This is a genomic window from Rhizobium sp. P1_E6 (assembly GCF_056405875.1).
In genome coordinates this window covers 1-54,503 of record NZ_JBFUBG010000003.1, presented here as the reverse complement: position 1 = coordinate 54,503, position 54,503 = coordinate 1, and the positions used below count along the sequence as shown (strand labels likewise).

54 protein-coding genes, 1 tRNA gene and 1 pseudogene (1 of these 56 running past the window's edge) are annotated in these 54,503 nt (G+C 59.5%); 21 read left to right on the top strand and 35 right to left on the bottom strand.

Annotated features, from left to right (window positions below; all coding sequences use genetic code 11):
- Both AC1D35_RS02905 and AC1D35_RS02900 read right to left on the bottom strand, forming a co-directional pair.
- Nucleotides 1–811: the 5' portion of a 2-dehydropantoate 2-reductase gene (locus AC1D35_RS02905; protein WP_113309259.1), read on the bottom strand. 194 nt of this gene lie to the left of the window's left edge; only the first 811 of its 1,005 coding nucleotides appear in the window; it begins with the start codon at nt 809–811; its stop codon lies beyond the left edge, outside the window.
- 153 nt (nt 812–964) lie between these two features.
- Nucleotides 965–1,804 (bottom strand): oxidoreductase, encoded by an 840-nt coding sequence (locus tag AC1D35_RS02900; protein ID WP_113309258.1) that lies wholly within the window; start codon nt 1,802–1,804, stop codon nt 965–967.
- A gap of 124 nt (nt 1,805–1,928) precedes the next feature.
- On the opposite strand from AC1D35_RS02900, the gene AC1D35_RS02895 reads away from it, so the two are divergent.
- Nucleotides 1,929–2,816 carry a LysR family transcriptional regulator gene (locus AC1D35_RS02895; RefSeq protein ID WP_477837160.1) on the top strand — a complete coding sequence of 296 codons (888 nt, stop codon included), beginning with the start codon at nt 1,929–1,931 and terminating at the stop codon, nt 2,814–2,816.
- Between the two features lie 4 nt (nt 2,817–2,820).
- Here AC1D35_RS02895 and AC1D35_RS02890 read toward each other — a convergent pair whose 3' ends face one another.
- Nucleotides 2,821–3,243, bottom strand: a complete 423-nt coding sequence (locus AC1D35_RS02890; protein ID WP_477837158.1) for a lipocalin-like domain-containing protein — start codon at nt 3,241–3,243, stop codon at nt 2,821–2,823.
- Between the two features lie 305 nt (nt 3,244–3,548).
- Between AC1D35_RS02890 and AC1D35_RS02885 the strand changes: the two genes are divergently transcribed.
- Nucleotides 3,549–4,478, top strand: a complete 930-nt coding sequence (locus AC1D35_RS02885; protein WP_113309277.1) for an alpha/beta hydrolase — start codon at nt 3,549–3,551, stop codon at nt 4,476–4,478.
- 31 nt (nt 4,479–4,509) lie between these two features.
- Here the strand turns inward: AC1D35_RS02885 and AC1D35_RS02880 are convergent, their stop codons facing one another.
- Nucleotides 4,510–5,115: a carboxymuconolactone decarboxylase family protein gene (locus AC1D35_RS02880; protein ID WP_113309256.1), complete on the bottom strand. Its 606-nt coding sequence runs from the start codon at nt 5,113–5,115 to the stop codon at nt 4,510–4,512.
- Between the two features lie 524 nt (nt 5,116–5,639).
- Between AC1D35_RS02880 and AC1D35_RS02875 the strand changes: the two genes are divergently transcribed.
- From AC1D35_RS02875 to AC1D35_RS02860, 4 genes are all read left to right on the top strand, one after another.
- Nucleotides 5,640–6,128: a GAF domain-containing protein gene (locus AC1D35_RS02875; protein ID WP_113309255.1), complete on the top strand. Its 489-nt coding sequence runs from the start codon at nt 5,640–5,642 to the stop codon at nt 6,126–6,128.
- Nucleotides 6,129–6,264: 136 nt separating this feature from the next.
- Nucleotides 6,265–7,959: a dihydroxyacetone kinase family protein gene (locus AC1D35_RS02870; RefSeq protein WP_113309254.1), complete on the top strand. Its 1,695-nt coding sequence runs from the start codon at nt 6,265–6,267 to the stop codon at nt 7,957–7,959.
- Between the two features lie 181 nt (nt 7,960–8,140).
- Complete coding sequence (locus tag AC1D35_RS02865) at nt 8,141–8,329, top strand: hypothetical protein (RefSeq protein ID WP_113309276.1); 189 nt, start codon at nt 8,141–8,143, stop codon at nt 8,327–8,329.
- Between the two features lie 283 nt (nt 8,330–8,612).
- On the top strand, nt 8,613–9,602 hold the full coding sequence (locus AC1D35_RS02860) for a potassium channel beta subunit family protein (RefSeq protein WP_113309253.1): 990 nt from the start codon (nt 8,613–8,615) through the stop codon (nt 9,600–9,602).
- A 290-nt stretch (nt 9,603–9,892) separates the two neighbouring features.
- On the opposite strand, the gene AC1D35_RS02855 is transcribed toward AC1D35_RS02860, so the two are convergent.
- From AC1D35_RS02855 to AC1D35_RS02825, 7 genes are all read right to left on the bottom strand, one after another.
- Nucleotides 9,893–11,224, bottom strand: coding sequence for a sensor histidine kinase (locus AC1D35_RS02855; RefSeq protein ID WP_113309252.1), 1,332 nt, complete (start codon nt 11,222–11,224; stop codon nt 9,893–9,895).
- Entirely contained in the window at nt 11,224–11,895 is a 672-nt protein-coding gene (locus AC1D35_RS02850; protein WP_113309251.1) for a response regulator transcription factor, read from the bottom strand. The genes AC1D35_RS02855 and AC1D35_RS02850 overlap by 1 nt, the downstream gene beginning before the upstream one ends.
- Nucleotides 11,896–12,183: 288 nt before the next feature.
- The gene (locus tag AC1D35_RS02845) at nt 12,184–15,996 is read right to left on the bottom strand and encodes a vitamin B12-dependent ribonucleotide reductase (RefSeq protein WP_113309169.1); all 3,813 of its coding nucleotides are present in this window, start codon (nt 15,994–15,996) and stop codon (nt 12,184–12,186) included.
- Nucleotides 15,997–16,578: 582 nt separating this feature from the next.
- Entirely contained in the window at nt 16,579–17,169 is a 591-nt protein-coding gene (locus AC1D35_RS02840) for a hypothetical protein (protein ID WP_113297852.1), read from the bottom strand.
- Between the two features lie 182 nt (nt 17,170–17,351).
- Nucleotides 17,352–17,849: a xanthine phosphoribosyltransferase gene (gene gpt, locus AC1D35_RS02835; protein ID WP_113297851.1), complete on the bottom strand. Its 498-nt coding sequence runs from the start codon at nt 17,847–17,849 to the stop codon at nt 17,352–17,354.
- 168 nt (nt 17,850–18,017) lie between these two features.
- Nucleotides 18,018–18,860, bottom strand: a complete 843-nt coding sequence (locus tag AC1D35_RS02830; protein WP_113297850.1) for a universal stress protein — start codon at nt 18,858–18,860, stop codon at nt 18,018–18,020.
- Between the two features lie 99 nt (nt 18,861–18,959).
- The gene (locus AC1D35_RS02825; RefSeq protein WP_113309168.1) at nt 18,960–19,736 is read right to left on the bottom strand and encodes a competence/damage-inducible protein A; all 777 of its coding nucleotides are present in this window, start codon (nt 19,734–19,736) and stop codon (nt 18,960–18,962) included.
- Between the two features lie 230 nt (nt 19,737–19,966).
- On the opposite strand from AC1D35_RS02825, the gene wrbA reads away from it, so the two are divergent.
- Nucleotides 19,967–20,563 carry an NAD(P)H:quinone oxidoreductase type IV gene (gene wrbA, locus AC1D35_RS02820; protein WP_113297848.1) on the top strand — a complete coding sequence of 199 codons (597 nt, stop codon included), beginning with the start codon at nt 19,967–19,969 and terminating at the stop codon, nt 20,561–20,563.
- 149 nt (nt 20,564–20,712) lie between these two features.
- Nucleotides 20,713–20,798: transfer RNA gene (locus tag AC1D35_RS02815), tRNA-Leu, on the top strand.
- A gap of 295 nt (nt 20,799–21,093) precedes the next feature.
- Here AC1D35_RS02815 and AC1D35_RS02810 read toward each other — a convergent pair.
- Nucleotides 21,094–21,456, bottom strand: a complete 363-nt coding sequence (locus AC1D35_RS02810; RefSeq protein WP_477854127.1) for a VanZ family protein — start codon at nt 21,454–21,456, stop codon at nt 21,094–21,096.
- 195 nt (nt 21,457–21,651) lie between these two features.
- On the opposite strand from AC1D35_RS02810, the gene ilvA reads away from it, so the two are divergent.
- From ilvA to AC1D35_RS02795, 3 genes are all read left to right on the top strand, one after another.
- A complete protein-coding gene (ilvA, locus tag AC1D35_RS02805) occupies nt 21,652–22,902 on the top strand; it encodes a threonine ammonia-lyase (RefSeq protein WP_113309166.1) in 1,251 nt (416 codons plus the stop codon).
- Between the two features lie 36 nt (nt 22,903–22,938).
- On the top strand, nt 22,939–23,268 hold the full coding sequence (locus tag AC1D35_RS02800; RefSeq protein WP_113297845.1) for an HlyU family transcriptional regulator: 330 nt from the start codon (nt 22,939–22,941) through the stop codon (nt 23,266–23,268).
- A gap of 240 nt (nt 23,269–23,508) precedes the next feature.
- Nucleotides 23,509–24,777, top strand: a complete 1,269-nt coding sequence (locus AC1D35_RS02795; protein WP_113309165.1) for a GGDEF domain-containing protein — start codon at nt 23,509–23,511, stop codon at nt 24,775–24,777.
- 11 nt (nt 24,778–24,788) lie between these two features.
- Here AC1D35_RS02795 and AC1D35_RS02790 read toward each other — a convergent pair whose 3' ends face one another.
- Nucleotides 24,789–25,565, bottom strand: a complete 777-nt coding sequence (locus AC1D35_RS02790) for an SDR family oxidoreductase (RefSeq protein WP_113297843.1) — start codon at nt 25,563–25,565, stop codon at nt 24,789–24,791.
- Nucleotides 25,566–25,671: 106 nt separating this feature from the next.
- Here AC1D35_RS02790 and AC1D35_RS02785 point away from each other — a divergent pair, with 106 nt between their 5' ends.
- Nucleotides 25,672–26,250 carry a TetR/AcrR family transcriptional regulator gene (locus AC1D35_RS02785; RefSeq protein WP_113309164.1) on the top strand — a complete coding sequence of 193 codons (579 nt, stop codon included), beginning with the start codon at nt 25,672–25,674 and terminating at the stop codon, nt 26,248–26,250.
- A gap of 152 nt (nt 26,251–26,402) precedes the next feature.
- Here AC1D35_RS02785 and AC1D35_RS02780 read toward each other — a convergent pair whose 3' ends face one another.
- A complete protein-coding gene (locus tag AC1D35_RS02780; protein ID WP_113309163.1) occupies nt 26,403–27,017 on the bottom strand; it encodes an FMN-dependent NADH-azoreductase in 615 nt (204 codons plus the stop codon).
- 140 nt (nt 27,018–27,157) lie between these two features.
- Between AC1D35_RS02780 and AC1D35_RS02775 the strand changes: the two genes are divergently transcribed.
- On the top strand, nt 27,158–28,126 hold the full coding sequence (locus AC1D35_RS02775) for a LysR family transcriptional regulator (protein WP_113309162.1): 969 nt from the start codon (nt 27,158–27,160) through the stop codon (nt 28,124–28,126).
- Between the two features lie 39 nt (nt 28,127–28,165).
- Here the strand turns inward: AC1D35_RS02775 and AC1D35_RS02770 are convergent, their stop codons facing one another.
- The 4 genes and pseudogenes from AC1D35_RS02770 to AC1D35_RS02755 form a co-directional block, all read right to left on the bottom strand.
- Entirely contained in the window at nt 28,166–30,154 is a 1,989-nt protein-coding gene (locus AC1D35_RS02770; protein WP_113309161.1) for a bifunctional 2',3'-cyclic-nucleotide 2'-phosphodiesterase/3'-nucleotidase, read from the bottom strand.
- A gap of 144 nt (nt 30,155–30,298) precedes the next feature.
- A pseudogene (locus tag AC1D35_RS02765) lies at nt 30,299–30,613 on the bottom strand (PilZ domain-containing protein); the annotation flags it as partial.
- Between the two features lie 87 nt (nt 30,614–30,700).
- A complete protein-coding gene (locus AC1D35_RS02760) occupies nt 30,701–31,582 on the bottom strand; it encodes a DMT family transporter (RefSeq protein ID WP_113309160.1) in 882 nt (293 codons plus the stop codon).
- A gap of 69 nt (nt 31,583–31,651) precedes the next feature.
- A complete protein-coding gene (locus AC1D35_RS02755; RefSeq protein ID WP_113297897.1) occupies nt 31,652–32,113 on the bottom strand; it encodes an Lrp/AsnC family transcriptional regulator in 462 nt (153 codons plus the stop codon).
- A gap of 158 nt (nt 32,114–32,271) precedes the next feature.
- Between AC1D35_RS02755 and ald the strand changes: the two genes are divergently transcribed.
- A complete protein-coding gene (ald, locus tag AC1D35_RS02750; protein WP_113309159.1) occupies nt 32,272–33,390 on the top strand; it encodes an alanine dehydrogenase in 1,119 nt (372 codons plus the stop codon).
- Between the two features lie 16 nt (nt 33,391–33,406).
- Here the strand turns inward: ald and AC1D35_RS02745 are convergent, their stop codons facing one another.
- The 5 genes from AC1D35_RS02745 to AC1D35_RS02725 all read right to left on the bottom strand — a co-directional run bounded on the left by AC1D35_RS02745 (nt 33,407) and on the right by AC1D35_RS02725 (nt 37,288).
- Complete coding sequence (locus AC1D35_RS02745; protein ID WP_113309158.1) at nt 33,407–33,916, bottom strand: DUF1203 domain-containing protein; 510 nt, start codon at nt 33,914–33,916, stop codon at nt 33,407–33,409.
- A gap of 107 nt (nt 33,917–34,023) precedes the next feature.
- The gene (locus AC1D35_RS02740; RefSeq protein WP_113297835.1) at nt 34,024–34,584 is read right to left on the bottom strand and encodes a GNAT family N-acetyltransferase; all 561 of its coding nucleotides are present in this window, start codon (nt 34,582–34,584) and stop codon (nt 34,024–34,026) included.
- Nucleotides 34,585–34,589: 5 nt separating this feature from the next.
- Nucleotides 34,590–35,459, bottom strand: coding sequence for a 3-mercaptopyruvate sulfurtransferase (gene sseA / locus AC1D35_RS02735; RefSeq protein ID WP_113309157.1), 870 nt, complete (start codon nt 35,457–35,459; stop codon nt 34,590–34,592).
- A 44-nt stretch (nt 35,460–35,503) separates the two neighbouring features.
- Nucleotides 35,504–36,241, bottom strand: coding sequence for an alanyl-tRNA editing protein (locus tag AC1D35_RS02730; RefSeq protein WP_113309156.1), 738 nt, complete (start codon nt 36,239–36,241; stop codon nt 35,504–35,506).
- Between the two features lie 6 nt (nt 36,242–36,247).
- Nucleotides 36,248–37,288 carry a cysteine synthase A gene (locus AC1D35_RS02725; protein WP_113297832.1) on the bottom strand — a complete coding sequence of 347 codons (1,041 nt, stop codon included), beginning with the start codon at nt 37,286–37,288 and terminating at the stop codon, nt 36,248–36,250.
- Between the two features lie 211 nt (nt 37,289–37,499).
- Between AC1D35_RS02725 and AC1D35_RS02720 the strand changes: the two genes are divergently transcribed.
- Entirely contained in the window at nt 37,500–38,159 is a 660-nt protein-coding gene (locus AC1D35_RS02720) for a ChrR family anti-sigma-E factor (protein WP_477835519.1), read from the top strand.
- A gap of 99 nt (nt 38,160–38,258) precedes the next feature.
- Entirely contained in the window at nt 38,259–39,092 is an 834-nt protein-coding gene (locus AC1D35_RS02715; protein ID WP_113297831.1) for an SDR family NAD(P)-dependent oxidoreductase, read from the top strand.
- Here AC1D35_RS02715 and AC1D35_RS02710 read toward each other — a convergent pair whose 3' ends face one another.
- From AC1D35_RS02710 to AC1D35_RS02690, 5 genes are all read right to left on the bottom strand, one after another.
- Nucleotides 39,093–40,352: an SAM-dependent methyltransferase gene (locus tag AC1D35_RS02710; protein ID WP_113309155.1), complete on the bottom strand. Its 1,260-nt coding sequence runs from the start codon at nt 40,350–40,352 to the stop codon at nt 39,093–39,095.
- A 79-nt stretch (nt 40,353–40,431) separates the two neighbouring features.
- Nucleotides 40,432–41,292 (bottom strand): DUF1365 domain-containing protein, encoded by an 861-nt coding sequence (locus tag AC1D35_RS02705; RefSeq protein ID WP_113309154.1) that lies wholly within the window; start codon nt 41,290–41,292, stop codon nt 40,432–40,434.
- A complete protein-coding gene (locus AC1D35_RS02700) occupies nt 41,289–42,626 on the bottom strand; it encodes an NAD(P)/FAD-dependent oxidoreductase (RefSeq protein ID WP_477854124.1) in 1,338 nt (445 codons plus the stop codon). The genes AC1D35_RS02705 and AC1D35_RS02700 overlap by 4 nt, the downstream gene beginning before the upstream one ends.
- On the bottom strand, nt 42,623–44,074 hold the full coding sequence (locus tag AC1D35_RS02695) for a cryptochrome/photolyase family protein (RefSeq protein ID WP_477854123.1): 1,452 nt from the start codon (nt 44,072–44,074) through the stop codon (nt 42,623–42,625). The genes AC1D35_RS02700 and AC1D35_RS02695 overlap by 4 nt, the downstream gene beginning before the upstream one ends.
- A 127-nt stretch (nt 44,075–44,201) precedes the next feature.
- Nucleotides 44,202–44,525, bottom strand: a complete 324-nt coding sequence (locus AC1D35_RS02690; protein WP_113311576.1) for a hypothetical protein — start codon at nt 44,523–44,525, stop codon at nt 44,202–44,204.
- Between the two features lie 202 nt (nt 44,526–44,727).
- Here AC1D35_RS02690 and AC1D35_RS02685 point away from each other — a divergent pair, with 202 nt between their 5' ends.
- The 4 genes from AC1D35_RS02685 to AC1D35_RS02670 all read left to right on the top strand — a co-directional run bounded on the left by AC1D35_RS02685 (nt 44,728) and on the right by AC1D35_RS02670 (nt 46,864).
- Nucleotides 44,728–45,033, top strand: coding sequence for a hypothetical protein (locus AC1D35_RS02685; RefSeq protein ID WP_113311577.1), 306 nt, complete (start codon nt 44,728–44,730; stop codon nt 45,031–45,033).
- 127 nt (nt 45,034–45,160) lie between these two features.
- Nucleotides 45,161–45,748, top strand: a complete 588-nt coding sequence (locus AC1D35_RS02680) for an RBBP9/YdeN family alpha/beta hydrolase (RefSeq protein WP_113311578.1) — start codon at nt 45,161–45,163, stop codon at nt 45,746–45,748.
- A gap of 87 nt (nt 45,749–45,835) precedes the next feature.
- Nucleotides 45,836–46,399, top strand: a complete 564-nt coding sequence (locus AC1D35_RS02675; protein ID WP_477854122.1) for a methylated-DNA--[protein]-cysteine S-methyltransferase — start codon at nt 45,836–45,838, stop codon at nt 46,397–46,399.
- A gap of 75 nt (nt 46,400–46,474) precedes the next feature.
- Nucleotides 46,475–46,864: a RidA family protein gene (locus AC1D35_RS02670; protein WP_113311580.1), complete on the top strand. Its 390-nt coding sequence runs from the start codon at nt 46,475–46,477 to the stop codon at nt 46,862–46,864.
- Between the two features lie 79 nt (nt 46,865–46,943).
- On the opposite strand, the gene AC1D35_RS02665 is transcribed toward AC1D35_RS02670, so the two are convergent.
- From AC1D35_RS02665 to AC1D35_RS02640, 6 genes are all read right to left on the bottom strand, one after another.
- Nucleotides 46,944–47,525 (bottom strand): NAD(P)H-dependent oxidoreductase, encoded by a 582-nt coding sequence (locus tag AC1D35_RS02665; protein ID WP_113297823.1) that lies wholly within the window; start codon nt 47,523–47,525, stop codon nt 46,944–46,946.
- A complete protein-coding gene (locus AC1D35_RS02660) occupies nt 47,522–48,931 on the bottom strand; it encodes an FAD-binding oxidoreductase (protein ID WP_477854121.1) in 1,410 nt (469 codons plus the stop codon). The genes AC1D35_RS02665 and AC1D35_RS02660 overlap by 4 nt, the downstream gene beginning before the upstream one ends.
- 1 nt (nt 48,932) lies before the next feature.
- Entirely contained in the window at nt 48,933–50,246 is a 1,314-nt protein-coding gene (locus AC1D35_RS02655) for a cytosine deaminase (protein WP_113311582.1), read from the bottom strand.
- A complete protein-coding gene (locus AC1D35_RS02650) occupies nt 50,246–51,100 on the bottom strand; it encodes an ABC transporter permease (protein ID WP_113311583.1) in 855 nt (284 codons plus the stop codon). Before AC1D35_RS02650 ends, AC1D35_RS02655 begins: the two co-directional genes overlap by 1 nt.
- On the bottom strand, nt 51,100–51,924 hold the full coding sequence (locus tag AC1D35_RS02645) for an ABC transporter ATP-binding protein (protein ID WP_477938216.1): 825 nt from the start codon (nt 51,922–51,924) through the stop codon (nt 51,100–51,102). Before AC1D35_RS02645 ends, AC1D35_RS02650 begins: the two co-directional genes overlap by 1 nt.
- A 66-nt stretch (nt 51,925–51,990) precedes the next feature.
- A complete protein-coding gene (locus AC1D35_RS02640) occupies nt 51,991–53,007 on the bottom strand; it encodes an ABC transporter substrate-binding protein (protein ID WP_113311584.1) in 1,017 nt (338 codons plus the stop codon).
- A gap of 182 nt (nt 53,008–53,189) precedes the next feature.
- Between AC1D35_RS02640 and AC1D35_RS02635 the strand changes: the two genes are divergently transcribed.
- Complete coding sequence (locus AC1D35_RS02635; RefSeq protein WP_113311585.1) at nt 53,190–54,140, top strand: LysR family transcriptional regulator; 951 nt, start codon at nt 53,190–53,192, stop codon at nt 54,138–54,140.
- Here the strand turns inward: AC1D35_RS02635 and AC1D35_RS02630 are convergent.
- The coding region (locus AC1D35_RS02630) for a creatininase family protein (RefSeq protein ID WP_477938215.1) at nt 54,141–54,503 on the bottom strand (363 nt) is incomplete at its 5' end.

Genomic DNA, 54,503 nt, shown 5'->3' with positions numbered 1-54,503 from the left:
CGAGCCTTTCCTCGATGGTGATGCTGAATTTCGCGCCAAGGGCACTTCCAACGGCGCGCACTTCCTTCATGATCTTGCCGACCATGTCGAACAGCGACGGATCGGCCATGATGTCGGTCATCAAGGCGCGCGTCAGGGCGCTGAGAGGGTTGAAAGCCGCATTGCCCGTCAGTTTGCTCCAGATCTCGTCGCGAATGCGTGGCGTGGTCGAAACATTGAGGCCTGCCTTGGCAAAGAGGCCGGCAACGGTTTCGAGATCGGTCGACATCTCGCCCGACGGTTCGCCAAGCACGAAACGACCAACATTGGAAAGGCGGATCTCGCCGGGATTGACGACCTCGGCGCCCTGCAGTGCCACGCAGCCGATCACCCGCTCCGGCCCGATCAGGTGCCACAGCTTACCGCCGGGATCGAGCTCTTCGAGCTGAAGTTCGGCATGGCCGCTTTGCGTATCCCGGTGGAAATACCACCAGGGAATACCGTTCAGCACCATGACGACGCGGGTGTTTTCCTTCAGCAGGGTGGCCATGTCTTCTGCCGCAGGACTAAGTTGATGGCCTTTGAGGCCGGTGATGATGAGGTCTTGCGGGGGCAGCGTTGTCGGATCGTTTGTTGCCGTGATCCGTACATTGATCGGCCTGTCTGCATCTGCTTCATGAAGGGAAAGGCCGCGTTCACAGATCGCGTCTAGATGCGCACCCCGCGCGACGACCGAGACGGTCACGTCATCGCCGAGCCGGCTTGCCAGCTTGACGGCGATTGCACCTCCGAGTGCGCCGGCTCCGTAGATGCAAATGGATTTGATAGTCATGCCTTGCCCTTCCGCATTCGTGATGACGCCCGTAGATTTAGGTCATCGCTGCGCCGGCGCGAGTGAAAATCTTGCCGATGCGACGATCTTCACGCCGAAATGAATGAAGCGCGCCGGAGGGCGCGCTTGTTGCTGTGGGAAAGTCAGGCCTTCTCAGGCAGTCTGTTCGAAATCCGTGGAGACGGCGAGCTTGCGCCACTGGGCCAGTTCCTTCTCCACGCTGGCATTTTCTTCTTCGATCTTGGCAACCGTATCGCTGCCGAAAGGCATGCGCAGCGGCGGGTTGGCCGAGTTCACCATCTCGATGATGCCGGCAGTTAACTTTGCCGGGTCGCCCGGCTGGGCATGGTTGGCGTCGGCTGCGAAGTCGCGCATGTTGCCGGCCGGCGTGCCGACATAATCAGGAATGGAGGCCGGGCTGACCGCCAGCGAATTGTCATGCAGGAAGTCCGTGCGGAAGAAGCCGGGCTCGACGATCGTGACCTTGATGCCGAAGGGTTCGACTTCGGTCGCCAGCGATTCCGACAGGCCTTCGACGGCAAACTTCGTGGAGCCATAGACGCCCCAGCCGGGGAAGCCGTAGTAACCGCCGATCGAGGAGAAGTTCAGGATATGGCCGGCGCGCTGGCGGCGCATATAGGGCAGCACGGCGCGGGTGACCTTTAAGAGGCCGAAGACGTTGGTGGCATAGATCTTTTCGATCTCTTCGGCAGTTGCTTCCTCGACAGCGCCGAGCAGGCCGTAACCGGCATTGTTGGCGAGGATATCGATGCGGCCGAAGCGGGCGATGGCGGCAGCCGCGGCTTGCCTGGCTTGGTCTTCGTTGGTGACGTCGAGAGCGACGGCAAGCAGGTTCGCATGATCGCCGAACTGTTCGGTGATAGTCTTGGGGTTGCGAGCGGTGGCAACGACAGCGTCGCCGGCGGCAAGAGCGTCCTTGGTCATCAGCGCGCCGAAACCACGCGATGCACCCGTAATGAACCAGACTTTCATGGCAATTCCCTTTCGTCAGAGTGTTTGTTTCAGCAGTGCGTTGCTGACGAAGAGGAATTTGACGCAAATCTCGCTGATGTATAAGATTTGTTATTTGAGATGCTATGATGAGTGAAATTCAGCAATGAGAGCGACCGAGCTTTCCGAAATGGCGGCTTTTGTCGCTGTCGCCAGGCACAAGAGCTTTCGCAAGGCGGGAGAGGAGAGGGGTGTCACAGCCTCCGCGATCAGCCATGCCGTGCTCAATCTGGAAGACCGCATCGGCATTCGCCTCTTGAATCGTACGACCCGCAGCGTTTCGCTGACAGAGGCTGGCGAACTGTTGCGCTCTCATCTCGATCCGGCCTTCGGCGAGATCAATTCTGCACTCGATGCGCTGAACCGTTTCCGCGATACGCCCTTCGGTCGTGTCCGCATTAATGTCGGCAATTCCATTGCGCCCTTCGTCGTCGGCCAGGTCATCGGGCCGCTATTGATGAAGAACCCGAACCTGCAGCTTGAAATCGCGGCAACGGACCGGCTGGTGGATATCGTCGAGGAGGGGTTCGATGGCGGCATTCGCTTCGGCGAGCGTGTCACCGAAGGGATGATCGCCGTGCGCATCAAGCCGCGCATGCGCCTCGTCGTCGTCGGGGCACCCGCCTATTTCGAAACCCGGCCGAAGCCGCAGACGCCACATGACCTGAAGCGGCATATCTGCGTCCAGAACATGTTCCCCTCAGGCGTGCGTTACCCCTGGGATTTTGAAAAGGACGGGCAGGCCATAACCTTCCACCCAACCGGCCCGCTTTCCCTAGACGATCACGAATTGATGACGGCGGCGGCGCTCAGCGGCGTTGCACTCGCCTATGTCTGGGAGGGCAGGGCGGTGCCGTTGATCGCGAGCAATCAGTTGATCCAGGTACTGGACGAATGGTGCCAGCCGGAGGAGCCGCTTTATCTCTATTATCCCAGCCGACGACATATTTCGGCAGGATTCCGGACAGTGATCGACGCGATCCGGGGTGATTGAGTGGTCAGAGCTTGCGGAATTCCAGCCGGTAGACGACATCCTCTCCCGTGACCGGATCGGTGCCGGGCGCGTCACTGATGACGAGCGTGTCACCTTCCATATGTAGAGGCCGGACGAGAGGGCGCTCCCATGTCGGGTTCCAGGCGGCCTCGACATGATGGATCACCCTGTCGCCCTCCAGCGTATAGGCAGCCGTATAAGCCAGCATTGTATCGAAAAGCGCTGCCTTTTCATTATCGCTGGGGGCCTTGCCGTTGGGTTTCGGCCTGCGGCGGTTGGTGACGAAAGCCATCATCCGGCCATCGGCATGATAGGCGATATATCCGATGGGATCGGCACCCATGGCGTCGCTGACTTCCCCCGTCGCAACGACGGTTCGTGTCCAGGAAATCATTCGCCACGTCCCGAGCAGAGCGGCTCTATCCATGATCTTCCCCTCCTTAAAGTAGTCTAGCACAACTAAAAAATGCGAACTACGAACCCGGAACCTTTTGTGGTCGGAATGCTCCAGTCTGACCAGGAGAGGCTCCTGGCAATCACCCAAAACTCCCTTTTGACTCTCGGTGGCGAAGTGGTGAAGATGCGCCGCACAAAAGAAGATCAGCGCCGGAGGGGCGAATGAGGAAGCCGATTTTTTCTGCCAACAGTCGGTGGAAAGTGGAATGTCGCACGGGCCTGCTGTCAGCGCTTGCAGCCGTGGTTCTGTCTGCTCTTCCCCTCGGGGCAGAGGAGATGCCCGCACAGACACCGGCCTCTCAGGAGCAGGTGGAAAAGCTGCTTTCCCACCGGAAGGATCATTTCAAAGGTGCCGAGACCCTGCGGGACCGGCGCACCGCGTTCCGCGATTTCATGGAATCGCTGCCGGAGCCGACACGCATTCAGATCCGGCATGTCGATGCCGGCGGGGTCGAGGCCGAGCTGATCTGGCCGGCGCGCCTTCACCACCCGATCGGCCGGCGCGCGATCCTTTTCATCCATGGCGGCGGCTTTTACAGCGGCTCCATTCGCAGCCATAGCCTGCTTGCCGGCTCGCTTGCCAAGGCCGCTTCCAGCGACGTGCTGCTCATCGATTACCGGCGGACCCCGGAATACGGCTATCCCGCGCAGATCAACGACGCCTTGAGCGCCTACCGCTATCTGCTCGACAGCGGCTACAGCAACGGAAATATCATTGTTATGGGTGATGGTGCAGGCGGCAATCTCGCACTCGAAACTGTGCTGCGGCAAATGCGCTCCAGACAGCCGCTGCCGGCCGCCGTCGTGGCGCTGAGCCCGATCACTGATCTGGCTGTATCAGGCGCATCGGTCACGTCGAACGCCGCTAACGATCAGGTACTGGACAAGACTGCGCTGGAGGCGCTCCGCAAGGCCTATCTCGGTAATAATTCCGCGACGGATCCCGACATTTCCCCGCTCTATGCCGATCTCTCGGGTTTTCCGCCATTGCTGCTGCAAGTCGGTTCCGGCGAGCTGCTGCTCGACGACACGCTGCGACTTGCCGACAAGGCGCGCAAGGATGGCGTCGATGTGACAGCGCAGGTCTGGCCGGGAATGCCGCATCAATGGCAGCTTTTCCCATCCGTGCTGGATGACGCCGACAAGGCCGGCCAGAAGATCGCCGAGTTCGCGATCACGCATTTTGCAGACCCGCCAGCACAGTAAGGACCAATCCAATACCGCACGATCGCAGCTCTTACGAATGGTTCGAATTCAGCCCCTCGATCGGCCGGCCGATGGTAAGCTTCTGACGAAGCTTGGGATCGAGCCGTTCGGCATAGGCATGATCGGGCGCAGCACCCAGCGCATCCAGCATCTTGGAGAAGAAACAGCGCGCTGCCGCTGCCGCGGTCACGTCGAAGATCTCCGCGTCGCTCAGTTGGAGGCGCTTCAAGCCATCGATGTCCTGCTGGGTCACCGAGGTCGCGTCGCGCGCCACCTTGGCGGAAAAGTCCATGATCGCCCGCTCGACCGTATCGATCGGCGCTTTCTCGCTGCCGCCGGCGACAGCCGAAAGACTGTCATTGGTAAAGCCGTCGCGCAGCAGCACCGAACCATGTGCCAACATGCAATAGGACGACTTCAGCTCCCTGGCTGCTGCCAGCGTGACCAATTCATAACGCCGCTGGCTCATATGGCCGCGAATGCTGGCGAGCAGCGTCCCCCAGTGTTCCATCACCTCGGGCCGGTGGCCGAAGGCGCGGTACATATTCGGCAGATAGCCGTAACTCGCTTCGGCCGAGGCGTACATCGAAGCCGTCTTCTCGCTGGCAGATGCATCGGGGGTATGAATGAAGGCCATGGCATGATCCTCCCTTGATCAATTGTGAGAATAGAGCAGCATCGGATGACATCAATCTGCGCGCCGAACGCTTTGCGCAAAACGGATGCCGGATACCTTAACCGGCTGCCCGGCTCTTCCGCCGGCGATAGAATGGCAGGATGTGGCGTTCCGTCAGCGACGCCATGATGATCTCGCCCGGTTCGGCCGGTGATATTCAACGTATCTCCTCAATCTCCACTGTTGCTTCGATGTCGTCATCCTCCACATGCCGCAGGAAGACATCAGCGATGAGCACATGATCCGGCTCGCTGGCCGTTGGCGCCTGAAACTGTTCCAGACGGCCACGGTGCCGCGCTTGCGCACCAGAGGCATACGGCGTCACTGCGCAAGAGGAGGGCAGCCGATATTCTGATCGTCTTCGTCAAGCGTAAATCTGATCGGATTTGCTGCCGCAATTCAATGCTGCGCTCCCGCTCGACCGTTTGTCAAAACCCGCCTGGCCGCCTATATCAGCGGTTCAGAAACAGGAAGTGGACGTGATAATGTTCCAGGCGGCATCGATCAAGGTGGATAATAAGGCCGAATTCTATCGCGAGCTCGCCCAGCAGCTGCAGGGACTGCTCGAAGGCGAGCCGGATATGATCGCAAACGCCGCCAACACCTCGGCACTGATGTTCCAGACGATGGCCGATCTCAACTGGGCGGGCTTCTATCTTCTGAAGGGCGAGGAACTGGTGCTTGGCCCGTTCCAGGGCAAGCCCGCCTGCGTGCGCATTCCTGTCGGCCGCGGCGTGTGCGGCACGGCGGTCAAGGAGCGCGCCTCGATCCTCGTGGCAGATGTTCATGCGTTTCCCGGCCATATCGCCTGCGACGCCGCATCCCGATCCGAACTCGTCGTTCCCGTCCGCAACGGTGATAAGATTATCGGCGTCATTGATCTCGACAGCCCGATTCCCGCCCGTTTCGATGCCGACGATCAGGCTGGCATCGAACGCCTGGCGGAAATCTTTGCTGCGGCAACCCGCTTCTGAGCGGACTGGTGTGGCGACGATCAGCCGCCGCGTCTCTCGCCGAGTTTGATCCTGTATTCACCTTCGGGGAAATCGTGCTAGGTCACTGATCGAGCGGCGCTCGCGTTCAGGCTAGGCTGGTTGTTGGGAGAGAACCATGAAGAAGCTGATCAACGATCCTTCCTCCGTCGTACGGGAAATGCTGGAAGGGGCCGTTGCACTCAGCCCGGCAGCCATATTGCTGGCCGACGAAAACGTCGTGATCCGGTCAGATCTTCCCGAACCTGCCAAGCGCAAGGTCGCCGTTCTCTCAGGTGGCGGCAGCGGCCACGAACCTGCCCATGCCGGCTATGTCGGCAGCGGCATGCTGACGGCGGCGGTCGCTGGCGACGTCTTCACGTCGCCGAGCACCGATGCCGTTCTTGCTGGCATCAGGGCCGCAAGCGGCCAGGCCGGCGCATTGCTGATCGTCAAGAATTATACGGGCGACCGCCTGAATTTCGGCCTCGCGGCGGAACTAGCGCGCGCGGAAGGCATCCCCGTCGAGATCGTCGTTGTCGCCGATGACGTTGCGCTGCGGGAAACCGTTCCTGCCGACCGTCGCCGCGGCATCGCCGGCACGGTTCTGGTCCACAAGCTCGCAGGCGCCGCCGCCGAGCAGGGCCTGCCGCTGGAGGACGTGGCCCGCATCGCCCGCTCGGCTTCCGAGCAACTCTCCTCCATGGGCATCTCGCTTGGATCTTGCACCCTGCCGGCCGTCGGCAAGCCGGGTTTCTCCCTGGGTGAACAGGAGATCGAAGTCGGCCTCGGCATTCATGGCGAGCAGGGTGTTCGGCGGATGCCGATCGCGCCGGTCGACCAGCTTGTGTCGATCGTGCTGGAAACGATCGAGGCAGACGGAAAGCTCAAGAAGGGCGATCGCGTCGCCCTGCTCATCAATGGTCTCGGCGCGACCCCGCCGATGGAACTGTCGATCGTAGCCCGCTCTGCACTCGCAGCGCTTGAGAGCAAAGGTGTGGCGGTCGAACGAGCCTGGGCAGGCACGCTCCTGTCCGCCCTGGACATGCCGGGCTTCTCGCTCTCCATCCTGCATGTCGATATCAGGTTCCTCGAACTGATCGATGCGCCGACAAAGGCAGATGCCTGGCCAAGGGGTGGAGTGGTCAATCGCAACCGGGAGCTCCCTTCATCACGGGCGGCTGAAAACCCAGCCGAAACCCGCGCGATCACTGCCTCCGGCAGGCAGCTCCAGAAGGCGGCGCACAACATCGCGAACGCCCTGATCGCCGCAGAAGCGCATCTGACCGAACTCGACAGCATCACCGGCGATGGCGATCTCGGCGCCAGCATGACGCGCGGTGCCGAAGCCGTTCTAGCACTTCCCGACACTGCCTTTGCGGATGTCGCAGGCGGCCTGATGGCGATGGGCGATGCCGTCAGACGCGCAATTGCCGGCAGCTCCGGACCATTCTACGCCACAGCCCTGATGCGCGCGTCACGCCAGCTCGCAGGCATTGAGGCCCCGACATCAGTCGAGATGGCCGAAGCCTTCTCCGCCGCCGTTCAGGCCGTCTCCGACCTCGGCGGAGCAAAGCCCGGCGACAGGACCATGATCGACGCCTTGCGCCCGGCAGCGGATGCCTTCATCGCGAACCTTGGAAAGGGACAGGCAACCCAAGAAGCCTGGCAGGAGGCGATTGCCGCCGGAATTGCCGGCGCGGAAGCGACGAAGGCGATGTGGCCAAGGCTGGGCCGTGCAAGCTACCTCGGCGACCGGGCTATCGGTCATCCGGACGGTGGTGCAGTGGCAGTGACCGTGTGGCTTAAGGCAATAGGGGCGAATGAGGCTTAGTCTCAGTTCTGGCAGCCGGTGGGTTTAACACCCGGCTGCGAATTTCTGCAGGCTGCATGAATGACGAAATCTTGATTGCTCGCGCGGTTTCCGGAGCTTCGGACCAGCCTATTTCCCTAGCGATGACACGAGCCTGTAATGGGGTTCCGATGTCGTCGTTATCGGTATGGGGGTAAATAAAATGTCCCAATTTCGAAAACTGTTGGCAGCCGGGGCAGCTGTCGTCGTCATAGTCATGGCATCGTCCTGCACGACGAGCTCGGATAGTTCGATCCAGACCGGCTCGGTCGGGTATGGGCGAAGCGCTGACTTTGGGCTCCGACCGGCGTGCCTGGGCGGATTTGGCAACGATAGACCTTGCAGTTATTGACAAACTGCCGGTCCGCCAGACGAGGTTCCGAAGTTGACTGAATGCTGGATCGCTAGCACAGCGGACCGGGTAGCGACGGCTTTCGCCGTTGAAGTCATTGAAAGCGATCCAATATTGTCAGATGAACAGAGGTGATGCGAAAGGACGCAGTTTCCTGCGATGGCGGAGCTTCGCATATCGTTGCCGATGACATAGAGTACAAAAAATCGATAATTGCTTGATTCACACCACGCCGACCTCGGTCCCGAGGCGGCCCATTTTCATAACCAATGGGAGCTGCATGATGGAATATCGTCGTTTGGGAAAATCGGGTCTGAAAGTGAGCGAGTTCTCCTTCGGATCGTGGGTCACGTTCGGCAAGCAGGTCAATGGCGGCGATGCCATCGATCTCATGAAGCTCGCCTACGACAATGGGATAAACTTCTTCGACAATGCCGAGGGATACGAAAGCGGCAAGTCCGAAATCGTCATGGGCGAGGCGCTGAAGTCGCTTGCCTGGAGCCGCGACAGCTATGTCGTCTCCAGCAAGGTCTTCTGGGGAGGCCAGAAGCCAACGCAGCGCGGCCTGTCGCGCAAGCATGTGACGGACGCCTGCCACGCAGCGCTGAAAAGGCTGCAGGTGGACTATCTCGACCTGTACTTCTGCCACCGCCCGGATATCGACACGCCGATCGAGGAAACGGTCCGCGCGATGCACGATCTCGTCGCCCAGGGCAAGGTGCTCTACTGGGGCACGTCGGAATGGTCCGCGCAGCAATTGACGGAAGCCTACGCCGTCGCCCGGGATCTGCGCATCACGCCGCCGACCATGGAGCAGCCGCAATACAACATCTTCGAACGCCAGAAGGTCGAAGCCGACTACCTTCCGCTCTACGACCTGATCGGCCTCGGCACCACCATCTGGTCACCGCTCGCCTCCGGCGTTCTGACCGGCAAATACAATGATGGCGTACCGGCCGACAGCCGCATGAACCTGCCAGGCTACGAATGGCTGAAGGAAAAGTGGTCGACCGATGCCGGCCGCGCCCAGCTTGCACAGGTTCGCGAGCTGGCAAAGCTCTCAGACGAGATCGGCCTGTCGATCACCCATCTCGCCCTTCTCTGGTGCCTCGCCAACAAGCACGTCTCGACCGTCATCCTTGGCGCATCGCGTGCAAGCCAGTTGCAGGACAATCTCGCGGCTCTGTCGCATAAGGATAAGGTGACATCAGACGTGCTGGAGCGCATCGACAGCATCGTCGGCAACAAGCCGGAAGCACCGCGCCGCTTCTAGGCAAGGCCAAAGCTAGATCGAGCACCTCTGCTCTTATCTTTATTCTAATAGGAAAATGGCCGGACCTTTATGGTTCGGCCATTTCATTTTCACTGCCCCTTCATTGACCGCGCGTTGGAACGGGTGGCAGCCAAGTTGATCGCCTCGAACCGGTCTTTCATACGCGTGCTGGTGGGTTGATGACTTCACTGTAGCCAAGGCCCTGTCTTGACCTTGTTGGCTGGACGCCTGCGATCCTACCTTTGCGACACCATGCGAAAAAGGGCAGAATCGGACGGAAAATGTATCTGTCACAGGCTGATGGTCACCGTGGTTCCCGTCAGACTACCTTCGAGAGCTACGCTCCCGTGGTGACGGGTCACGATCTGCTTCACGATACTCAATCCGAGACCGGCACCTGTGCTGCGCGGCGTGACCCTGTAGAACGGTTCGAACACGAGGTCACGATGCGCTGATGGAATTCCCGGGCCTTCGTCCGAGACCGAGATTCCTCCGTTTTGGAACACGTGCACCGATATCGTGCCGCTATTTCCGCCATGGTCGATCGCATTGCGCACAAGGTTGCCTATGGCGCGTGACATCGCCGACCGGCTTGCCAGCCGATAAAGCTCGTCCACGTCACTGTCGAACGAGATTTCATATCCATTTCTTATGGCGAGCGGGGCTTGGTCGGCGACGACGTTTCTGGCGACTTCCACCAGATCGACATTTTCATGTGGCTCGAGAGACTGCTCACTCCGTTCGAAGTCGAGCAATTGTTCCGCCGTCTCCCTTAGACGGCCGATGTCATCCATCATGGTGTCGCGCGTGCTTCCTTCCAGTGTCGTATCGATACGCGTCTGCATGACCGCGATCGGCGTGCGGAGCTCGTGTGCGGCATCGATGAGAAAACGTTCTCTGGCTGCGAACTGCTGCTCGAGCCGCTCCAGAACAGAATTGAATGCGTGGATAAGCGGAACGACTTCGCTCGGAACTCGATCCACTGGCAGCCGAGATCCTGGCTGGCGCGGGTCGATCTCCGGCGCTTTCCGAACGACCTCGCTCAATCCTGAGAGCGAACGCTTGACCAGTCGCGGCACGGCGAGGAAGAGGGCGGGCAGGGTAACTGCAAGCAGGGGCACGTAGATCTTGTATGTGCCGCCAAGCATCGTGAGGAATATCGACTCGTTTCCGTTGCGGCCGCCATAAAGCACCCGGATCTCGGTCGTATTGATCTCGATGTCGTCGACTGAAGCCGGTACAGGGGCGGTTGCTCCCGTGCCACGAATGTCGGCGTCCTTGATAAGCGGCACGAACTTGGCGAGCTGTGTGTAGGCAGGTGGAATATTTCCATATGCCACTGCCGTTCCGTCCGGGGCTGCGGCGTAAAAAAAGAGATTTGGGGTATCATTCTTCAACGCTCGGAGCCGTTCGCTGTCTTCGATGCGAAGCCCTCGTCCAGGTTCGTAGCTCAGGGATCCTTCCAGGGCGCTCAGGAGCCGGCGCTCCATGCTGACGTTCGGAGAAAGGATCATCGCCCCGTAGATGCACAGCCCGACGATCACCGATGCCGTAGTGCCGACGAATAGCAGGCTGAGCTGCCAGTTAAGTCTCCACCACAGCGACGTATTCGGAAATCGCATCAATGTTCCTTCAGCAGATATCCGACCCCGCGGATGTTGTGGATGGACACGCCGGCGTCCACGTCAGTTAGGCGTTTTCTCAGTCGCGACACATGAGCGTCCAGCGCGTTGGATTGGATCGTCTCCTCGTAATTGTAGATTTCGGTTTCCAGCGCCGATCTGAGGACAGTTTTACCTTTTCGCTTCGCAAGGGTAACGAGCACCATCAGCTCTCGACGAGGCAGGTCGAGCTGCAGTTCACCGACCATGACGTCCATCCGGATCGGATCCACGGTCATCCGTCCTGCGATTATGGACGGCTCCGCCAAGGCCGACGGGCGTCGCATGACAGCGCGCAGTCGAGCGAAAAGCTCCTCCATCAGAAACGGCTTGCCCAGATAGTCGTCGGCGCCGAGGTCCAAGCCCGCGACCCTTTCCGCCGGTTCGTTTCTGGCAGTCAGGACGATGACCGGGGTCACGACGCCGGAGCTTCGTAGCCAAGGAATGAATGTGATGCCGTCGCCGTCTGGCAGGCGTCTGTCAAGCAGGATCGCATCGTAGGTTTGTTGTCGAGCCAGCTCGATTGCATCCCCAAGAAGAGCGGTGTGGTCCACCGCGATGCCCTTCTTGCTAAGCGAAGCCGCAACCGCTTCCGCCAGCCTTGTCTCGTCTTCGACCAACAGGATCTTCATGTCTCGCCCACCTTTTCGATCCTATGTTCACGACGACCATTGCGACAGGATTACGGCGTGAGCGTTTCGAGCGAGGGAAGTCATGGGTCGCTACGAGTTGGATAAAGGAGATCGCATGATCGTGCGCCTTTCGCCACAGGAGCAATAGTCATTAGTCGTTCCCGAGATGGTCTGAGCCTGGCAAATCCCATGAGATACCAATCGCCTCCGAACGAAAAACTCCAGGCACTTGCGCGCCTGGAGTTGCTTTCTGGTGGGTCTGCTCCGACCTGAATTTTCCCGAAGAAATCAGCTGCAGCCGCTCGTCGCGCCGCATGTGTCACACTTCTCGCAGGTGCCGTTGCGCACCATCGTGAAGTTCTGGCACTCGCCGCACATGTTGCCCGTGTAGCCTTGCATGATCGAGCGGGCGCGGCGTTCGGCTTCCACCTTCTTGGCTTCCGTCTTGGCGGAGGCAGCGTCGGCTGCGGCCTTGTCGGAGAAGAGGGCGGTTGCCTCGGTGCCGGTTTCCTCGATCACCTCTTCGGCAATCTCTTCTGCCAATTCCTTGGCACGCTCTTCATAGTCGCGCTTGAAGGCGACGATTTCGGAAGTCGAAATCGCCACTGTCGGCTCCAGCTTGCGGGCGGCAGCACCAGCAAACGACGTCACCGAGCCGGTCGAGGAAGCGCGGGCAGGGGCCGCAGTTGCCGCACCCTTCGGCTCGCCGCCCTGACGTTCGATGCCGGTATTGGAGACCAGCGTCGGCTTGTAGCCGCGGGTCCAGCCGGTGGAAAGCAGGTTCGTCTTGCCTTCCTGGATACCCTTGCCGAGCGCCGTGTTGGAGAAATCAGACGTATCGACATGGGCGAGATCGTGACGGCCGAGATAGGAGACGGCGAGTTCGCGGAACACGTAGTCGAGGATCGACGTGGCGTTCTTGATCGCGTCGTTGCCGATGACCATGCCGGCCGGCTCGAACTTGGTGAAGGTAAACGCCTCCACATATTCTTCCAGCGGCACGCCATATTGCAGACCAAGCGAGATGGCGATGGCGAAGTTGTTCATCATCGCACGGAAGGCGGCACCTTCCTTGTGCATGTCGATGAAGATCTCGCCGATACGGCCGTCGCCGAATTCGCCGGTCCGCAGGTAGACCTTGTGACCGCCGACGGCAGCCTTCTGGGTATAGCCCTGGCGGCGGTTCGGCAGCTTCTCGCGTTCGCGGGAAACACGCTCGATCACGCGCTCGATGATCTTCTCGGTCACCGTCACGGCCTGGGCCGCTGCCGGCTGCTGGATCAGATCCTCAAGCGCATCCTCGTCGCTCTCGTCCTCGATCAGCGAGGCGTTGAGCGGCTGGGAAAGCTTGGAGCCGTCACGGTAGAGGGCGTTCGCCTTCAGGCCGAGCTTCCAGGACATCATGTAGGCGTTCTTGCAATCCTCGACGGTCGCCTCGTTCGGCATGTTGATCGTCTTGGAGATCGCACCCGAGATGAAGGGCTGGGCAACCGCCATCATGCGGATATGGCTTTCGACCGAGAGATAACGCTTGCCGATCTTGCCGCACGGATTGGCGCAATCGAAAACCGGCAGGTGCTCCTTCTTGAGGAAAGGCGCGCCTTCCAGCGTCATCGCACCGCAAACATGGATGTTGGCAGCCTCGATGTCCTTCTTCGAGAAACCGATATGGTCGAGCAGGCTGAAGCTCATGTCGCCGAGCTGTTCGTCGGAGACCTTCAGAGTGGTCTTGAGGAAGTCGGCGCCGAGCGTCCACTGGTTGAAGACGAACTTGATATCGAAGGCGCTCTTCAGAGCGGCATTGACGGCTTCCACCTTCTCGTCGGTAAAGCCCTTGGTCTTCAGCGTCGAGGGATTGATGGCCGGAGCCTGGTTCAGATTGCCGTGGCCGACAGCATAGGCTTCGATCTCGGCGATCTGGCTTTCGGAATAGCCGAGCGTGCGCAGCGCATCCGGAACGGCGCGGTTGATGATCTTGAAGTAGCCGCCGCCGGCGAGCTTCTTGAACTTCACCAGAGCGAAGTCAGGCTCGATGCCGGTCGTGTCGCAATCCATGACGAGGCCGATCGTGCCGGTCGGTGCGATAACCGAGACCTGCGCGTTGCGGTAGCCGTGCTTTTCGCCGAGCTCAAGCGCCTTGTCCCAGGCAGACTTCGCATGGGCTACGAGATCCTGGTCGGGGTTTTCCGAATGGATCAGCGCGACCGGGTTCACGGAAAGCGCCTCGTAGCCTGTGTTTTCGCCATGCGCAGCGCGGCGGTGGTTGCGGATGACGCGAAGCATGTGCTCGCGGTTCGGCGCGAAGTTCGGGAATGGTCCGAGTTCGGCAGCCATTTCGGCCGATGTCGCGTAGCAGACGCCGGTCATGATCGCCGTCAGCGAACCGGCAATGGCGCGGCCCTCGGAGCTGTCATAAGGGATACCCGTCGACATCAGCAGGCCGCCGATATTGGCGTAGCCGAGGCCGAGCGTGCGGTATTCGTAGGAAAGCTCGGCAATGCGCTTCGACGGGAACTGCGCCATCATGACCGAGACTTCGAGCACGACGGTCCACAGACGAACGGCATGTTCGTAGTCGCCGATATTGATGCGCTTCGTCGCCTTGTCCTTGAACTGCAGGAGGTTCAACGAGGCAAGATTGCAGGCGGTGTCGTCGAGGAACATATATTCCGAGCACGGGTTCGAGCCCCGGATCGGGCCGCCGGCCGGCGATGTGTGCCAGTCGTTCATCGTCGTGTTGAAGTGGATGCCCGGATCGGCCGATGCCCAGGCGGCATAGGAAATCGTTTCCCAGAGATCGCGGGCCTTCAGCGTCTTCATCACCCGGCCGTCCTTGCGGGCGGTCAGGTTCCAATCGCCATCTTCCTCGACAGCGCGCAGGAAGTTGTCCTTGATCGAGACGGAGTTGTTGGAGTTCTGGCCCGAAACGGTGAGATAGGCTTCCGAATCCCAGTCCGTGTCGTAGGTCTTGAACTCCATGTCCTTGTAGCCCTGGCGGGCGAACTGGATGACGCGCTGGACATAGTTTTCCGGAACCTGATCCTTCTTGGCAGCGCGGATTTCGCGCTTCAGGGCGGGGTTCTTGGCAGGGTCGAAGCAGTCGCCATTGTCGCCTTCGCAATTGACGCAGGCCTTCATGATCGCCTTCAGATGCTGGGCGACGACCTTGGAGCCGGTCACGAGAGCGGCAACCTTCTGCTCTTCCTTGACCTTCCAGTTGATGTATTCCTCGATATCGGGATGGTCGATATCGACGACGACCATCTTGGCCGCACGGCGTGTCGTACCGCCAGACTTGATGGCGCCGGCAGCCCGGTCGCCGATTTTCAGGAAGCTCATAAGGCCGGAGGAGCGGCCGCCGCCGGAAAGCTTTTCGCCTTCGCCGCGCAGCATGGAGAAGTTGGAGCCGGTCCCGGAGCCGTATTTGAAGAGACGCGCTTCACGAACCCAGAGGTCCATGATGCCGCCTTCGTTGACGAGATCGTCTTCGACGGACTGAATGAAGCAGGCATGCGGCTGCGGATGTTCGTAGGCAGACTTGGACTTGGTAATCTTGCCGGTAAAGGGATCGACATAAAAATGGCCCTGGCCGGGGCCGTCGATGCCATAGGCCCAGTGCAGGCCGGTATTGAACCACTGCGGGGAGTTCGGGGCAACGCGCTGCGTGGCGAGCATATAGGCAAGCTCATCCTTGAACGCTGCCGCATCTTCCTCGGAAGAGAAATAGCCGCCCTTCCAGCCCCAATAGGTCCAGGTGCCGGCGAGACGATCGAAGACCTGGCGCGCGTCGATTTCCGAGCCGGTCTGTTCGTCCTTCGGCAAATCCTTCAGCGCAGCGTCGTCGGCAACGGAGCGCCACAGGAAGGAGGGGACACTGTTCTCCTCAACCTTCTTCAGGCGGGCAGGGACACCGGCCTTGCGGAAGTATTTCTGCGCCAGGACGTCGGTGGCGACCTGGGAAAACTGCGCGGGAACTTCGATGTTCTCGAGGCGGAAAACGATCGACCCATCCGGGTTCTTGATCTCGCTCGTCGCCTTGCGGAATTCGATATCCGCATAGGCGCCTTGACCAGCCTTCGTAAACCGACGTTCGATGCGCATGTTCTTAACCTCTTGTTGGCACCCGAAAGGGCGCAAAATTCCCGTCCGGCTACGCGTTGTCCCTTCGCGCGGCCAGTGCTCGTTCCGTCTTGTGACAGGATGTCATCCGGAGATGTCTGTCCTGTATCTTGTGGTGAGGCTGGCTGCAAACACTAAATATAGTGTTAACAGCTTATTTTTACCAGTCCCCGATGTCGCTTTTTGAGGCTGGAAAAAGGCGCAAAAAATCCTGCAGGCGTCACCGCGTTCGGCGGTCCAACACCCTGATTCTGCGTTTAATTTTCCTTGGGAGAACCGGTCTCGTTACCTCCGGTTCAGTCGCCGCCGCAACATCTGAAACATTAAGTTTGAAACGGCTGATTCCGTCAAGGGGTGGAACTTAACCGAATGCTAACCACAACATCTTGTGGATGGCCTTGTGAAGACTGGGGAAAGTCGGGTAAGCCTGAAAATACAAGGGCTTGCAGCAACGACCAGGCTAGGAAGAGGCCGGAATGCCAAAAAAACCGGCTGCGGTAAAAGTTAGGATGGCTTTTGAGACGCAAATGCGCATGGCGATTCGTTGAGGGAAATCAGCACTTTCTAGAGGGCGTCGATGGCAATCGTGACGGTCGCCGTGCCGATCGGCTTGCCCGCCTCGTCGGTGATCACGAAGCTTGCCTGGGTTTCCAGAAGCTGGGTCGACTCGTCGCGCTCCGCCGGGCTGATATAGATCTCCTGCGAATCGCGGGCGAAGGTTTGCAGAAACTTATCCTCGTCGCCCTGCCAGTAGTCTGTCGTGATGGTGCTCTGTCCGACATTCAGCCCGTGACAGTCGGTGACGAAGAATTCGAGGATCGTTCCCTGCGAATCATCCTGCTTCGATTTGAGATAATGCGAGACGGATTTCGCCACCAGCGCCCTGACCATCTGGAAATTGCCCTGGGCGACCTCCGCCTGGTAGGTTTCGTCCAGCACCCGCATGTCCATCTCGCTGACATCGCTGAATCTGGCGTTCTGCTCCTCGATCGCCTTCAGGACGACGGGAGCCTTAACCACCGGCCGGACGAATGTTTCGACATATTCGCGCACGACGCTGATATAGGCCGGCTCGGCCCCGGCAGGCGTATAAGGAAACAGGCAGCCGATCAGCCCGAAGGCCGCTGCCGTTCGTATCTTGCCCCAGCACGCCATTGCGTTTCCCCAACCGCATTCAGCTACACTTTATATCCGGTTATTGCGACCGGTAGTTGCCTGAGCCTATGCTAATAAAATAAAATGGACGTTACCGAACGGGGCTGGAAGCTGCTATCGGGGAGACAAATATTGGGACAATTTTCGGTCGTAAAGCCGGAGGTTACTCGCGGCATGGGCTGTTAGCCGCGAGCGCCCTTGGCGATCGGCTCCTGGTAGGTGAAGCCCATATCCCAGGGGAAGTAGATCCAGGTGTCCTGGCTGACTTCGGTGATGAAGGTATCGATCGTCGGCACGCCCTTCGGCTTGGCGTAGACGCAGGCGAAATGCGCCTTCGGCAGCATGCCACGCACCTGAGCGGCTGTCTTGCCGGTATCCGTGAGATCGTCGACGACAAGCACGCCTTCGCCGCCGTTTTCCATCAGTTCAGGCGCAATGCCCTTGAGCAGCACCATGTCGCCTTGATTGACGTAGTCGTGATAGGACGCGACGCAGACCGTCTCAATGAGGCGGATGTTCAACTCGCGCGAAATAATCGCCGCCGGAACGAGGCCGCCACGGGTGATACAGACGATCGCCTTGAACTCCTGGCCGAGTCCGGCAAGCCGCCAGGCAAGCGCACGCGCATCACGGTGGAACTGATCCCAGGAAACGGGGAAGGCTTTATCGGGAAGGGACATCGGGTTACTCCGCGGCATGAAAAAACAACACGCCGTTTGCCGGCGACCGCGTGGGTATCGGCTGGCAAAACGCAAATCGCGCAGCCGGAACTGCGCGATGGATGCCGAAGCCTGATATCATCGGTCGCCGCAATTAGCGGGATTTGGAGGCAAAACGCAAGAGCGACGTTAACGCGACAGCAATGTCAGCGCCGTCATGGACTGCAAAAGTGTCTTCGTCGTGCCACCGAAGATCGTCTGCCACAGCCAGGAATGCGTGTAGGCACCCATGACGAGAAGGTCGATGCTGTCGTCCGAAAGCCGGTTCTCGATGACGTGCGAGGCGTTCTTGTCGCCACTTGCGGCCGTGGCGAGCGTCACGTTCACGCCGTGGCGTGCAAGCGTTGCGGCGATCTCCGCGCCGGCAGTCGTCGCCGATCGGGTTGCGGTCTCGGCCGGATCGACGGAGAAGATCTCTACGGCTTCAGCGGCCTTCAATATCGGCAGGGCATCGAAGCAGGCTCGCGTTGCTTCCTTCGAGCCGTTCCAGGCAATCAGCACACGCTTGATCGGCTTCGGCTGGCGGATGATGTAGGGGATCATCAGCACCGGCCGGCCGCTCTCGAACAGGAATTCGTCGACGTCCACGTGGCTGTCGGAGGGCCGTGCCGGATCAGCCTGCGAGGCGATCAGCAGGTCGGCACTGCGCGCGCTTTCGATCAGCGGTGCAGAGCCGTATCCGGTCGACGTCACAAAAGCTCGCCATTCGAAGGAAGCGCCTGCAGCATCGGCACGGGCACGGAAGATACGCTCGACCTCGATGGTCTCGGCATGGGCCATGTCCTGAAGCGCCTGCACGGCGACCGGATCGGGAATTTCCATCGGCGCGACCAGCGGGACGGCGGCGATCGTTTCGGCATGTAGGCCGATCACATGGGCGCCGCTTTCTGCGGCGATGGCAAAGGCGAAATCGGCAACAGCGCCACTATTGTCTGCTGTATCCAGAATGGCGAGAATGGTTTTATAAGACATATCAATTCTCCGTTGCGGCTGAAATGATGGTCCGCGAGGAAAGAAATGCTCGGGAATGCGGGGCGGTTCCTTGACCGGGATCAAGGCCGCACACAGTCTTCACGCTTCCGCCGAATGGTTTTCGGCAATGTCCTTCCTGCGTCTGATATCCTCGATCATGGCCCGCACGTCCGCACCCGCAGCCTCGACTATATCCTGCGAGCGACCACGCACCACGATCTCGGTCGAAAATTTCTGCCCCACGTAACGCGGATAGGAGCCGATGCTGGTCTCCGGATGCGCCTTCTGGATCGCCGCCAGCGGCGTGCCTATCTCCCCTTCGCCATATGGGCAGGCGATGGCGAGCGAGACGACGGGCGTGCCCGTCCGCAGCGTCGGCAGCACATTGTCGACCATCGCCTGAAACACCTGCGGAACGCCGGCCATCACATAGACATTGCCGATGACAAAACCGGGCGCGGTCGAAACCGGGTTGGCGATATGGGCTGCACCGCGTGGCATGCGTGCCATGCGCTGACGAGCCTCGGTGAATTCCATCTCGCGGCGCCTGTACATCTCGGCGAGCAGCGCCATCGCCGCCGCATCATGTTCGCAGGGCACGGCGAAAGCCTTCGAGACGGCATCCGCAGTGATATCGTCATGCGTCGGTCCGATGCCGCCGGAGGTGAAGACATAGTCGTATTTGCCGCGGAGCGCGTTTAGCGCCTCAACGATCGCATCCTCCTCGTCGGCGACGATGCGAACCTCCTTCAGGTCTATGCCCGAGATGGTCAGCATGTCGGCGAGGTGGCCGATATTCTTGTCCTTGGTACGGCCGGAAAGAAGCTCGTCGCCGATGGCTAGCATGGCGGCGGTAACGACGGTCTCATTGCTCATGGGGATATTCCGTGGTGTGAAGCTTGCAAATAGGTAGCGTCGTTTAGCCGTTTTGCAAACGGCAAAGCGGCTAAACTGAAGGCTCGTTCAACCCCAAACGAAAGGGCAAGTGAATTTTCGTCTACAGCCAGTGAACAGTGAGTTCTTCGGGGCAGGGCTGTGTTCAACCGGATGCGCTGATAGAACCCTTGCGGTCAGGAAATTCAATCAATCCTTTGATGGAGATAACAATGGCGAAGATTCTCGTCCTCTACTACTCGGCTTATGGCCACATCGAAACCATGGCATATGCCGTAGCCGAAGGCGCGAAATCCGCCGGCGCTGATGTCGTCGTCAAGCGCGTTCCGGAACTGGTGTCGGAAGAAGTCGCCAAAGCATCCTACTACAAGGTCGACCAGGCAGCGCCGATCGCCACCGTTGACGAACTGCCTGATTACGATGCGATCATCGTCGGCGCCGGCACGCGTTTTGGCACGGTCGCTTCGCAGATGCGCAATTTCTGGGACCAGACCGGTAGCCTGTGGTTCACCGGCAAGCTCGTCGGCAAGGTCGGCTCGATGTTCACCTCGTCCGCCACGCAGCACGGTGGCCAGGAATCGACGATCCTCGGCTTCGTCCCGACCTTCCTGCATCACGGCATGGCCTATGTCGGCCTTCCCTATGCTTTCCAGGGGCAGATGGGCACGGAAGAAGTCAAGGGCGGCTCGCCCTACGGCGCATCCACTATCACCAACGGCGACGGCTCGCGCCAGCCTTCGGCAATCGAGCTTGAAGCTGCCAAGTATCAGGGCGCACATGTCGCCAAGATCACTGCAAAGCTCGCCTGAGTTCAGCTAAAATCTTTCTGTGAGACGGCGGTCCTTGGGGCCGCCGTTTTATTTTGACACGGTGATACCTTAGGTAGGCTCTCCGGTCGCCGTGGGTCGCGCAAACATTTTCTTGACGAATCCGCCCAAGTCGTTGATCTGGACGGCGCGCGAGCGTGGCGAAACTGGTAGACGCAAGAGACTTAAAATCTCTCGGCCTTAGGCTATACGGGTTCGATCCCCGTCGCTCGCACCATCTTCATAAACGCGTTCGAATGTGCTTGTATAAGATGAATGAACCATAGGCAGCGCTTGTCTGTGGTCTCAACGGTGCAAGAAATGTAGGCACTGTGCGGTTGAGTAGGTATTGTCTTAGTGGGAGTAAGACGATGGTTTACGATTGGGATGGAGCAAGAACGCGGCGCGTCAGACTTTTCAAAATGAGTGCCGTTCTACTAATGGCAACGGTGGTGGCAGCAGTGCCACTGTTCTTCTGGGCCTTGCAGATACGCGGGCTTTAACGTCCAAGTCCCTTGTCAGCGTCTGGCAAATTACGCGGCGGCATCCGCCCCGGTTTTCGCTTGACGCCATTTGTTGAAGACCCAGCCAGTGATCAGGCCGAGTGCCGCGCCCATTGCCTTGACGCCTGCATCGTGAAGGCGCGCATGCCGCGTCGGCGACAGGTACTGCAGATATTCGATCGCGATGGCACCGAAGATCAGCAGCACGGCGACTGTCTTCCATCGTCTCGGATAAGCAAGAGCGAAAGCCAGTCCTGCCGCCAGGTAAGCCGCGGCACGGTCAATATCCGGTGTCTCGATCGTGTGTGGTCGCAATTCGATCGGCGAAACTGTCACGAACACGATGAAGGCGAGAAGAAGCCAGGCCAGTGGCTTTGCGATCTTGGATGTCATGATGTCGTCATATTAGCAATCGCTATGCGCCATCAAGTTAAAAGCCGTCCACGTGACGTGGATAGTGGGCGTGATCTGAAGACGCACTTAAGGAAGCCTTTCATCGAGCGAACCGCAAATGGCGCAAACGGGCTTCTTTCCGCTGGCTGGCTGTGTCATAGCGGCGTTGGATTTCTGAAAAATGGACGAACGCACGTGACAAGACACGATGTCGAAGGCGCCGAAGAGGCGATGCGCAGCCTTTTCCCCGCCACGCCGCTGCAGCTTAATGATCACCTTTCCGCTCGCTATGGCGCCGATATCTGGCTGAAGCGCGAGGATCTTTCGCCGGTGCGATCCTACAAGATCCGCGGCGCGTTCAATTTCTTCCGCAAGGCGATCGCCGAGGGCGCGGGCGGCAAGACCTTCGTCTGCGCGTCCGCCGGCAATCACGCGCAGGGTTTTGCGTTCGTGTGCCGCCATTTCGGCGTGCCGGGTGTCGTCTTCATGCCGGTTACCACGCCGCAGCAGAAGATCGACAAGACTCGCATGTTTGGCGCCGGCTTCATCACCATTGAACTCATCGGCGATTTCTTCGATCAGTGCTATCAGGCTGCCCGCGACCATGTGGAGGCGATCGGCGGCGTCATGGTGCCGCCATTCGACCACGTCGATATCATCGAGGGGCAGGCGACTGTCGCCGCAGAAATCATGCAGCAGCTTCCTGAAGGCACGGTGCCTGACATGGTCGTCCTGCCGGTCGGCGGCGGCGGCCTTGCCGCTGGTATCACCGGCTTTCTCGATGGCATCGTGCCGCAATCCGACTTCGTCTTTGCCGAACCTGCCGGCGCGCCGAGCCTTCGCCGCAGCCTCGAGGCGGGGCAACTGGTGACGCTCCCCAAAGTCGACAATTTCGTCGATGGTGCGGCGGTCGCTCGTATCGGCGACCTGAACTTCGCAGCATTGAAGACGTTTTCGCCTGATCAGGTCAAGCTGATGCCGGAAAACGCCATCTGCGTCACCATTCAGGAGATGCTGAACGTCGAAGGCGTGGTGCTGGAGCCGGCCGGCGCCCTGTCGCTGACGGCGATCGCCGCCATGGATCGCCAGGCCATCAAGGGCAAGACGATCGTTGCCGTCGTCTCGGGTGGCAATTTCGATTTCGAGCGGCTGCCCGATGTCAAGGAACGCGCCATGCGCTACGCCGGCTTGAAGAAATACTTCATCCTGCGCCTTGCCCAACGCCCCGGCGCGCTGCGCGACTTCCTCAATCTTCTCGGACCGCATGACGATATCGCCCGCTTCGAATATCTCAAGAAATCGGCGCGCAATTTCGGTTCGATCCTGATCGGCATCGAAACGACGGCTCCGGAAAACTTCGCGACGCTCGTCGCCAATTTCGAAAGGTCAGGCATGGGGTTCGAGGACATTACCGAAAACGAGATCCTCGCAAACCTGATCATTTGACTTTGCGTCCACTGCACTGCGTGCTAAAGGCGAATTATGGCTTCGTTCCTTTCAAACATTCTTTCGGTCTTCTCCGGCGGCGGTAAATCCTCCAACGAGGCATCTGCGGGTCCTTCCGGCGAGCCGCAGCTCTATGGCGATTGCACCATCTATGCCGAGCCGCAGAAGGAAGGCGGCCAGTATCGTCTGGCCGGCCGCATCGAAAAGAAGGTTGGTGAGGACGTTCTTGTGCGCAAGTTCATTCGCGCCGATCTCTTTTCCTCGTCCGATGATGCGATCGAATGCACGGTGCGCAAGGCGCACCAGATCATTGATCAGCACGGCCCTTCTCTCTTCGGCGATGGCGAGAAGCTTCGGCAGGTCTGAGCGCCGTTAGCCGGCAAGTCTTGTTTAAGACCAAATTTCCCGTTGTTTTTCAAAACTATGACAGCATTTCCGTGACGGAAACTGCTGGTTTGCTCACCTAATCTTAAAGGATTTTGGTGAAGGTGGCGCCTGCAGGTTTTGCAGGGCGCCGCTTGTGTTTGAACTTTCCGGACGATTGACCAGAAGATCTGCCGCAGCGGCTGCTGCTGTCTCGCGCGGTCCTGTCGGCGGAGGGCCGTAATGGAGCTCTTCAACGCCGCGCTCTTCATCGTCGAAGCTGTCGGCTATTTCGTGCTGATGGTCAGTCTCCTGCATTTTCGCCAACGCCTCGGATTGGGCGTCTTCCTGACTGCGCTCGGCGTCATGCATTTCATGGAGACCTATCTCGCCGCGGTCTTCTATGTTTCCCTGCCGTTCGGGAACGTCTCGCCGGGGTCTTCGATCTTCTTTTCCGGTAAGCTGATGATGATCCTCATGCTCTACCTGCAGGAGGATGCGGCAACCGTCCGCCAGCCGATCTATGGTCTGTTTCTCGGTAATCTCCTGACCGTCGCCATTGCCTGGGTGCTGCAGCTTCATCAGCCGCTGGAACTGTCGCCCGGCCATCCGGCAGACGTCAATTTCCTGAAGGAAATGGGCTGGCTGATGGTGTGGGGAACGGCAATCCTCTACCTCGACTCGCTCGGCATCATCCTGCTTTACGAGAAGCTTGGCGACTTCATGCGCCGGCGCGTGGTGCTGCGTTTCATGACCTCTGGCCTGGTGCTTTTGACCTTTGACCAGATCCTATTCTTCAGCGGGCTGCACTATTTCATGGGCGTTCCGATGACGGCCTTCTGGGCGGGATGGAAAGCCAAGATGCTGGCCGTCTGCCTCTATTCTCTGATGTTTGCCATCTATGAATACCATATCCGCCGGGACGGCGTTGCCGCTTCCGCCCGCTCGATCAGCGACCTCTTTGGCGATCTGACATTCCGTGAGCGTTATAACGACCTACTGGAGCGAACCGGCCGCGACATGCTGACCGGCGTCTATGACCGCAGCCGCATGGAGCTGGAGGCACCGCTGATGGTGCGTGAGGCGCTTCGGCAGGGCCAGTATGCCACCGTTCTCATTATCGATGCCGACCATTTCAAGGACGTCAATGATGGCTTCGGCCATCTTCAGGGCGACGAGGTTCTAAAGGCCATTGCCGCGAGGCTCGGAATGACGCTGCGCTCGAGCGATCGTATCTTCCGTTTTGGCGGCGAAGAGTTTGTCGCCGTTTGCCCCGGCACGGGTCATGACGAAGGCTTGCTGCTCGCCGAGCGCCTGCGCTGGACGATCGTGACCAGTGTAAAGACGCCCGATGATGCATCGGTATCGGTGAGCATAGGGGTTGCAACCGCCGACGAGGATGGCATCAGCTTCACCACCGTGCTGTCTGCGGCAGACAGCCGCCTCTACGAGGCAAAGAAGAGCGGCCGCAACTGTGTTGTCGGCCGCTCCGGTGTCGTCAAAGTCGGCTAGCTTCCGTTCGCTCAGGCGGCGCGGAAAATCTTGGCGCCGGAGGGAGCGCTCGTCATACCGCCGTCGACGGTAATTTCGATCCCCGTGACATTGCTGGAATCGTCGGAGGCGAGATAGAGCGCGGCCTTTGCGATCTCGTCTGCTTCGCTCATGCGGCCGAGCGCGCTCATGTTCCCGAGCTTTTCTTCCAGTGCCGTCATCGCATCTTCCGACTGCGCATAGGGCGACCAGATCGGCGTGCGTGTGCCGCCCGGCGTTACCTGATTGACGCGGATACCGCGCGGCGCAAGCTCGGAGGCGAGGTTGCGGGTCATGGAGCGCACGGCGCCCTTCGTGGCGGCATAGGCCGACCAGCCCGGCGCACCGAGAACGGCGTGGACGGAGCCGTTGAGAATAACCGAAGCGCCATCGTTCAGATGCGGCAACGCGGACTGGACCGTGAAGAAGACCGAGGTCAGGTTGGTGCTGATGATCTTCTCGAACTGTTCCAGCGAGGTCTGACCGAGAGGCGTCGCGCCGCCGATGCCGGCATTGGCAAAGACGATATCGAACTTGCCGACCTTTGAAGCGGCCTCGGCGAAGATCTTTTCCGCTGCCGCAACGTCGGTGAGATCGATCTTCAGCGCCAGCACCTGCCCACCAAGCGCCTTTTCGGCTGCAGCGAGTGTTTCCGGATTGCGGCCGGTAATGATTACCTTGGCACCTTCGGCGAGAAACACCTTGGCGGTGGCAAGTCCGATGCCGCTGTTACCGCCGGTAATGAGCGCGATCTTGTTCTTGAGACGCATGGAATGGCTCCTATTGGAAAACGGCTCGATCTAGATTATGATCGACATCTAGAAGGATTATGATTGTAATCCAATTGAGTCAAGTCCGCATATCGGGAGATTTTCGATGGGTCATTCGCAACTGGAAAAGCAGAAGACGCACGACAGGATCGTCGAGATCGCTTCGAAGCGCCTGCGAGAGAGAGGACTGGAAGGGCTCGGCGTGGCCGACCTGATGAAGGAGGCGGGCCTGACGGTCGGCGGTTTCTACAAGCATTTTGCGTCGCGTGACGAGATGGTGGCCGAAGCCATGAAACTGGCTTTCGGCTCCTGGGAAGCGAAGGTGCGTTCAGAGGGCAGGGCACCGGCAGATATTCCGATGGCGGAATATTCCGCCAATTACCTGAGCGAGATCCATCGCGATGACGTAAGCGGCGGTTGCCCCTTTGCCGCGCTTACCGCTGATCTTGCCCGCAGCGGTGAGAAATGCCGCTCGCTTGCGACGGAACAGCTGAAGACAAATCTCGGAAATATGACAGGCCGTATGAACGCGGCCGACGAGGCGGAAGCGCGCCGCAAGGCAATCATCGTTTCGTGCCTGATGACCGGGGCGATCGGCCTTGCACGCATTGCCGACGACGAAAAACTCCCTGAAGAAATCCTGGAGACGGTCCGGTCCTTCGTCGATGGTTTCTCGGCAAAATGAAAGGGCCGGCTTGCACCGGCCCCCTCGAGTGGAACTTTTGAATTTGTCGGTTAAAGCATGTAGCGCAAAAGTGTGCAGCGGTTTTGCGATAACGACATGCATCGAACAAAGATCTGAAGCGTGGCAAGCGATCTGAAAGATCGCGACACGCTTTAGGCAGCGAGAGCGAGTTCCTCGACGCGCGACTTGGCGGCGCCGATGGCCTTTTCCGCAGCTTCCGGGCCGAAGGCCAGGCCTTCGACATAGATGGTTTCAATGTCGGTAATGCCGAGGAAGCCGAGAACCGACTTCAGATACGGGACGGCATGGTTCATGCCGGCAGCCGGACCCTGGGAATACACGCCGCCGGAAGCGAGGACGACATAGACCTTCTTGCCGGTGGCGAGGCCAACCGGGCCACTTTCAGTGTACTTGAAGGTGAGGCCGGCGCGGGCCACATTATCGATCCAGGTCTTCAACGAAGAATAGATGTTGAAGTTGATCAGGCCGGTGCCGATGACGATGCTGTCGGCTGCGAGCAGTTCGTTGACGAGTTCGTCGGAAGTCTTGACGGCAACAGTTTCCTGGGCGGTACGGGCTTCCGGCGGCTTGCGGATGGCGCCGGTGAAGAGATCGTCGATGTGCGGCAGCGGGTTTGCAGCAAGGTCGCGGCGCACGACGACGCTACCGGGGTTCTGAGCCTTGAGTTTATCGGCGAGCTCCACGGCGATTGAAGTGGAAAGAGACTCCGAACGCGGGCTGGACGTCAGAAGAAGAATGGAAGACATAGTTGAATTTCCTCTCGAATTGGGTTTCAGCGGCCCGTTGGGAGCGGCAGTCCGCTGCGTCGAGAGAAGAAATAGGGCTGGCCGATTATCGAAAAAACTGGGATAATGTAGATCAAAATTATCGATGGAATGGATGGAAGATGCTTCCGAACCCGACCTTGGACCAATTGCAGGTGTTTTTGACCGTTGCCGAAACCGGCAGCTTCTCGGCCGCTTCGCGCGCACTGAACCGTGCGCAATCGGTCGTCAGCTATACGATCGCCAATCTGGAGGCACAGCTCGAGGTGCCGCTTTTCGAGCGTTCCGGTGCGCGCCAGCCGAAGCTGACGGAAGCGGGCAGGGCGATGCTGGAGGATGCGCGGCGCATCCTGGGCGACCTGCAGGTCATGCGGGCGCGCGTCAAGAGCCTGAGAGAAGGGCTCGAAGCGGAGGTTTCCGTAGCCATCAGCGTCATGGTGCCTTCACGTGCCATGGTGGACGTGCTGCGTGAATTCCGCGAGGTGTTTCCGTCCGTTTCGTTGAGCCTCAACGTCGGTGAACTCGGAATGGTCATGGATCTCGTCCTGAGCGGCAAGGCGACGATCGGGATCGGTGGCGCAGTCCTGAAGCAGGACGATTCGATCGTCACGGAGCGGATCGGTCATTCCTTCATGATGCCCGTTGCCGCGCAGAGCCACCCGCTTGCCCGAGCCGACCGGCCGCTCACGCTCGGTGACGTGCGCGAGGAAGTGCAGCTCGTCGTCACCGATGCGTCGGGCCTGACGAAGGGGCGCGATTTCAACGTTCTATCCTACAAGACATGGCGCGTCAGCGATATTGCGACGAAGCACCAGCTCATCAAGGCCGGCCTTGGCTGGGGTGGTCTTCCGGCGTCCCTGATCCATGACGATCTCCTGAGCGGTGCGCTCGTCCATCTCGATCTGGATGCCTACGAACAGGGGGAATATCCGATCTATTCGATGCGCCGGCCCGCCAACCCGCCCGGACCCGCCGCCACCTGGATGATCGACGCGTTCCGTACGAGGCTTTCCGCCTGCCCGAGCCAAGCCGATTTACACGCTCAGATTGCAGAATTACGTGAACCTAGTATGCCGCTCGCGGCCGAATGAAGGAAGGCGCGGGCGCCGCGCCTTCCTCGATATCTTCGCCTAAAGGACCAGCCTGAACTTCGCGAAGCCCTCGGCGCCTTCGCCTGCATCTTCGATCTTCACGCTCTTGACGTCGGCGAGGTACTGCTTGGCCTTCGGGCCGCTTTCGAACACGACGGTCGTGCCGGGCAGGGGCTTGAACGTCCAGTTGCCGTCGGCGGAAGGGTTGATCGTACCCTGATCATGGACAAAGCGGACGATGACGTCACGGTTGGTATCCGGGGCCTGGAAGATCACCTTATCGGAGGCGATTTCCGGGAAGCTGCCGCCGCCGCCTGCACGGTAGTTGTTGGAAACGACGACGAACTTCTGCGCCGGATCGATCGGCTTGCCCTCGAAGGCGAGGTTCTGGATTCGGTTGGAGTCCGGATTGACGGCCTTGCCCGACGAATCATATTTCGGCGGCTGCGACAGGTCGATCTGATAGGTCACACCGTCGATGACGTCGAAATTGTAGGACGGGAAGTCGTTGTTGAGCAGAAGCGCGTCCTTTGAGCCGGGCTCGATGTGGTTGAACATGCCGGCTGACATTTCCAGCCAGTTCTTCACCTGCGCACCGGTGATGGCGACGGCCTGAACCGTATTCGGATAGAGGTAGAGATCGGCGACATTCTTGATGGCGATATCGCCAGCCGGGACGTCCGTATAGTAGTCGGCACCGCCGCGACCGCCGGCCTTGAAGGGCGCTGCGGCCGAAAGAACCGGCAGATCCTTGAACTGCGTATCGGCCAGCATCTGCTTGATGTACCAGGTCTGTGCCTGTGAAACGATCTGCACGGACGGGTCGTCGGCGACCAGCGCGAAGTAGGAATAGAGCGGCGCGGAGGTCTTGCCGACAGGTGTGCGGACATAGGCAAGCGTTGCCTCATGCTCAGTCTTGGCGGCCTCCACGACTTCCTTCTTGTCGGCGACATCGGCAACGACCTTCTTCTTGTCGTCGCGATGGTAGATCGGCCGTGCTTCGGAGGTGAAGGCGACGATCTTCCAACTGTTGCCGTCCTTCTCCAGCAGAAGGTCGATCAGGCCGAGATGCGAGCCCCAGAAGCCGGCCATGACGGCGGGCTTGCCATGCAGCGTGCCCTTGACCGGATCGGCGTTACCAATGCCATCCCAGGTCTTCGGACCGGGGAAGACAAGATGCTGGTGACCGGTGAAGATCGCATCGATGCCCTCGACGGCAGCAAGATGCAGCGAGGCATTTTCCATCTTTTCGGAGGGGGCGGAACCGTCAATGCCGGAATGGGAAAGCGCGATGACGATATCGGCGCCGGCTTCCTTCATGGCTGGGACCCAGGCCCTCGCGGCCTGGACGATATCGCGCGTCTGGGCCTTGCCTTCCAGGTTTTTGATGTCCCACAGCATGATCTGCGGCGGTACGAAGCCGATGAAGCCGATTTTAACAGGGCTTTCATTGCCGGCGCCATCCTTGATCTGCTTTTCGACGATGATGTAGGGCTTAAAGAAGAGTTCGTCCTGCTTCGGGTCCGAGGCGAGCTGGCCCTTGGTCAGGTTGGCGCAGACGAAGGGGAAGTTCGCGCCTGACAGTACCTTGAACATGAAGTCGAGGCCGTAGTTGAACTCGTGATTCCCGAGCGTACCGACCGTATAGCCGAGCGTGTTCATCGCCTTGATCACCGGATGGACGTCGCCGTCCTTCATGCCATGCTGATAGGCCATGTAGTCGCCCATCGGATTGCCCTGCAGCACGTCGCCATTGTCGATCAGTAGCGAGTTGGCGGCTTCTGCACGGATATTGTCGACGATCGCTGCCGTGCGCGACAGGCCCATCGTGTCGTTCGGCTTGTCGGCGTAATAATCGTAGGGGAAGACATTGACGTGAATGTCGGTCGTTTCCATGAGCCGCAGATGTGCCTGGTTGGAGGCGGCACGGGCGCTGAATGGGTGCAGCAGCACCAGGGCAGAAGTGGCGGCAAGACCGCCGAGCAGCGAACGGCGGCTCATCGAAGGCACATCGAAAATGGAAGACATGGAAACACTCCTTTTGACATCATGCACCACCCGGTTCGATGAACTTAGGATGATTGGCCAAGGAGTACATCGTGAAAATGACAGAACGGCAAAGACGATGCCAAGGAAGCGGCATCGTCTCGGAAAGCGTTACCGAACGCGTGGCACTTCGCGGTGGAAGAAGCGGAAATAGGAGGCAACGAGCGCGCGGGCATTGGAATTCACGTCGAACTGGATGCCGACGCGGCCATTGTGTTTCCAGCGCACGACGCCTTCCAGCATGCCGAGATCGTCAGCTTCGATGCGCACCTTGCTGCCCGAGGCTGCATAAAGCGGCGCCTTGACCTCGAGTGCTGCACCCGTGGTGGAAAGATCGAGGATGCGGGCATCCACTTGGCTGTTCAGATAACGGATCTTGCCGAAGACGCGGCAGTTCTTGCGGTCGGTCTTGCGGGCCGAGATCTTGAGATTGCGTGTCATGCTTGTCCCCGTGAAGAATTCGGGCAAAACATACGCTTCGAAGATTGAAATGCCTTTAGGGGCTTACCTAAAATTGTTGCGAAAGTCTCAATTCGGCACGCCCGCCCGCCGCGCCACCACATGTTCGCGCCAGACGGTGAAGATACCCGCTGCGACCACGATGAGCGAACCGACGATCATGTTCAGCGTCAGTGTTTCCCCATAGATGAGCACTCCGAGGATGGAGGCATAGACGAGTTGGATATAGGTGAGCGGCTGAACTGCTGCCGCATCGAGCGCGTCATAGGCGCGGATCAGGAAGTAATGGCTCGACGTGCCGGTCAGGCAGACGGCGAGCATCCATATCCAATCCCATCCGTATACCGGCGTCCAATAGAAGGGCCCGGCAAGCGTCATGACGGCGGCTCCGACGACACCCGTATAGAAAAAGCTCGTCATCGCCGAATCCTGCCGGCTCACGTAACGCGTGGCGATCACATAGAGCGCGAAGTTGAAGCAGGAAATGACCGCAACAAGCAGATTCACGTCGAAGAATCCGCCTTCCGGCTTAAGGATCAACAGCACTCCGAGAAGCCCGACACCGATCGCAGTCCAGCGGCGCCAGCCGACCCGCTCGCCAAGGAGTGGTATGGCAAGCAGTGCGACAATGATGGGAGTGGCGGCAAAGATCGCCTGCGAATGCGCAAGGCCGATCAGCGCAAAGCAGGTGATTGCCAGCACCACCTGCGTGGCCAGCAGAACCCCGCGTGAGAACTGAAGAAAGGGATGCTTCGTCCGGGCGGTGGCGCCGATACCGCCGCGCATCCTTGCCGCCAGAACCACGGTGAACAGGCCGAAAGCCCAATAGCGGACCATTGTCACGAAGATGGGCGAATAGATCGAACCAAGATGCTTCGAGATTGCGTCCTGCGCTGAGAAGATCGTGAGCGCGAGAAGCAGGAAGATATAACCGTGCGTCTTGGATTTCATGTCTTGCCGTTGAAACGGGAGATGCCCGCAGCGCTAGCTAGGGCAGGATTTCAGTTGCTTTGCAAGGGCTCAGAGACCGACATTCGGCCTGTCGATGATTTCGCGCAGCGCAAAGCTCGAATTGATCTTCACCACATGCGGCAGCGCTGAAAGCCAGTCGCGATGGATGCGCTCGTAGTCTTCCAGATCGCGGGCAGCGACCCGCAGGATATAGTCGTATTCACCGGACATCAGATAGCAGACGAGCACGTTCGGACAGCGCTTCACCGCCGCCTCGAATTCCGACAGCGTCTTGGCGAACTGGCCGGATAGCGAGATATGCACAATGGCGATCATCTTGTAGTCGAGCGCTTTATGCGAAAGTCGGGCGTGGTAGCCGCCGATGACACCGCTCTTTTCAAGAATGTCGAGCCGCCGCGAACAGGCCGAAGGCGACAGTCCCACCTTGTCTGCAAGCTCGGCATTGGTGATGCGGGCATTGATCTGCAACGCCCTCAAAATCGCAAGATCGATATTATCGAGGTCAGACATTCGAAGAACCTTCGAAAAATGAATGGATGACGCAATAATCTTCGAAACTTTGCTTTCGCGCAAATCCTCTTTGCAAGGACATTTCGTGGCTGTGGTGCTTGGATTCAGGAGCGAGAGAACGTTCCGCGCAACGCGGACATAAAATGAGAGGAACGCGAATGCGTGTCGGCTGCCCGAAGGAAATCAAGAACCATGAATATCGCGTCGGTCTGACGCCGGCTTCAGTGAGAGAATATGTCGCCCACGGCCACGAGGTCTGGGTCGAAACCAAGGCAGGTGCCGGCATCGGTGCCGACGATGCTGCCTATGCGGCCGCTGGCGCGAAGATCGCCGCCTCTGCCAAGAATATCTTCGAAAAGTGCGACATGGTCGTCAAGGTCAAGGAGCCCCAGCCTTCGGAATGGGCGCAGCTCCGCGACGGTCAGCTTCTTTACACCTACCTGCATCTCGCGCCCGATCCGGAACAGACCAAGGGTCTGTTGGCATCTGGCGTTACCGCCATTGCCTATGAGACGGTGACAGACGAGCGTGGCGGCCTGCCTTTGCTGGCGCCAATGTCCGAAGTTGCCGGCCGTCTGTCGATCCAGGCAGGCGCCACGGCGCTGCAGAAGGCCAATGGCGGCCTCGGCATCCTGCTCGGCGGCGTGCCCGGTGTTCTGCCGGCGAAGGTCGCCATCATCGGCGGCGGCGTCGTCGGCCTGCATGCGGCCAAGATGGCTGCCGGTCTCGGCGCCGATGTCAGCATTCTTGACAAGTCACTGCCGCGCCTGCGCCAGCTCGACGATATTTTCAACGGCCGTATCCATACGCGCTATTCCAGCATCCAGGCGCTGGAAGAAGAAGTCTTCTCCGCCGATCTCGTCATCGGCGCCGTGCTGATCCCCGGTGCAGCCGCGCCGAAGCTCGTCACCCGTGAAATGCTCTCGGGAATGAAGAAGGGTTCCGTCATCGTCGACGTCGCTATCGACCAGGGTGGCTGCTTTGAAACTTCGCACGCCACGACGCATTCCGACCCGACCTATGTCGTCGACGACGTCGTGCATTATTGCGTCGCCAACATGCCGGGCGCCGTTCCCGTCACGTCAGCCCATGCGCTGAACAACGCGACGCTCGTCCACGGCCTGGCGCTTGCCGATCGTGGCCTGCGCGCCATTGCCGAGGACAAGCATCTGCGCAACGGGTTGAACGTTCATAAGGGTCGTATCACCAACAAGCCGGTTGCCGAGGCCCTGGGCTACGAAGCCGTTGCCCCGGAAAGCGCGCTGAACGTAGCGTAAACTAACTGACTTTAGGTCAATCGAGGGCGCCGGATTCCGCAAGGGCCGGCGCTTTTACTTTGTCGATCCGGCACTGATAGCAATTGTTGCGGGCCGAGCGTACATGCACATAGGCGATGCCGGGCCGCGCGAGCAATTCGGCCGCATAGCCGGGAATTTTCTCGATCGGCGTCACCGCGCCGGTGCCGTAAACAATCCTGTCGTTCTCGCCATAGCCGCGGACAATGAAATCCGGGCTCGTGGTCAGCACCGGAGGCAGAACCTCGTCGGCGGAATAGCGCTTGCAGGGCTGCTTGTGCAGGAAGATCGGTCCGGTCTCGGCATAGGGCTGCAGTTCCGGAAAGGGCCGATAGGCGAAGACGAAGAGTTCCTCGCCGGCACCGATATTTTTCAGGCAGTGCCGGCAGGGATAACCATCGCCGTCGGAAACCAGCATTTCCGGTGAACGGTCATAGGCGTCATGGCTGCCGCTCCAGAGCGCTTCGGCATCTGCTGTCGGCATGGCGGAAAACTGAATGCTGGTCATGGCAAATCTCCTTGTGAGCTTTGCCATAGTGTCTGCGCTGACGGTTGCCCAAGCCACCCGATTCTTGCTTCGGACCGGCAAAGGGTAGTTTGCACCTGCAAACGCAGTCAGCTTTTTCTGGCTATTTCCAGCAATTCCTTGTCGCTCAACGGTCTGACGATCCCGGTGCCGGTAGAGACCGGAGAGAAACCGAACATCTGGTAGAGCTGCAATGCGCGCGGATGGTCGAGATTATTGGTGGTCGTGGTGACCTTCTTCGGGTTCAGCGTCCAGATGGCGTAGAGCGCCTGGAGCAGGAACCATTTGCCGATACCGAGGCCGAGCGCATGTTCGAAGAGCCCGAAATGGCAGAGCTCGATCGTATCCTCGTCCTCGCAGAGATACTCGAAGAAGCCGGCCGGCGCACCGTTGACGTACAGCACGCTGATATTGTTGCGCTTGTCATGCAGCACCGCGGTCAGTTCCTCGTCGCTCATCCTGAGACGTTCGACCCACTGCCAGCGCGCACCGACCTGCCGGTAAAGATAGCGATAGAAGGCCAGGGGAATTTCTGGCGCGCGCATGATTGCCGTCTGGATGTTGACGGGCACAGGCAGGCTTGCCTTCGGCGGAGCGACCATTTCAAGCCGCGTAATATGGGCCTTGAGCGAGGCGGGCGTCTTTCCCATGGCGGTCAGGCTTTGACCGGTTCAGGCGGGCCGGTGACGACGGGCGTGTCCTCACGGCTACCCCATTCGCTCCAGGAGCCGTCATAGAGCTTGTTGTCGGTATGGCCGAGCGATTCCAGCGCCAGTGTGATGATCGCGGCCGTAATGCCCGAACCGCAGGAAGTGACGACCGGCTTGGTAAGGTCGATGCCGCCATCTTCGATCGTCTGCTTCAATTCCGGCAGCGATTTGAAGCGGCCCTGGTTGGCGAAGACGCCTGAAGGCAGGCTGCGCGCGCCGGGCATATGGCCGGAGCGCATGCCAGCGCGGGGTTCGGGCTCTGCGGCGGCGAAACGCCCGGCGCTGCGGGCATCGGCAATCTGTAGGGCGCTGCTGGCTACGATATCGCGCATCTGCTCGAGATGAACGACGCGGCTGGCATCGTAATTTGTCTTGAATGTCGCCGGGGCATGGTGCGGCACCTCGGTTTCGAGTGGCCGGCCTTCGGCTTTCCAGCCATCCAGCCCCCCATCGAGCACGAAGACGTTCTTTGCGCCCATCACACGGAACAGCCACCAGACGCGCGGCGAGGCGAACATGCCGATGCCGTCATAGACGACGATGCGGTCGTTCTCACTGATGCCGAGCTTACCGACCTGAGCGGCGAAATAATCGGGCGCGGGGATCGTGTGGGGCAGGTTGGTCGAATGGTCAGCGATCTTGTCCTGATCGAAACGGATCGCGCCGGGAATATGGCCGGCGGCATATTCCGCATCGGCGTCGCGTTTCTGCGCCGGAAGATAGAAGGATGCGTCGAGAACGCGCAGGTCGGACTTACCGAGTTCAGCCTGCAGCCAGTTGGCCGAGACGACGAAACGGCTCTTGGTGTCACTCATGATGATCTCCCCAAATATCAGGCCCAAATGGCAGGCATCGTCTATCAGGCTTCGTCGCCGGGCATGCCGAAGCGAATGCGGAAGCGCCGGTTCTCTTTGCCCTTCTTCTCGATCTTGGCAATATGAATCTGGCCGACTTCCTGTGTTTCCGAAACATGCGTGCCGCCGCAGGGCTGACTGTCAACAGCCGAATTCTCGCCGATGCTGACGAGGCTGACGCGGCCGAGGCCAACAGGGGGGCGCACGTTCTTCGATTTGACGATGCCGGGATTGGCCGCAAGCTCCTCATCCGTAATCCACTGAAGATAGACCGGATGATTCTGGTTGACGAGATCCATGAGCTTGGCCGTCACCTCGTCCTTGTCGATCGTATCGGTCATATCGAAATCGACGCGGCTCTCATCCTCGCCGACCGCTGCCCCCGTGATCGGATAGGAGCAGACGACCGAGAGAAGATGGCAGGCCGTATGCATTCGCATCAGCTTGTAGCGGCGCGGCCAGTCGATATGCAGCACCAGCTTCTCGCCAATCTCGGCGCGCGGTTGCCCCTCGAGCGGCACATGGAGGATAATGTCCTTGCTCGCACCGTGTTTGGCTTGCCCAAGCTCTATCTTCGAACCGTCAGCCCGTTCGAAGAAACCGGTATCACCCGGCTGCCCTCCCGATGTGGCGTAAAAGCAGGTCTGGTCCAGTTCAATGCCCCCGTCCTCGTGAACGGCCGTGACGACCGCTTCGCATGTGGAGAGATAGAAGTCGTCACGGTAGAGGGCATTGACTGGCATGGAGGCTCACGCTGCGGGTTCGTAGGGTATCTTGATATCCGTCGAGCCGACCATCCATCCGGGAATGGGAAGGCTCTTGGATGAAAGGAAATCCGGATTGAAGAGCTTGGACTGATAGCGATTGCCATAGTCGCAGAGGATTGTCACGACCGTGTGGCCGGGGCCGAGATCCTTCGCAAGACGCACCGCGCCGGCAATGTTGATCGCCGTCGAGCCGCCAAGGCAAAGCCCCTCATTCTGGACGAGATCGAAGAGGTAGGGCAGCGACTCGGCATCGGTGACGTGATAGGAGAAATCGGGCGTGAAACCTTCGAGGTTGGCGGTGATGCGCCCCTGGCCGATGCCTTCCGTGATCGACGAGCCCTCGGACTTCAACGTGCCGTTCGCGTAGAATTCGTAGAGCGCGGCACCCTCGGGATCGGCAATGCCGATCTTGATGTCCTTGTTGAAGGCCTTGAGACCTGCCGCTACGCCGGCAAGCGTACCGCCCGAGCCGACCGAGCAGATGAAGCCGTCGACCTTGCCCTCGGTATCGTTCCAGATCTCGGGTGCCGTCGTTTCGATATGTGCCTGCCGGTTGGCCACGTTGTCGAACTGGTTGGCCCAGATCGCGCCGTTGGGCTCGCTCTTGGCAAGTTGCTCAGCAAGGCGGCCCGAAACCTTCACGTAATTGTTCGGGTTCTTGTAGGGAACGGCTGGAACTTCCACGAGCTCGGCACCGAGCAGCCGCAGCGCATCCTTCTTTTCCTGGCTTTGCGTTTCCGGAATGACGATGACGGTACGATAGCCGAGCGCCTTGGCAACGAGTGTCAGGCCGATCCCGGTATTGCCAGCCGTGCCTTCGACGATGACGCCGCCGGGCTTGAGCAGGCCCTTTTTCTCAGCGTCACGAATGATATAGAGCGCCGCTCGGTCCTTTACCGATTGGCCGGGATTGAGAAATTCGGCCTTGCCGAGAATGGTGCAGCCGGTCGCCTCGGAAACACCCTTGAGCTTGATGAGGGGCGTGTTGCCGATAGCCTCGATTACGGAGGGGTGGAAGGTCATGGAATCTGCCTCGTTTACGCATAGTTTAGGAACGGTCTTTTCCCTTCACAAGGCGGCATTGGCAAGAAATCCTATTCCATGCCTTTGGAGCCCGCGATAAAATTAGTCTTCCAATTCCAGCCCTTCGCCGTGCGTCCGGCCGTTAGTGATCCGAAGATTGACTTTCGGCGTATGGATGACGACAAAGCAAGCACGGGCGCAGGAACAAGGCGTGACCGAATCCGACATGGTTCACGAGCATATCGACACGATCGATGCATTGATGGCGCATTTTGTTGCTGGCTCCCTTCCGGAGCCGGCCCGCGCACTCGTGGAATCCCATCTGGAAATGAAACCGGACAATCGAAGTCTGGTGGCCGACCTCGAACGACTGGCGGGAGAGGCTCTGGAAAGTGCCCCGGCAAGCCCGATCAGCGAACGCGACGCGAAGCTCGCGGCAATCTTCGGCTCGAAGGCTCCTGCTTCCCTTCCGAAGCTGCCGTCGCGTCCGCAGGGAGCCCTTTTCCCGCGGGCCTTGCGCAATCTCGTCGGTTTCGAAGTCGATGACGTGCCGTGGCGCAAGCGTCTTCCAGGCTTTAAAGAATATGCGACCGATATAGACGGCTGCGAGGTCAGCCTGATGTGGATACGGCCGGGTCGCGCGCTGCCTGCCCACACGCATGCGGGCATGGAACTGATCCTCATCCTCGATGGCGCTTTCCGCGACGAGCGCGGCCGTTTTGGGCCGGGAGATATCTCGGTTGCTGACGCGACCGTCGACCATCGCCCCGTCGCTGAAAAAGATCGGCCCTGCATCGCCTTTGCCGTTTCTGATGGGCCGATCAAGCTTACCGGCTCCTTCCGGCAGATCCTCGGCGACCTCATCGGCTGAAAGCAGCCACAATGCTGTGATAGAGCCATTGTCCCGGGAGAGGATGAGGAACTTCCGGGCCTGTTTTCGAGTTCATATCGGCAGACTGGAGGAAGTGTCATGCGTAATTTCATTGCCCGCCCGGAACATGGTATCGTCTGGATTTCCGGTGCCAGCTCTGGAATAGGGCGGGCGCTGGCGCTGAAGCTTGCAGGCGAGGGATACCAGGTCGCAGCCACGGCACGCAATCACGAAAAGCTGGTGGAATTGCAGGTCGAGGCAGCCGGACTGCCTGGCAGCATCATCGTGCTCGATGGCGATGTGACCGATGCCGAGGACATGGAACATGTCATGGCCTCGATCGAATATGAGCACGGTGCGCTCGCCATGGCGATCCTGTGTGCGGGTGTCTATCAGCCCGTTCACGGCGAGGATCTGAACCGAGCGGATTTTGAGAAGACTTTTGCCGTCAATCTGTCAGGCGTCGTCAATTGCCTGCTGCCGGCGATCAGCCATATGAAGGCGAAAGGGCAGGGCCAGATCGCCATCGTGTCCTCGGTGACGGGTTACTCAGGCTTGCCGACCAGCGCCGCGTACGGCGCGACCAAAGCTGCGCTGATCAATATGGCCGAAAGCCTGAAATTCGATCTCGACAAGATCGGCATCCGCATCCAACTCATCAATCCGGGCTTCGTCGATACGCCGGCAACGCGCAAGAATGGCTTTCCCATGCCGGCACTCGTTTCGCCTGAGACGGCAGCCGAGCGGATTGCGACGGGCCTCAAATCGCAGGCCTTCGAGATCACTTTCCCGAGGCGCTTCACCTATGTGCTGAAGTTCCTGCGGATATTGCCCTATGGTCTCTATTTCGCACTGGTGAACCGCTTCACCGGCTGGGGCGAGCGACCTGCCAACGCCAGTCACCGTCCGGCGACGCCGCATCCGGCCGAGTGATCAGCTGCGCGAAAAGACCACCTGCCGCACATCGATATTGCGGGCGCGGAAGCCGGCCTCGCAATAGAACAGATAGAATTCCCAGAGGCGCTTGAACCGGTCGTCGAAACCCATCGGCCGGAGCTTGTGCCATACGGACCAGAACCGCTCGCGCCATTCCGCCAGCGTACGGGCGTAATCGAGGCCGAAGCCGAAGTCCCTGACCAGTGAAAGGTCCATCTTCCTGCCGAGTTCGGCAAGGTGATGACGCGTCGGCAGCATACCGCCGGGGAAAACGTATTTCTGGATGAAGTCCGGATTGCTGCGGTATTGCTCGAAGGCTTCGGGACGGATCGTAATGATCTGCAGCCCCGCCTTTCCGCCTGGCTTCAGGCACTGTTTCAGCTTGGAGAAATAGGCCGGCCAATATTTCTCGCCGACGGCCTCGAACATCTCGATCGAGACGATGCGGTCATAGATCCCGGTCTCGTCGCGATAGTCCTGGAAGCGGAAATCGACCTTGTCGCTGAGCCCTGCCTTGCTGATGCGCGCCTGCGCAAAGGCAAGCTGCTCGCGACTGATGGTCAGCCCCGTCACCCGGCAATTCAATTCGCTCGCCGCGAACTCGGCAAAACCGCCCCAGCCGCAGCCGATTTCAAGCACATGATCACCAGGGCGGATGCCGGTCGCCTCCGCCAGCGAGCGGTATTTCGCGTTCTGCGCCGATTGCAGGTCATTGGCGCCGGTCGAATAGAGCGCCGAGGAATAGGTCATGCTCGGATCGAGCCATTGCTTGTAGAAGTCGTTGCCGAGGTCGTAGTGGGCCGAAATATTGCGTTTGGAACCGGTCTTCGTATTGGCATTCATCCAGTGCCGGAGGCGCTCCACGAAACGACCAACACCACGTTTGCCATTGGAATAGCCATGCGCGGCATCGCCATTGACGAGGAAAAGCTCGAGAAAAGCGGTGATATCGGGGCTGTCCCAGTCGCCGTCCATGTAGCTTTCGGCAAGCCCGATCGTGCCGCTTGTCAGTGCCCGTCCGGCAAGGTTCCAGTTGCGCAGTGTCAGCGCGGCATTCGGCCCGGCGCTCCTGCCTTCGATCAGCACCCTGCGCCCGTCTGGCAGTGTGACGGCAAGCGAACCGTGCTGCATGCGCAGCAGACCTCGCAGCGCAAGCTTGGCCTTGAAGGGCAAGCCCTTGACGATGCGCGAGATGTTTTCTGCCGTCAGTGTCACGGCATCCCGGGCAGTTTGGTTCCAGTCTTGCGCTTTGCTCATCGTCCGTCCTCCCGCATTTTCTGGCCGGTTGGGGACGACGCCTGCGCCTCTCCTCCGGCGATTGAGGCGAACGCTAGATTCATTCCGCAGCTTCTGCAAGCCGGCTTGCCGGCTTTACGCTCACAGGGGCCGGAGGCGGTGGCCGACGAATATAGATGGCGCCCTTCAGCCAGAGTTTCAGAGCCTCCCAATGTATGCCGGCCATGATCTTGACAGTCAGGAAGGGAATGGCCGCGAGAAGATAACCCAACGCTCGGCCAGTCAGCGGCTTTTGTCGACCGGAGAACGTTGCCGCAAGAAGCGGACCTTCAGCATCGGTTTCCAGGATGCGCCAGCGGATTTCGCGGCCCGGCGGCAGCATGCGGAAATGATAGCGCATGCCCGTGCCGATGAAGGGAGAAACGTAAAAGAGCTTCTCGCAGGTCTGGCGAAGACCACCTTCGGAGATTTCATCATCTTCGACAGGGCATACATAACTATGCCGCTCGCCGAAGGTGTTGCGCACCTCGTAGATCAGCGCGATCAGCGCATTCCCGCTGTCATAGGCATAATAGACCGAAAGCGGATTGAAGACGTAACCGAAGATCCGCGGATAACAGACAAGCAGGATCCGGGCCGGTCGCTCGACGCAGGCGTCCGCAAGGAGTCCTTCAACATAGGAGCGCAGGCTTCCGCCTTCCGCATGATCCTTTTCATGGAAGGAGACGAGGTTGCCTCTGTTGACCGAAAACAGCGCCGACAGTCTCCCGGCTTCCTCGACCCGGTCGAGATCGATAGACAATGAAAAGACCCGGTACCGGAAGCGATGGCCGAACGGCTTCATGCGCTGATGCATGACATCGCCCGCATAAAGGACGGCCGGCGCCTCCGGTGGAGGGCCGTTTCGCGTCACGCTGACGCCATACCTCGTTGCGTGGGGCCTCGTGCGGGACGCCGTCATGCCATCGCTTCCAGTGTGGTTCCACGGGAGGAGGGCCGGGCGGTCCGCCAAGGTGTGATCCCGCCCAGCGCCTCCGCCGCCGCAAGGCCGGAAACGAGTCCATCCTCGTGGAATCCGTATCCGGTCCAGGCGCCCGCGAAATAGCAATCGTTTCTTCCCTGAATGGTAGCGATCGCCCGCTGCGCTGCCATCGCTTCGGCGGAAAACTGCGGATGCTCATAGGTGAATTCGGCAAAGACCTTGCGGCTTTCCGGTTCGCGGTGCGGATTGAGCGTGACGAAGAGAGGAAAATCCGGGTCTATGCCCTGTAACCTGTTCATCCAGTAGGTCACCGCCACACCGGCCTCGCCGTCGGCATGGCTTGAACGCAGATAGTTCCAGGAGGCCCAGACCTTGCGCCGCGTCGGCATCAGACTGGCGTCACGGTGCAACACCACGCGATTGGGCTCGTAGGGAACGGCAGCGAGCAGTCGCTTTTCCTGATCCGTCGCATCGATCAGCAGACGCGCGGCCTGATCGCTATGGCAGGCGAAGATCACCTTGTCGAAGAAGGCCTCGCCGCCGATCTCGTCGATCAGGGTGACGCCCCTGTCGCTGCGGATCACGCCACGCACACCGCAGCCGAGCTTCACTCTGTCGCCGAGCGGTGACAGAAGCCTTTTCAGATAGTTGCGGCTTCCGCCGGTGACGGTGCGCCACTGATGCTGACGGCGATAGATAAGCCGGTGATTGTCGAAGAAATTGACGAAATGCTCGGCGGGAAATTGCAGCATACGCACCGATGGCGTCGACCAGATGGCAGCGGCCATCGGCACCAGATAATTGTTGGTGAAACCAGGCGAGAAGCCGCGCCAGTCGAGATAATCGCCGATTGAGCGCGAGACCAGGTGTCCGGCCGCCCGGTCTTCCAGGCAGGTGCGGTTGAAACGCAGGATCTCGCGGATCATCCAGAGGAAGGAGGGGTTTAGCAGATTGCGCTTCTGCGCGAATATAGACGACAGCCCGCCGCCGCTCCACTCCAGCCTGCCCTGATCCAGCGACAGTGAAAAGCTCATGTCGCTGGCATGCGTGGCGACGCCGAGCTCTGCAAAGAGCGCGGTCAGATTGGGATAATTGCACTCGTTGTAAACGATGAAGCCGGTATCGACCGGAATGTTCAGTCCGTCATAATCGACATCGACCGTTGCCGTATGGCCGCCCGGCCGGGCATCTTTCTCGTAAAGTGTCACGTCATGGACAGTGTTGAGCGCCCAGGCCGCTGAGGCACCCGATATGCCCGACCCTATGATGGCCACCTTGAGGCGGCGTGGCAGCGAGGGAACATGCGCGTTCATGCTGCGTCCTTTATGGCATTATAGACCTTCAGCGCCCGCCGGCGCGCCGTGGCGTGATCGACGATGGGTCTGGGATAGGTTTCACCAAGCGTCACGCCTGCGTCTTCGAGCACGCTCGCTGGTGCTTCGAACGGCCGGTGGATATATTTGTCCTCGAGCTTTCCGAGCTCCGGCACGAACTGCCTGATATAGCTGCCATCTGCGTCGAATTTCTCGCCCTGCAGCACCGGGTTGAAGATGCGGAAGAAGGGGGAGGCATCGGCACCCGAGCCCGCGACCCATTGCCAGCTGGCCGCATTATTAGCCGGGTCCGCATCGACAAGCGTATCGCGGAACCAGGCTTCGCCACGGCGCCAGTCGACCAGGAGGTCCTTGATGAGAAACGAAGCTGTTATCATCCGTACGCGGTTATGCATCCAGCCATGGCGCCAGAGCTGGCGCATGCCGGCGTCGACGATCGGATAGCCCGTCTGGCCGTTACACCAGGCATGAAATCCGTCTTCATCCTCCCGCCAGCCGAAACCGTCGAAATTGCCGTTCCAGTTGGCCTCGGCAAGTTGCGGAAAATGGAATAGCAGATGATAGGAGAATTCCCGCCATGCCAGCTCCTTGCGGAAGCGTACGATGTCGTCTGAAGGAATGCGCCGGGAAAGGCCTTTTGTCGCTTCCCAGATGCGAGCCGGCGAAATCTCACCGAGCGCCAGATGCGGAGAGAGCAGGGAGGTTGCCGTCTTTCCAGGAAAATCCCGATCGGCCGAGTAGCCGTGAAGCCCATTTTCGACGAAATCCTGTAGCTTTTCGTGGGCAGCCTCTTCACCCGGCGTCCACATGTCGGGGAAGAATTTCGCCCAGTTCGGCCTCTGCGGCAGGAGCTGCCAGGAGGCGAGCGTTTCGGAAGCTGGAAACTGCTTGGGGAAGCGGTAACTCTCTGGGGCATCGACAGGCGCCTCGGGCTCTCCACCTTCGAGTGCCCGCCAGAACGGTGTATAGACGCGATAGGACGCGCCGGCCGATGTCTTGAGTTTCGTCGGCTCATGCAGCAGCTGGCCGCCGAAGCTGCGCACCTCGATGGCCTGCTTTTCCAGTTCATGTTTGAGGCGCATGTCGATCGCGGTGCCCGGCGGATCGAAACGGCGGTTCCAGAACACCGCTTCCGCACTGCTTTGCTTGATGATGTCGGCCAGCACATTTCGGGCATCACCGCTGACAAGTACGAGCTTGCCGTCATGTTTTCTGAGGGCTGCGCCAAGTGCGTGAAGCGAATGATGCAGCCACCAGGCCTGGGCTGCGCCGAGCGGCCCGATGCCGTCTTCGCGGGGTTCACGGATATAAAGGGGAATGACCGGCCGCCCCGATGCGCATGCCGCATGCAGAGCCCTGTTATCGTCAACGCGCAGATCTTTGCGAAACCACACGATCACCGGTCTTGCAACAGTCTCTCGTGCCACTGGCTGCTCCCTGTTTGCCTCTGGGTCTGTTACGGAAATACGAGGCAATCGGATCAGCAGTTTCATCGGGCGCGCATGAAAAAGGCCGGTCGCGCCGGCCTCTCTCAATGAACGGGGCTTTACCCGATCAGTTGTCGTATTCGCGGCACGCTTCGCTGATCGAAGCACCACTTTCGCCGCCGCGCGTATCAACGCCCGTGTTCTGCTGCGGCATTCCCGGGCATTCGATTGCCTGCCCGCCAATACTCTGTGTCGTGGTCGGATCTACCGGGCCTGCGGGAATTGGATGAATACCGTTGCTGTCACTCGTATAGTCGGACGAGTAATTGCCCGAGCCCGGATCCGTGGAACCACCATTGGTCGGGCCGATGGCGTCAGGATTGGACTGGGCGAATGCCGACGACGCCATGCCGATGGCAAGCAGCGATGCGGCGATAAGGGATTTGCGCATGGGAGATATCCTCCTTCGATTTTCATCTTTGGTGACATTTCCCCAACCCGTGACAAAACTCCTTGTTCCGAAATTAAAGCGGAGTAGTTGAGAAAACCGGCGCATGGTTACGCATAAACCTTAACCGCGAAAGCCGCTTTGCGTCTGCTCTTCCTTGCCTTACCTGCGCAGCGAAACCACCTGTTTACGGCATGAGGCCGCCATGTTCTTTTCACTGCGTGAGGCGGGAGATCTTTGCCTTCAGGTCGCGCTTGCGCTCACATTGACGGCGAGCGGCATGGCTGCGGCGTCCACCTTCGTGAAGGGAACAGAGCGGCGGGTTTCTGTCATCGACGTCAACCGACCTACGCTTTGGTCCGCCGGCCCGGTCCGCGTCGACGGCGCTGAGCGCATTGAGGTTTCAGACGGGCGGGAGGTGGCCGCAGGCGAGGAAATGCCCTGCTACAACACCATTGGCCTCAAGATATCCTGCGATCTGCTGGCCTTTTCGCTGGGCGACAATTTCTGATCCCAGCGATGGATTTTCCAGCTTTCTCCTGGGTTTTGGAGCTTCATTTCTTTAGTCCATAAATTTTATGGATAATTCTGGCGTAGATGCGTCGCGGCACTTTGCTGCGGACCGCCAGGAGATGGCAATGACAAAAATCCTGATCGTGCCGGGTCTGTTCGGTTCCGACGAGGGACATTGGCAACGTTATTGGCAGAGCGATATTCCGCAGAGCCGGCTGGTCGAACAGGACGACTGGAAGCACGCCCGTCTCGATCATTGGATGGAGCGGCTGGAACAGGCGCTGCTGGAGGCAGGGGAAGCGTATGTCGTTGCCCATAGCCTCGGCTGCATCCTCACAGCCAGGCTCGCCGACCGGCCACTCGCTCGCCGGGTAAAGGGAGCGCTTATGGTCGCCCCGTGCGATTTGCCTGCGACTGAAAGGCTGCATCCCGGTTCGCTCGCCTTCGGTCCCATGCCGACAAACCCGCTTCCCTTTCCGAGCCTTACCGTCGGCAGCCTCGACGACAAATACATGTCGCTCGACCGTTTGAGCTTCTACACCCGCCTCTGGAAAACCGAGGTTCGCAATATCGGTCTCGCAGGCCATATCAATATTGCCAGCGGTTTCGGCCGCTGGACCGGTAGTTATGCATTGTTTGATGCGGTGAAAGGCAAGGCGAAGGCAAAGAGACCGCAGGTATCCCCGCTTGCAGCGACCGGCGCATCGGCGTGAAGTTTTATCGGGGCAGAGCAAGAAACGGGTTGAACTTGAGCTTCCACGGTACGATTCTGATATCAGATGGAATGTGAGAGCTTCACCATGGCTCAGAAAGTGCATCAGTATCTGATCTTCGAAACCGCCGGCGGCTTTTGCGGCATCGCCTGGAGCGATGCCGGCGTGACGCGATTCCAGCTGCCGACAAAAAGCGCCGAATCGACCGAACGGTTGCTGTTGCGCCGCCTGGCGGCTGCGGAACCGGGCACGCCGACGCCACTGATTCAGGAGGCCGTTGCCGCGGTGAAGCGTTATTTCGAAGGCGAGGAAATCGACTTCTCCGATGTGCATATCGATCTCGACGGTCAGGACGCATTTTTCCGCGATATCTATGCCGCTGCGCGCCGCATCGGCTGGGGCCATACGACAACCTACGGCACGCTCGCCAAAGAGCTCGGAGCGGGGCCGGAGGCTGCGCGGGATGTGGGACAGGCGATGGCGAAGAACCCTGTGGCACTCATCATTCCCTGCCATCGCGTGCTTGCCGCGGGCGGCAAGGTCGGCGGCTTTTCCGCACCCGGCGGCTCGTCTTCCAAGCTTCGCATGCTGGAGCTTGAAGGCGTGCACGTCGGTCCGCCCGCACCGGCCCAGCAATCTCTGGATTTTTGAGGGTGCACGGCAAGCAAGTGCTTGGAATGCGGTGAAATTCTTCGCTATAAAACTCTGTCTTTAGCGAGGTTTTTCATGAAGAAGATTTTCAATCCGGCGTCTATTCGCCGCCCCTTCGGAAACTACAATCACGGCCTCCTCGTGCCGCCAGGCGCGTCCCTTCTCGTCACATCCGGTCAGCTCGGCATCGCTCTCGATGATACGATCCCTGAGGATGTGACCGCCCAGGCCGAACTCTGCTTCGAAGCGATCAAGGCGATCCTTGTCGAGGCCGAGATGAGCTTTGCTGATGTCATCCGCATATCCGGCTTCGTGACGAAGCGCGACGACTTCCCGGCCTACATGGCGGTGCGCGACCGCTTCACGCTTGAGCCGAAACCGGTTTCGACACTCATCATCGTCAGCGGCTTCACCCGGCCCGAATTTCTGGTCGAAGTGGAAGTGACGGCCGCAAGGGTCGTCTGATCTCTATGGGCTGATCGAAATCTCTGCGTGAAAACAAATGGATAGAGAATTTTCGGGATTCGAAGAAAACGGAAATTCTTTAGAAACGTTCCATCGCGCTCTTCACCTTGGCGAGAAATGCTGACCGGGTCTCCGGCGTGCAATTGTTCATGTCATAATGAGCGAGGAAGGTGACCGGATTGATCGGGTTGATCTGCGCCCGCAAAACCCGCTTGACGATCTTCTTTGGCGGATTGCCGGCGACAAAGGCACGGAAAGGTGTTGCACCGTAGGTAAGTACAGCGCCAAGCTTTTTGATATGGCGCAGACGGGATTCGACTTTGCCGTCCACGAGTTCGAAGGAGACGCCGGGAAGCCAGACCCGATCGAAATAGCCCTTCAGGATGGCCGGGAAACCGAAATTCCACACCGGCGTGCAGATGACCAAAGCCTCGGCCTGCTTCAGTCTGTCGACATAGGGTTTTACGAGAGACGTATTCTCCGGATAGTCGTGATAGATCAGCCGGTCGTGCTGAGAGAGAACGGGGTCGAATTTTTCCGCGTAGAGATCGCAGGCATCCACCTCATGCCCGGCTTCGGCAAGGCTTTCCAAGGTCTGCCTGTAGAGCGCCTTGCCGTAGCTTTCCTCGACCGGGTGCGAGTGGAGGACGAGAACCCTCATGAGTCCTCCATGACAGCCGCAAGACCAGGGAAGAGATAGTTCTTGCCGGCGTTGAAGTCGAAATTGGGATTTTCCCAGGCAATCATCTTGCCGGGGTTCAGCAGCCCCTTCGGATCGGTCTCGTGCTTGAAGGCGAGCTGCACCTTGTCGGTGCGCTTCATGCCGCCCTCTTCCAGCGTATAGCGGTGCGGATTGAAGATCGGGCAGCCGTGGTCCTGGTGGATCTTGATGATCTCTTCCAGCCGTTCCTCTGTCGTGTAGCGTACCAGCGGCAGGCCCGAGCACTGGATCTGCCCGTCAAACCTGATGAATTCGAGGTGGCCGGGTACTTCATCGCCGAAGATCTCTACCATCTTCCGCACCTTGGCGACATGATCCGGGCCCGGATACTGCACCTGCAGATAGGTGAACGTCGGGTCGACCTTGAGCGCGCGCAACGTCGTATGGTTCCAGGCCAGTTCATAGGCATGCGGAATGCCGCGCATGCTTTCGACCTTGTCCGAGCGGAACATGATCTCGCCCTTCTGCGCTGCCGTGAAGGCCAGGAAGGCATCCATGGAATGCGGCGCGATCATCAGCACGACGATCGACTGGCCCTGACGGATATAGGGCTTGTGCCGGGTGAAATAGTCGTGCGGGATGGGTGCGGCGATCGGCGCTATTTCCTTGACGAGAATGCCGTTGCACTTCGCCAGCGCGTCTGAGAAGCGCACCGCGTCCATGAAGTCGTCATAACCGACGAGAACATCCACCCAGTCATAGGCAGGCGCAAGCGGCATCTCGATTTCCGTGATGATGCCGTTGGTGCCATAGGCATGGCTGACCTTCTGCAGATCCCAGCCGGTGAGGTCGAGCACCCGCGGCTCCGCCTCCATGGTGACGACGCGCAGACGCAGAATATTGCCGAGGTCGCGCAACCCGCCCCAGGTGATCGAGCCGACGCCACCCGAACCGCCGGCAATGAAGCCGCCGACCGTTGCCGTTTGGGCGGTCGAGGGGTGGAAGCGCAGTTCCTGTCCGGAATGCACCTTGGTCTGCTTGTCGAGTTGGGCGATTACGATGCCCGGCTCGCAGATGACGCGGCCGGGATGGATTTCCTTGATCTTGTCCATGGCGGCAAGGTTGAGGATGATGCCGCCGGAAAGCGGCATAGCCTGGCCGTAATTGCCGGTGCCGGCCCCGCGCGGGGTCACCGGAACCCCATGCGCATAGGCGACCTTCAGCGTCTGGATGACTTCGGCCTCGTTCTTCGGCGTAACGACGATATCGGCCGTCACGTTGTCGAGCTGCGCCTTCAGGATCGGCGAATACCAGTAGAAATCGCGGCTCTTCTGGCGAACGAGCGCCGGATTGTCCTCGATCGCAATACCTTCGAGTTCTTGTCTGATCTTCTGATAATCGGCCATGTCAGCCTCCAACGACGCTATCGAGTTCACGGTAATCCGGCAGGCTGCGGTCGATCACCTTGCCGCGGCGAAGCACGACGCGGTCAGACTGCGGACGGGAAAGGAATTCGCTCCAGCGCCGGGCGCTGAAGAGCACGAGATCGGCGGGGCTGCCGACGGCAATGCGGCCCATCTGCGGCCTGCCGGCAATCTTAGCCGGTGACGCCGTGACGACACGCGCCGCATTATCGAGCGGATGGTCGAGATGCAGGATGCGAACCGCCTCGCGAAACACTTCCACCGGATCGAGATCGCCATAGGCGTAGAAGGGGTCGCGCGTATTGTCGGAGGAGACAGCCGTCTCGACGCCGGCAGCCGCCAATTCCTTGAACAGAGTGACGCCACGCCAGCGCGGCGTGCGGCCGGGATAACGATCCTGCAGGTACATGTTGCACATCGGCAGCGAGATGACCGAAACCCCTGCCTTGTGAACGAGATCCACGGTCCGCTTGGCCGTATCGTCATCCTGCCGCGCCAGAGAGCAGCAATGACCTGCCGTTACTTTGCCTTCGAACCGGTTGCGCAAAACGGCTTCGGCGATCGCCTTCAATGTTTCGGCGTCCGGATCATCCGTTTCGTCGACATGCAGATCGACATCGAGGCAGTTCTTCGCCGCCGCATGCAAAAGCGTGTCGAGCTGCCAGTCGAGCGATTGTCCCATCCTGGTGACACCGCCGAGCAAGCCGCCCTTGTCCTTTACGACCGCGACGAGATCGGCGAAGAAGGATTCGTCCGCCATATTGTCGAGCGGGAAGAGGGCGACTGCCTGCAGGGCGATCTTCTCCTTCCATTCGTCGCGCAGTTCGGCAAAGACCTCGAAGGAAATGCGGTGCTGGGGTGCGAGCGAATCCAGATGGGTGCGGATAAGACCGGTGCCGTGCGCATAGGCTGAGCGCAGCGAGAATTCCATACGCTTGCGCACATCGGCGGCCGACCAGTTTGCCTCCCGGTCCCTGCCCACGGCTTCCAATGCGCCCATGAAGGTCCCATCCGGATTGGGCTTGCGCGGCCAGATGTGGCCTTTGTCCAGATGCGTATGAATATCGGCAAAGCACGGCCAGACCATACCTTCCCTCATATCGGACTTGGCAAACTCCGCTGGCGCTGTGCCGGGTGGCAGGATCGCTGAAATCGCCCCGTCCGTTATGACGATATCGGCCTTGACGAGCCCCTCATTCGCCTCAGCAGCAAAGCCGCTGACGGTAACTGCAGGAAGCGTCGCATTGGCCAGCACGAAGCGGCCCGCATTCGGGGGCAACATGAAGGAATAGGTCATCAGTTTTCCCGCTTCAGGCTGCTCTCGTGCCAGCGATGCAGGCTGAGCCATGAAATGAAGGAGGTAATGGCGAATATCGCGACGCCGAGCATGGAGAGCATGAAGAGCGCCGCGAACAGGCGGGGAATGTTCATGCGATATTGCGATTCCAGCAGACGGAAGGCGAGGCCCGAACCGGCACCCGCCGAACCCGCAGCGAATTCCGCAACCACGGCGGCGATCAATGCAAGGCCGCCGCCGATGCGAAGCCCTGTCATGAAGTAAGGCTGAGCGGCCGGGATCTTCAGATAGATCAGCGTCTGCCAGCGTGAGGCGCCATAAAGTTCGAACAGGTTGATCAGGTTGTGATCGACGCTCTTCAGGCCCTGCACCATGTTCGAAAGGATCGGGAAGAAAGCAACGAGGAAGGCGCAGATCAGGAGTGCCACCTGCGTGGACGGTGCGTAGATCAGGATGAGCGGCGAAATCGCCACGATCGGCGTGACCTGCAGGATGACCGCAAGCGGATAGAAGGCGATTTCGATCCAGCGCGATTGCACCAGAAAGATCGCAAAACCCACGCCACCGATCAGCGCCAGCATCAGCGATATCAAGGTGATCTGCGTCGTGACCCAAAGCGCTGGGGCAAGCGTGCCCCAGTCATTGATGAAGGCGGCCGCGACAGCGCCGGGCCCGGGCAGGATGTAGGGCGGAACGCCCGAGAGCACCACGTAAAGCTCCCAGATGGCGATGAGGGCGCCGATGACCAGAAAAGGCACGGCGATGCGCAGCGCCAGATCGCGCCTGTTGGCATTGACGGGATTGGGAAGGGGCAGGGGCGGGACCTCGGTCGTTTCGATACTGTTGACACTCATCAGTGCTCCTCCGATCCGCCCATGGCCTCGATTAGCGATCGGGACGCGGTTTCGCAGGCTCGCCGGTATTCTTCCGAGGTTCGGTAATGCGAATCCCGCTCAAGGCTGGTCGCCAGTGGAAAATCTGCATGCACCCGGCCCGGCCGCGCCTTCATCACAACGATCCGGTTGGAAAGATAGGCGGATTCAAAAACGGAATGCGTGACGAAGATCACGGTAATGCCAGTCGCCTTCCACAGCCGCAGCACGTCGTCATTGAGCTTCTGGCGGGTGATCTCATCAAGCGCAGCGAAAGGCTCGTCCATCAGCAGCAGCTTGGGCTTTGTCACCAGCGCGCGGGCAATCGAAACGCGCATCTTCATGCCGCCCGAGAGCTCACGCGGATAGGCGCTGGCGAAATCCTGCAGGCCGACGGTCGCCAACACCTCCATGATCCGGCCGCTCGCTTCAGCCTTGGAGACGCCGCGCAGTTTCAGCGGCAGGTAGACAGTGCCGAAAACAGTCTTCCAGGGCATCAGCGTCGGCTCCTGGAAGACGAAACCGATATCGCCTTCCGGAAGGCCTTTTGAATTTATGCGTGAACTCGGCCAGTCGATCTTGCCGGATGTAACGTCGCCGAGGCCGGCGATGATGCGCAGCGCGGTGGATTTTCCACAGCCGGAGGGACCGAGAAGGCTGATGAACTCGCCGCTTTCGACCGTCAGGGACATGCCTGAAAGCGCAATCGTGCCGCTGGAAAAGACCTTCGAGAGGGACTGCATGACGACCAACGGCCGCCTGCGTATATCTTTCGAAGGCGCCGCCTTGGTTTCGGCTAGGGACATTCTTTCGCTCTTTTATCGAGGGGACGAGGCCCGCCGCCGGAAGGCGACGGGCCCTGCCTTGGGAGCTTATTTCTTAAGCGATACACCGACGCTCTTGCAGACGAACTTCGTAGTGAACGCTTTGGTGTAGTCGGTCTCGGGCTTGAAGACCTTGATCGCCACCATTTCGTCGAAGAACTTCTTGTAATGGGCGTTGGTGATGCAGCCGATGCCCTTTTCCAGGCCCTCACCGGATTCGATGATGCCGTATTCCTTCATCTTGCCGATCGAATAAGCGATCTGGCCATCCGTGATTTCCGGATTGTCCTTCTTGATCAGCGCATTGGCCTTGCTGTTGTCGCCGTAGAGATAATTGTACCAGCCCTCGATCGAGGCATCGACAAAGCGCTGCACGACGTCAGGCTTGGTATCGACCATCTGCTGTGTCGTGGTGATCATCGTCGAATAGGGCGAATAGCCGTTATCGGCGAGCAGGAAGACCTTCGGCTCCCAGCCGGTCTGCTTCTGGATCTCGTAGGGCTCTGAGGTCAGATAACCCTGCTGGGCAGATTGCTTGTCGGCTAGAAAGGGGCCTGGATTGAAGTTATAGGGCTTGTACTGCTCGTCCTTGAATCCGGGAAAGTTTGCCTTCATCCATTCGAAATAGGTGAGGTAGCCATCCTTGCTAAGGAATAGCGTCTTCAGCTTGGCAAGATCCCCGAACTTGTCGACGCCGACATCGGGATGGGCGATCAGGATCTGCGGGTCCTTCTGAAAGATCGCGGCGACATCGACGAGCGGAATGCCCTGCTCGACAGCTGAGATTTCGCCCTGCGGCCCGCCCATGTAGAAGTCGATCTTGCCGGAGATCAGCAGCGCATTGTTGGCGGCATTCGGCCCGCCCTGCACGATGGAAACGTCGAGGCCGTATTTGGCATAGGTTCCGTCGGCCACGGCCTGATAGAAACCGCCATGCTCGGCCTGCGCCAGCCAGTTGGTGCCATAGCTCACCTTGTCGAGCGCATAGCCGGGTACACTGGCAGCAAGCATGCCGCCAAGGCCAAGAACTGCAGAAAATATGGACGTTTTCAGTGTGTTGGACATGGCGGCGTTCCCCTTCTGGTGCCTTGAAGCTCGTTTTCGAACCCCGATTTTCTTCATTTGAGCGATTGCTTCGCTCTTTGAAAAGCAGCAAAATTCGTGCGCAGTGATGCCTTTTTGGCATCTCATGATGTGTCTGTGCCTAATTTAGGCGCTGTGCTTAAAAACGATGCAACGAGGTCGCGATGCTGCACTCCAGAAAGCTTCTCTACATCAACGAGATCGCCAGAACGGGCTCCATCCGGAAGGCAGCAGCCCGTCTGAACGTCGCCTCTTCGGCAATTAACAGGCAGATCCTGGCGCTGGAGGAGGAGATGGGTGCTCCGCTCTTCGAGCGCCTGCCGCGAGGCCTGCGCCTCACGGCTGCGGGAGAACTTTGCATCGAACATATTCGAGAAGTGCTGAAGAACTACGATCGGCTGGAAGGGCGCATTAAGAGCCTCAAGATGCAGCAGGCAGGCAAGGTCAGGCTTGCCACAACGGTCGGCCTTGCTTCCGGCCCGCTACCGGAAATCATCACGCGCTTTCAGTCGGAGCATTCACGGGTTTTCTTCCAGCTCCGCAGCGATGCCGGCACGGCTTCGATCAATCAGGTCCTGTCAGGCGAGGTGGACATCGGCCTCGGTTTCAATATTCCTGCCACGCCCGGCATCCGCACCCTCGGCAATTTCGATATCCCGATCGGCGTCATCCTGCCGCCAGGTCACCCATTGATCGGGCCGGGGCCGATCAACCTTGCCGACGTGGTGCAGGAGCGACTGGTTCTCGCGCAGCAGGGCACAAGTCTTCGCGATGTCATCAACCTCGCAATGGCAAGACTGGACGTCTCTATCGAGCCAGTGCTCGAAACAAATGCTTCGGAAATGCTGAAGAAGCTGGTCAGATGCGGGGCAGGGCTCTCCATGCTGAACCCACTCGATGTCATCACCGAATGCCGTCAGGGCGAGCTGGTCTTTCGCTCGATTGCAGACCCGCATAGCCGCCACCAGCCGCTCAAGCTCTTTGCCCGCGCCCGTACGCCGCTCGATTCCGCAACCAGCCTTTTCGTTGAATACTTGCTCGCCGAACTCGCGGGCCTTGTCCAGGAGTTGCAGACCAAGGGCCACATCCCGCTGGAGCGGCCGGCAGTCGCCTGATTACTTCGAATAGAGGTTGGAGAGCGGATAGCGCTTCAGGTCGTAGAGCAGCTCGATGAAGCCCTTGACCTGATGGCCGCAGATCGCCTCGCCCTTCTCCGCAGTGCCCTTGGAGGCATCCCCGACGACCCCGTTTGGATTGAGGTCGTGAGCGATCCAGGCCAGCGAATGCGGCGGCAGCGGCTGGATATACTGCGATTGCTCGCGCATCCATTCGGCTTTCGAGGTAAAATTCTGGGCCTTCTCCATCCGCACCAGTTCCGGCCGGAAATGCAGCATCAGCGACGTCTCCACTTCGCCGCCATGAATGCCGTAACGTGACTCATGCTCGCTGATCATGCCGTCAGGATTGCCGAACCGGCC

What these genes read in the sequence shown, in the direction of transcription:
- AC1D35_RS02900 (WP_113309258.1), bottom strand. Translation starts at nt 1,804, where the DNA reads ATGAAAGTCTGGTTCATTACGGGTGCATCGCGTGGTTTCGGCGCGCTG.
- AC1D35_RS02895 (WP_477837160.1), top strand. Translation starts at nt 1,929, where the DNA reads ATGAGAGCGACCGAGCTTTCCGAAATGGCGGCTTTTGTCGCTGTCGCC.
- AC1D35_RS02890 (WP_477837158.1), bottom strand. Translation starts at nt 3,243, where the DNA reads ATGGATAGAGCCGCTCTGCTCGGGACGTGGCGAATGATTTCCTGGACA.
- AC1D35_RS02885 (WP_113309277.1), top strand. Translation starts at nt 3,549, where the DNA reads ATGCCCGCACAGACACCGGCCTCTCAGGAGCAGGTGGAAAAGCTGCTT.
- AC1D35_RS02880 (WP_113309256.1), bottom strand. Translation starts at nt 5,115, where the DNA reads ATGGCCTTCATTCATACCCCCGATGCATCTGCCAGCGAGAAGACGGCT.
- AC1D35_RS02875 (WP_113309255.1), top strand. Translation starts at nt 5,640, where the DNA reads ATGTTCCAGGCGGCATCGATCAAGGTGGATAATAAGGCCGAATTCTAT.
- AC1D35_RS02870 (WP_113309254.1), top strand. Translation starts at nt 6,265, where the DNA reads ATGAAGAAGCTGATCAACGATCCTTCCTCCGTCGTACGGGAAATGCTG.
- AC1D35_RS02865 (WP_113309276.1), top strand. Translation starts at nt 8,141, where the DNA reads ATGTCCCAATTTCGAAAACTGTTGGCAGCCGGGGCAGCTGTCGTCGTC.
- AC1D35_RS02860 (WP_113309253.1), top strand. Translation starts at nt 8,613, where the DNA reads ATGGAATATCGTCGTTTGGGAAAATCGGGTCTGAAAGTGAGCGAGTTC.
- AC1D35_RS02855 (WP_113309252.1), bottom strand. Translation starts at nt 11,224, where the DNA reads ATGCGATTTCCGAATACGTCGCTGTGGTGGAGACTTAACTGGCAGCTC.
- AC1D35_RS02850 (WP_113309251.1), bottom strand. Translation starts at nt 11,895, where the DNA reads ATGAAGATCCTGTTGGTCGAAGACGAGACAAGGCTGGCGGAAGCGGTT.
- AC1D35_RS02845 (WP_113309169.1), bottom strand. Translation starts at nt 15,996, where the DNA reads ATGCGCATCGAACGTCGGTTTACGAAGGCTGGTCAAGGCGCCTATGCG.
- AC1D35_RS02840 (WP_113297852.1), bottom strand. Translation starts at nt 17,169, where the DNA reads ATGGCGTGCTGGGGCAAGATACGAACGGCAGCGGCCTTCGGGCTGATC.
- gpt (WP_113297851.1), bottom strand. Translation starts at nt 17,849, where the DNA reads ATGTCCCTTCCCGATAAAGCCTTCCCCGTTTCCTGGGATCAGTTCCAC.
- AC1D35_RS02830 (WP_113297850.1), bottom strand. Translation starts at nt 18,860, where the DNA reads ATGTCTTATAAAACCATTCTCGCCATTCTGGATACAGCAGACAATAGT.
- AC1D35_RS02825 (WP_113309168.1), bottom strand. Translation starts at nt 19,736, where the DNA reads ATGAGCAATGAGACCGTCGTTACCGCCGCCATGCTAGCCATCGGCGAC.
- wrbA (WP_113297848.1), top strand. Translation starts at nt 19,967, where the DNA reads ATGGCGAAGATTCTCGTCCTCTACTACTCGGCTTATGGCCACATCGAA.
- AC1D35_RS02810 (WP_477854127.1), bottom strand. Translation starts at nt 21,456, where the DNA reads ATGACATCCAAGATCGCAAAGCCACTGGCCTGGCTTCTTCTCGCCTTC.
- AC1D35_RS02800 (WP_113297845.1), top strand. Translation starts at nt 22,939, where the DNA reads ATGGCTTCGTTCCTTTCAAACATTCTTTCGGTCTTCTCCGGCGGCGGT.
- AC1D35_RS02795 (WP_113309165.1), top strand. Translation starts at nt 23,509, where the DNA reads ATGGAGCTCTTCAACGCCGCGCTCTTCATCGTCGAAGCTGTCGGCTAT.
- AC1D35_RS02790 (WP_113297843.1), bottom strand. Translation starts at nt 25,565, where the DNA reads ATGCGTCTCAAGAACAAGATCGCGCTCATTACCGGCGGTAACAGCGGC.
- AC1D35_RS02785 (WP_113309164.1), top strand. Translation starts at nt 25,672, where the DNA reads ATGGGTCATTCGCAACTGGAAAAGCAGAAGACGCACGACAGGATCGTC.
- AC1D35_RS02780 (WP_113309163.1), bottom strand. Translation starts at nt 27,017, where the DNA reads ATGTCTTCCATTCTTCTTCTGACGTCCAGCCCGCGTTCGGAGTCTCTT.
- AC1D35_RS02775 (WP_113309162.1), top strand. Translation starts at nt 27,158, where the DNA reads ATGCTTCCGAACCCGACCTTGGACCAATTGCAGGTGTTTTTGACCGTT.
- AC1D35_RS02770 (WP_113309161.1), bottom strand. Translation starts at nt 30,154, where the DNA reads ATGTCTTCCATTTTCGATGTGCCTTCGATGAGCCGCCGTTCGCTGCTC.
- AC1D35_RS02760 (WP_113309160.1), bottom strand. Translation starts at nt 31,582, where the DNA reads ATGAAATCCAAGACGCACGGTTATATCTTCCTGCTTCTCGCGCTCACG.
- AC1D35_RS02755 (WP_113297897.1), bottom strand. Translation starts at nt 32,113, where the DNA reads ATGTCTGACCTCGATAATATCGATCTTGCGATTTTGAGGGCGTTGCAG.
- ald (WP_113309159.1), top strand. Translation starts at nt 32,272, where the DNA reads ATGCGTGTCGGCTGCCCGAAGGAAATCAAGAACCATGAATATCGCGTC.
- AC1D35_RS02745 (WP_113309158.1), bottom strand. Translation starts at nt 33,916, where the DNA reads ATGACCAGCATTCAGTTTTCCGCCATGCCGACAGCAGATGCCGAAGCG.
- AC1D35_RS02740 (WP_113297835.1), bottom strand. Translation starts at nt 34,584, where the DNA reads ATGGGAAAGACGCCCGCCTCGCTCAAGGCCCATATTACGCGGCTTGAA.
- sseA (WP_113309157.1), bottom strand. Translation starts at nt 35,459, where the DNA reads ATGAGTGACACCAAGAGCCGTTTCGTCGTCTCGGCCAACTGGCTGCAG.
- AC1D35_RS02730 (WP_113309156.1), bottom strand. Translation starts at nt 36,241, where the DNA reads ATGCCAGTCAATGCCCTCTACCGTGACGACTTCTATCTCTCCACATGC.
- AC1D35_RS02725 (WP_113297832.1), bottom strand. Translation starts at nt 37,288, where the DNA reads ATGACCTTCCACCCCTCCGTAATCGAGGCTATCGGCAACACGCCCCTC.
- AC1D35_RS02715 (WP_113297831.1), top strand. Translation starts at nt 38,259, where the DNA reads ATGCGTAATTTCATTGCCCGCCCGGAACATGGTATCGTCTGGATTTCC.
- AC1D35_RS02710 (WP_113309155.1), bottom strand. Translation starts at nt 40,352, where the DNA reads ATGAGCAAAGCGCAAGACTGGAACCAAACTGCCCGGGATGCCGTGACA.
- AC1D35_RS02705 (WP_113309154.1), bottom strand. Translation starts at nt 41,292, where the DNA reads ATGACGGCGTCCCGCACGAGGCCCCACGCAACGAGGTATGGCGTCAGC.
- AC1D35_RS02700 (WP_477854124.1), bottom strand. Translation starts at nt 42,626, where the DNA reads ATGAACGCGCATGTTCCCTCGCTGCCACGCCGCCTCAAGGTGGCCATC.
- AC1D35_RS02690 (WP_113311576.1), bottom strand. Translation starts at nt 44,525, where the DNA reads ATGCGCAAATCCCTTATCGCCGCATCGCTGCTTGCCATCGGCATGGCG.
- AC1D35_RS02685 (WP_113311577.1), top strand. Translation starts at nt 44,728, where the DNA reads ATGTTCTTTTCACTGCGTGAGGCGGGAGATCTTTGCCTTCAGGTCGCG.
- AC1D35_RS02680 (WP_113311578.1), top strand. Translation starts at nt 45,161, where the DNA reads ATGACAAAAATCCTGATCGTGCCGGGTCTGTTCGGTTCCGACGAGGGA.
- AC1D35_RS02675 (WP_477854122.1), top strand. Translation starts at nt 45,836, where the DNA reads ATGGCTCAGAAAGTGCATCAGTATCTGATCTTCGAAACCGCCGGCGGC.
- AC1D35_RS02670 (WP_113311580.1), top strand. Translation starts at nt 46,475, where the DNA reads ATGAAGAAGATTTTCAATCCGGCGTCTATTCGCCGCCCCTTCGGAAAC.
- AC1D35_RS02665 (WP_113297823.1), bottom strand. Translation starts at nt 47,525, where the DNA reads ATGAGGGTTCTCGTCCTCCACTCGCACCCGGTCGAGGAAAGCTACGGC.
- AC1D35_RS02660 (WP_477854121.1), bottom strand. Translation starts at nt 48,931, where the DNA reads ATGGCCGATTATCAGAAGATCAGACAAGAACTCGAAGGTATTGCGATC.
- AC1D35_RS02655 (WP_113311582.1), bottom strand. Translation starts at nt 50,246, where the DNA reads ATGACCTATTCCTTCATGTTGCCCCCGAATGCGGGCCGCTTCGTGCTG.
- AC1D35_RS02650 (WP_113311583.1), bottom strand. Translation starts at nt 51,100, where the DNA reads ATGAGTGTCAACAGTATCGAAACGACCGAGGTCCCGCCCCTGCCCCTT.
- AC1D35_RS02645 (WP_477938216.1), bottom strand. Translation starts at nt 51,924, where the DNA reads ATGTCCCTAGCCGAAACCAAGGCGGCGCCTTCGAAAGATATACGCAGG.
- AC1D35_RS02640 (WP_113311584.1), bottom strand. Translation starts at nt 53,007, where the DNA reads ATGTCCAACACACTGAAAACGTCCATATTTTCTGCAGTTCTTGGCCTT.
- AC1D35_RS02635 (WP_113311585.1), top strand. Translation starts at nt 53,190, where the DNA reads ATGCTGCACTCCAGAAAGCTTCTCTACATCAACGAGATCGCCAGAACG.